The sequence below is a fragment of the Actinomycetota bacterium genome, from assembly GCA_009923495.1.
Taxonomy (GTDB): domain Bacteria; phylum Actinomycetota; class Actinomycetes; order S36-B12; family UBA5976; genus UBA5976.
Genome location: RFTJ01000003.1, coordinates 57,672 through 115,342 on the forward strand (window position 1 = coordinate 57,672; position 57,671 = coordinate 115,342).

Here is a 57,671-nt window from a genome sequence, read left to right on the forward strand (position 1 = left end):
TTAGTTCCTGATTCAGCAAATCAGCCCTACGACATGCACAAGCTAATTGAAAGTGTTCTTGACGATGGCGACTTCCTTGAAACGCAGCCGTTGTTTGCACCAAACATCATTACTGGACTTGGCCGAATCGAGGGCGAGTCGGTAGGTATCATTGCAAATCAGCCGATGCAATTTGCTGGAGCACTAGACATAGATGCCAGCGAAAAAGCCGCTCGATTTGTTCGCACCTGCGATGCTTTTAACATTCCAATCATTTCGTTTGTTGATGTACCCGGCTTCTTGCCGGGCACCGACCAGGAATACCAAGGGATCATTCGACGTGGAGCAAAATTGCTATACGCGTACTCTGAGGCTTCAGTTCCACTCGTTACCGTGATTACCCGTAAGGCCTACGGCGGCGCATACATTGTCATGGGTTCAAAACATCTCGGCGCAGATATTAATTTGGCTTGGCCAACTGCGCAGATTGCTGTGATGGGTGCACAAGGTGCAGTTAACATTCTTTATCGCAAGGAGCTGGCGGCTGCCAAAGATGCAGAGAAGGCGCGTGCGCAGTTTGTCGCTGATTATGACGACACGCTGGCTAACCCGTACTTAGCCGCAGATTTGGGTTACATTGATTCGGTTATCGCACCACACGAAACCCGAGTAAGTATTACCAAGGCATTGCGCAGCCTGCGTGGCAAGCGCCAGACGATGCCACCTAAGAAACACGGAAACATTCCACTCTGATGAAAGATTTCAAAGTCGTTAAAGGGGAACTTACTGCGGATGAGTTGGCAGCGCTTGTAGCAGTGTTAACTCGTAGATTGACTGCACTTACGACTGCAGATCGAAGGCACCCAGAATGGAATAAGCCAGAACATGTGGTGCGAAAGCCAGTGGTGCGTAGCCAAGACAGCTGGCGTCGCTCGAGCCTTCCTTCGTAAACATGTCCCGCGCTGTTTTACTTGCCTCCGCCTCAACTTCAAGATTTCGATTACTGGTTGACTCCGGAATAGATCCGTATGTCCAAGTAAGTCAGGTAGACGAGGATTTGCTTGAAGCGCATCTAGGACCGATTAGTACTGCTCAATTGGTTGTCGCACTTGCTACTGCCAAAGGTGAAGCAGTTGTGCAAAATATCAAAGTTACAAGCGAGGGGAACTTGCTTATCATTGCCGCCGACTCCATGTTGGAGCTTGACGGTGTTAGTTACGGCAAACCTGTAACTCCCGAAGTGGCTAGGCAGCGCTGGCAGCAGATGCGTGGCAAGACTGGCTACTTGCACAGTGGGCATTGGGTACATGACCTCGCTACCGGACAGACACGCACTGGAGTAGCAGGCGCTCAGATACATTTTGGACATGTCACTGATGCAGAAATCGACGACTATGTTGCAAGTGGTGAACCGCTTGGAGTTGCTGGCGGTTTTACTCACGAAGGACGTAGTAGCGCATTCATAACCCGCATTGATGGCGACGTGGCGGCAGTAGCCGGGATGTCCATGTCGCTGCTTCGGCAACTTGCGGGTGAACTGGGAATCTCCTGGACATCCTTGTGGAAGTAAGGAAATAAAGAAAAATCGCTAACCCAATAGACTTGGACAAGCATCAGCAAGGAGCAGCTAGTGGCTAAACAGCAGAAAATTACCTCGGTATTAATTGCCAACCGAGGCGAGATTGCAGTTCGAGTTATTCGTGCTTGTCGCGATGCCGGAATTGCCAGCGTCGCAGTTTACGCCGAGCCAGATCGCGATTCAATCCATGTCAAGATGGCAGATGCGGCGTTCTCCCTTGGTGGCAACACTGCAGCCGATAGCTACCTTGTCATTGACAAACTTATTGACGCAGCCAAGAAATCCGGGGCAAACGCAGTTCATCCTGGATATGGCTTTCTGTCAGAGAATGCTGATTTTGCTCAGGCTGTTATTGATGCTGGGTTGATTTGGATTGGACCACCACCTGCAGCAATCAGAGACTTGGGTGACAAAGTCTCAGCGCGTCACATTGCAGCCAAAGCAGGGGCCCCACAGGTTCCAGGTACGCCAGACCCAGTTACCAGTAGTGACGAAGTTGTAGCGTTTGCAAAAGAATTCGGTCTGCCAGTTGCAATCAAAGCCGCATTCGGTGGCGGTGGGCGCGGACTCAAAGTGGCGCGCACGTTGGAAGAAATCCCAGAACTCTACGATTCAGCTGTCCGCGAGGCCGTTGCAGCTTTTGGCCGTGGAGAATGTTTCGTGGAACGTTACTTGGATCGACCAAGGCATGTCGAAACTCAATGTCTTGCTGATGAGCATGGAAATGTGGTTGTGGTCTCAACTCGAGATTGCTCATTGCAACGTCGTCATCAAAAGCTTGTTGAGGAAGCGCCTGCACCTTACTTATCGGATGCGCAAATTTCAGAACTTTATTCATCTAGTAAGGCGATTTTGCGCGAGGCAGGATACGTTGGCGCCGGTACTTGTGAATTCCTCATAGGACAAGATGGCACCATTTCGTTTCTTGAAGTTAATACTCGCCTTCAGGTAGAGCACCCAGTCTCAGAAGAAGTCACTGGAATTGACCTAGTTCGAGAACAATTCCGTATTGCCCAAGGCGAAGCACTTGGCTACGACGATCCAAAAGTTTCGGGGCACTCTATTGAATTTCGGATTAACGGCGAGGACCCAGGTCGTGGCTTCTTGCCTGCGCCCGGAACTTTGGACCAATGGACTTTACCCGCTGGCCCTGGTGTGCGGGTAGATACTGGCTTTGCCAAAGGTGACATTATTGGCGGAAACTTTGATTCACTTCTAGCCAAGCTGATAGTTACGGGAGCGACTCGTGATGAAGCAATTGCTCGGTCACAACGGGCACTGGCGGAATTTGAAGTTGCTGGAATAGCCACTGTCATTCCATTTCACAAAGTTGTCTTGACCGAATCGGCCTTTTCAGCAGCTGACGGAGATTTTGCGGTGCACACCCGGTGGATTGAAACGGAGTTCAATAACACTATCTCGCCATTTACTGGAACTGGTTCGGTTGAAGACTCTGATGATCACCGTGCTCCAATCACAGTCGAAGTCAATGGGCGCCGCGTAGAAGTTGTGCTCCCATCGTCATTTAGTGTGAATAATCCGAAAAAGCGTAAACCGACCAGAACGAAAAAAGCATTAGCCTCAACTACGGGTGACTCTGTAGTCGCTCCGATGCAAGGAACAATCGTCAAAATAGCCGTTACTGAAGGTCAAACGGTGGCTGCTGGTGAACTAGTTGTGGTACTTGAAGCCATGAAAATGGAGCAACCATTAACTGCCCATAAAACGGGCACAATCAAGGGAATTAGCGCTGAAATTGGCGCTACTGTGACAAGCGGCACTGTGTTGCTAGAAATTGTTGACTAGCCCAGCGTTAGCCAGCCGTTAGCCAGATGTGACCTTGCTGACAATGTGCTCACTCACATAGGCACTTTTCCTTGTCTCTACTACGATTTAACTAGTATTCCCGCTCTGAAAGGGCACTAATGGCATCGCTCCCCGCTGCTTTGTACCGTGGCCGTGAAGGCATGTGGTCTTGGGTTGCCCATCGCATCACGGGCGTAGCGGTCTTTTTCTTTCTTTTCACTCACGTTCTGGATACCGCATTGGTTCGAGTCTCACCGCAGGCCTACGACGCGGTTATCGACACCTACAAAACGCCGATTGTTAATTTTCTAGAAGTTGGACTCACTGGCGCTGTTTTGTATCACGCTTTAAATGGGATTCGACTAATCTTGGTGGACTTCTGGAGTAAGGGGCCGAAGTATCACAGAGTAATGTTGTGGGCGATTAGTGCGCTTTGGGTCATCATTATGGTTCCTGGGTTTTACTTCATGACAAAACATACTTTTGAGCAAATGTTCGGCGGCAACTAATGGCCAATCAGTCCCCCAACACTGCTCTGCAAGCACCAAAGCTACAACGCGCTGGTCGAACAAATTATGAACTTTACTCATGGCTATTCATGCGGATCTCGGGCATTATTTTGGTGTTCCTAGTACTCGGACACCTATTTATCATGAATATCCTTGACGGCGGAGTTCAGCGAATCAATTTCGCATTCGTAGCCGGCCGATGGGCAAGCCCCTTCTGGCAGGTGTGGGATTTAGTTCAACTTTGGTTAGCCATGTTGCATGGTGGAAATGGCCTTCGTACGATCATCAATGACTACGCAGAAAGTGCCCGAACTCGGAAAATTCTGCAGGTGCTACTCGCCGTAACCGTGGTATTCATCGTACTTCTCGGAACTTTAGTTATTTTCACTTTTGATCCCAACATCAAGTAATCAGGAGCCTGATGCAAACCCATAAGTTCGACGTCATCATCGTGGGTGCTGGTGGTGCTGGAATGCGTGCTGCGCTGGAATCTAGCTCACGGGCGAGCACTGCAGTACTGACTAAGCTTTACCCAACGCGCTCCCATACGGGTGCGGCTCAAGGCGGTATGTGTGCAGCGCTGGCTAACGTAGAAGAAGATAACTGGGAGTGGCATACATTCGACACCATTAAGGGTGGCGATTATCTGGTTGATCAAGATGCTGCCGAAGTTATGTGTAAAGAAGCAATTGACGCGGTCATCGATCTCGAGAAGATGGGTTTACCTTTCAACCGCACACCGGAAGGCAAGATTGATCAACGTCGGTTTGGTGGGCACACTCGCAACCATGGCGAAGCAGCTGTGCGACGCTCATGCTACGCCGCCGATCGTACTGGTCACATGATCCTGCAGACTTTGTACCAAAACTGCATTAAGCAGAATGTGGAATTTTTCAATGAGTTCTATGTACTCGACCTGTTGTTTAACAAAGATGGTGCTGGAAATCCCGTAACGGCCGGTGTGGTTGCTTACGAGTTAGCTACTGGTGAACTACATGTCTTCCAAGCGAAAAGTGTCATCTTAGCCACAGGAGGCTACGGCAAAGTTTGGAAGACGACTTCGAATGCCCACACCTTAACTGGCGATGGTATGGGCCTGGTGCTACGCAAAGGTTTACCGCTTGAGGACATGGAGTTTTATCAGTTCCACCCGACTGGCCTGGCAGGACTTGGGGTCCTTCTAACTGAAGGTGCTCGAGGTGAAGGTGGCATCCTGCGTAACGCCTCCGGTGAGCGTTTCATGGAACGCTATGCGCCAACAATCAAAGATTTAGCTCCTCGGGACATGGTGGCCCGGGCAATGGTGTTGGAAGTTCGCGAAGGTCGTGGTGCTGGTCCGCACAAAGACTATGTCTACCTGGACTTAACCCACTTGCCAGCCGAGCAGATTGAAACCAAACTGCCGGACATTATGGAATTTGCCCGAACCTACTTGGGTGTTGATCCACTAACTGAGCGAGTACCGGTATTCCCAACAGCCCACTATGCCATGGGTGGCGTGCCAACAGATGTTACAACTAAGGTGCTGCGCAACAACACTGACTTTGTACCTGGTTTGTACGCTGCTGGTGAAGTTGCTTGTGTCTCCGTCCACGGAGCCAACCGCTTGGGCACAAATTCACTTCTCGATATCAACGTATTTGGTCGTCGGGCGGGTATAGCTGCTGCAGAGTACGCGCTCGAAGCGGACTTTGCTCCATTGCCGGAAAACCCCACAGGCGAGGTAGAGAGCTTACTCACCGAGGTGCTCAACAACTCAGGTAAAGAGCGCGTAGCAACCTTGCGCCGTGCCATGCAGGACACCATGGACTTGAATGCTCAGGTTTACCGCAATGAAGAAACATTGACGCAAGCGTTAACCGATGTGCGTGGCTTGAAGGCTCGACTAGCTAATGTTTCTATTCAAGATAAGGGAAAGCGCTACAACACAGATCTGCTTGAGGCGATTGAACTAGGCTTCCTGCTTGATTTGGCTGAAGTCACGGTTGTCAGTGCGCTCGCTCGAAAAGAGTCTCGTGGTGCACATGCCCGCGAAGATTTTCAGACTCGAGATGACGAAAATTTCATGCAGCATACGATGGCCTACCAGATGGAAAATGAAATCAAGTTAGAGTACAAGCCAGTAGTGTTTACCCGCTATGAGCCAATGGAGCGTAAGTACTAATGCGTAAATCAAAAGTCATGGCAGCGGCTACTAGTGACGCTGAGGCGCTGCAATCATTCACAGTTAAGGTCAGTATTCGGCGATTTAATCCTGAAATTAGCGAAGACACCTATTTGGAAGATTTCGAAGTAGAGATGTATTCCACTGACCGAGTATTGGACGCCTTGCACAAAATCAAATGGGAACAAGATGGCTCACTTAGCTTCCGCCGATCCTGTGGGCACGGAATTTGTGGCTCGGATGCCATGCGAATTAATGGCCTGAACCGATTGGCGTGCAAAACCTTGATGAAGGACTTGGATGTAACTAAGCCCATTGTAATTGAGGCAATCAAGGGTTTACCCCTGGAAAAAGATTTGATCGTCGACATGGAGCCATTCTTTGCTGCTTACCGCGAAGTCTTGCCATTCTTAATGCCAGCAAGTCCAGCCCCCGAGCGAGAGCGGATCCAGTCACAAGCAGAACGCGAGCGCTTTGATGACAGCACAAAATGCATTTTGTGTGCGGCATGTACCACTAGCTGTCCGGTGTTCTGGACCGACGAGCAGTACTTTGGTCCGCAGGCAATTGTCGGCGCCCATCGCTTTATCTTTGATAGCCGCGACGATGGCGCTCCAGAGCGACTGAAGGTGCTCAACTCCAAGGAAGGCGTGTGGCGGTGCCGCACAACGTTCAACTGCACCGACGCCTGCCCCCGTGGAATTCAAATTACCCAGGCAATATCTGAGGTTAAGCAAGCCATTATTCGTGGCAAGCTTTAAGCCGCAACACTGACTCCCGCCTTTAACTCCACATAAATCCCATTTGAACTAGCCGAGTGGGAAAAAATTTAGGGCCTTACCCTATCTGGATAAGACCCTAAATTAGAGAAGATATTACTTGCCCGAGCAGCCATAGGCCTTACGGGTTGCATGGATGACTGCCTGCTGGACTGTCGAGTCGTAAGAGACTTCATTGGAAATGAATGTGCCAAGTGTGAAGTCGTCTACGCCAGAGGCCATGTATGAGCAAAGGGCACCTTGAGCGTAATCAAGTAGCTCCATGAAGAACCGCTTGTAGGTCAATGGATCGCTATTGTACTTTTCATCCCAACCCTTTTTATCCAAGCCAAGTTCTTTCTTGAGGGCAGTTTCAAAAGCCTTAGCCTTCTTGTCCAGTGTTGGCTCTGGGGTTGGCGTGACTTTAACGATATAAGGCTTCTTTGCCAGTGGCTTGTATGGAATCGGATCCTTGTGCTTAACGGTTGGTTTTGGAACAGCAGTTGGCTTCTTGGAAGCGGTGGGCGATGCTGATGCTGATGCTGATGCTGAAACAGAAGCAGAAGCAGAAGCTGAAGGTTCAGCCTTATTCTTCCCGCGGCCACATGAACTTAGACTGACAACCATCGTTAAGCCAACAACGAATACTGAAATTTTCTTTAAACTGCTAACGGAATTCTTACTCATTTTCCTTCTCCTTAACCTTTGCGACTAAGCCTGCTGTTAGTGTACCGCAGTATTGAAGACTTGTTAAATAGAGAAATCTGAACCGGTCGCTAACGAACTTGGACCTGCTGAAGTAACCTGCTGTGGGAAATGGCAGGCCACCAGGTGGTCTGTGCCAATTTCTCGAAGTTGGGGTGTCTCTGAAGCACAGATATCCTGAGCTTTCCAACACCGGGTGCGGAAAACGCAGCCACTCGGTGGATTGCTCGGGCTCGGCAAATCTCCGGTCAGAATAATACGCTCACGATTGCGCTCTTTGTCTGGATCGGGCACTGGAACTGCCGACATTAGTGCATGAGTGTATGGGTGTAGCGGCAAGCTGTACAAAGTCTCTTTGGTAGCGATTTCCATAATCTTGCCCAGATACATGACTGCCACGCGGTTTGAAATATGTCGCACTACCGAGAGATCGTGCGCGATAAAAATGTAAGCGATTCCATACTCATTTTGGATATCTTCAAGCAAGTTCAATACTTGGGCCTGAATTGAAACATCGAGTGCCGAAACGGGTTCGTCACAGACGATAACTTTTGGATTTAGTGCGATTGCTCTTGCAATACCAATCCGCTGACGCTGTCCGCCCGAGAACTCATTGGGATAGCGATTGAAGTGTTCTGGGTTAAGCCCGACGCGCTCCATCAACGCCTGAACCGTCTTCTTGACTCCGCCTACTGGAGTGATGCCTTGAATATCAAATGGCGAGCTGATTATCTGACCCACCGGTTTGCGCGGATTTAGAGATGAAAATGGATCCTGAAAAATCATCTGCATTTGACGGCGGTAGGCATTCATCTGCTTGCGCTTTAGGCCGACAAGTTCTTGTCCATTAAATTTGATTGATCCGCTGGTTGGCTCTAGCAGACGAAGGACGCTTCGACCAGTTGTGGATTTTCCACAGCCGGACTCTCCGACTAAGCCGAGGGTTTCTCCGGGATAAACATCAAAGGAAACTCCGTCAACGGCTTTTACATGACCGACGGTACGGGTGATGAGTGCGCCACCTTGGATTGGGAACCACTTCTTTAAATCCCGTACTTCTAAAACTGGATCAGACATTTATTTTCCAATCTTTCGATTGTTGCGGATGGTGCTACGTTGTTCGGCAGTTAAATGGCAGCGTGCGGCATGATTTGGACCAGTCTGGACAAAGGCAGGTCGTTCAGTTTCGCACCGATTGCCAGGGACTTGATGTGCAAAGACACATCTTGGCGCAAAGACACAGCCAGTGGGCAAATGGATTAATGATGGTGGTGTTCCTGGAATGGGGTCTAGCTGACCTTCATCATCATCCTTTGGAATCGATGACAGCAGCCCCCAGGTGTAAGGCATTTCTGGTTGATAGAAAATTTCGCGAACAGGACCTTGTTCGGCTGCTGACCCACCGTACATAACGATGACATCATCAGCGACATCTGCTACGACTCCGAGGTCATGAGTGATTAGCACAATTGCGGTGCCGAACTCTTTCTGTAGGTCACGCAAAAGTTCAATGATTTGCGCCTGCACCGTGACGTCAAGCGCAGTTGTTGGCTCATCGGCGATTAGTAACTCTGGGTCATTAATAAGTGCCATAGCAATCATGACTCGCTGGCGCATACCACCTGATAGCTGATGTGGATAATCATCAATCCGTTTTTCTGCAGAAGGAATGCCGACTCGATTTAACATTTCAAGAGCGCGGGCTCGAGCTGCATCCTTTGAGACATCGTGATGGGCCTGGACTGCCTCAACTAGCTGTCGGCCAATCGTGTAATACGGATGAAGAGCACTGAGCGGATCTTGGAAAATCATGGCCATCTTAAGGCCACGCAATTTGCGAACGTCTTCTGGATTTGAGCCAATCAGCTCTTTCCCATCAAAATGCACTTCGCCCGAAATGTTTGCGCTGCCAGTGCCCAATAGGCCCATAACTGCCAAACTGGAGACTGACTTGCCTGATCCGGATTCGCCCACGATCGCTAGGGTCTGGCCTCGCTTAACTTCATACGAAAGATGTGAAACAGCTTTAACCGCACCATCATCAGTACTAAATGTGACACTCAAGTCACGAACTGACAAAAGCACCTCTCCCGAGTGCGAGCTTGGCACTAGCAAAGAATGCTCGCTGGGATGCAGGTGGCTATCTTGAGTTAATTCGGTCATTTGATTCGCACCCTCGGGTCAATTACGGCGTACAGGATATCTACAACTAAGTTAGCCACGACAACAAATACCGCGCCTAGTAGCGTTACCGCCACCAGGACAGGGAGATCTAGTTTGGCAACGGCAGTTAGTGCCACAGAACCCAGACCGTTAAGGCCGAAAATTTTCTCCGTGATAATCGCTCCGCCAAGCAAGCCCGCAAAGTCGAGTCCAGCTGAGGTAACGATTGGCGTCAAGCCGGCCCTGAACGCATGCTTGCGCACTACTACCTTCTCGGGCAAGCCTTTAGCACGAGCAGTGCGAATGAAATCCTCATTCATTGTGTCGAGCATCTGGGAGCGGGTTAGTCGTGTGTAATAAGCGGCGTACAGAATTGCCAGTGTGATCCACGGCAAAATCAATGCGCCAATAAATTTTCCAAAATCTTCAGTTGGTGGTTTGTAATCAGGGTAAGGAACCAGCTGCCAGCGAACCACGACGAAAATCATGATCACCAGACCGATGAAGAATGAAGGTAACGAGAATCCGACCAAAGTGGTGGCCATGACACTGCGGTCAAAAATTGAACCTTTGTATCGAGCGGCCAAAATACCCGTTAGGACCCCGACTACCATCCATAGGATGAAGGCGCCAAGAGCCAAGTAAGCAGTAACCGGCATTACCCGCGCAATCATGATGAAGACCATCTCGTTGCGGTCGTTAGAAAACCCGAAACATGGAGCCGCACAATGGAGGGGAAATGGACCAACTGATATGTCTTTGCCAAAAAAGATTGCATGTAACCAATTGAGGTACTGCTGGTAAATAGGGAAGTCTAAACCGAGCTCAACTCGGTAGGCAGCTAGAGAATCTGGGGTGCAATGAGTACCACACATCAAACGTGCTGGATCCCTAGGTAAGGCATAAAAGAGCAGATAAGTGATGATACTTAATGCAAATAACATGCCTACTAGGACTATTAGTCGTCTGGCGATATAAGGAAGCAAGGCCCACCTTCTCTGCTGGTTTTAATTTACTGCCCCAACCAAAGGGTACAGGGCAAGTGTGTGGGCAGACACCGAAGTGCCTGCCCACACTTTAGTTCGTTATTACTGAACTGCTAGCTGGCCGTATGGGTATGAACCATATGGAGCCCAGATGTAAGCGTTCTTCACAAGCGAACCCTGTAGGCGCTGTACAGCAGAGAATAGTCCCGGCCTTACGAGTGCCTGAGCGACAACTTCCTTGTTCAGGTCTTGCCAGCGCTTAGCCTGCAAGGCACGAGCAATTGTGGTCGACGCCGCAACAATCCGATCTTGGAAATCTTGATCGGTGTAATGCGACAGGTCGAAACCGCCAGCCTCAGTGAACAACGGTGGAATAACCGTTGACGCATTTGACCAGTCAGGTCCCCAACCAGCATTTGACAAGTCGCCCTGGGTGTCAGGAGTCAAGATGGTGTCGTAGTAATCACCAGCATCCTGAATACCATTTAGGGTTACTTCAAAGCCAGCACATTCCAAAGCCTGCTTCACAGCAGCTGCCGACTGGGCCGCTAGTGGGGTTCCACTGTCGTAGTAATCCCATGTCAACGAACCTGGATTTGTGTTGCCCAAGATTGCCTTAGCGATATCACAGTCTCCGTTGTCTGGAATTACATAACCAAGAGCGCCTGGATGTGGCGTTACCTGGATTACCGCTGCGGTTGCAGGAGTACATACGTAACCTAGTGAGCGCACTGTGGTTCCACAGTAATACTTTGTGCCAACTTTACGAGCCAAAACGGCTGGTCGAGCAGGAGTAATTACTCGTGAAGTGTTGTAACCCCAAATGTTGGTAGGACTGTAGTCCTGACCCATTGAAGGCTTGATAACACCGTCAGCATATGAACCAGCGTAATCACCGCCACCAATCTGGCGAGTGGTCTGGCGTGGCCAGGCAGCCAAAATCGCCTTGCGCTTTGCCAAGCTGGTGATGTGTGAAGTGTTGATGGCTGTGTATGAGACATACGGATCAAAGCCAGTGATCTTGCGTGAAGCATACTCTGATCCTGGTGCCATGACCTGAGACAAATACGTTGGGTAAATGCCGTCAGCTGATACTGCATACCTATCATTGCCTTGGTTTGCCATCAGACGCTCAGTGATAACCTGTGGATCAACATTGAAATCCATTTGGATTACGTCTGGGTAAGCTGGACGAGTTGGGTCAGTCGCCTGTGCCCAGTTTGGATTGCGAACCAAAATCAGATTGTCTGCATTGAGTTCGCTAATCTTGTAAGGGCCGTTTGACTGAACATCCTGGTCATAAAGTGAACCGGTGTCCTTTGACCTTTGAACTGCTGAGAACTCCTGAAGAGTTGTCGCACCATTAAAGTCTGGGACTGGCTGCTTTAGATTGAATGTGATGGTTTCGCCAGCACTTGATGTTGGGCTACCGGTACATTTAACAGCCTTATCGAAAAGAGCTGTCTGAGCCGCAGTAGGTTCAATAATGTCACCAAACTCTGGGTGTGCAGCAGTTGCTGGGCGATCGTATACACCTGGGTAAGCCGAACCATATCCATAAGGACCTGATGGGATGTCCAAGTACTGAATTGAGTACGAAGGTCCACCAGTGATGCCTTTGCTGAATCGACGAGCAACACCGTACTTGAAGTCAGCACAGGTTACAGTCGAGCCATCTTGCCATTTGATGCCCTTGCGCAACTTGAATGCCCAAGTCTTTGCGCCATTTGATTTGGTACCAGTATTGATTGCAGCATCTGGAATAATCTTGTTAGCAGTAACAGGATTAGTGCTGTAGGTGTACTGGGTTAAGGTGCGGGTTAGGAATGCCTGAGTAAAGGCCATGTCCTCACCCGTGTAATTGCGCTGTGGATCAAGGTGCGCAATGTGATCAGAATTTGTGAGAATGTATAGCGTCCCACCTTGGCTGGCTGTTGCTGTACTGCTAGTTGCACCGCCGATGAGCGTACTCACGAGCATTGCAACTGAGGCAGTACCAACACCCAAGCGAATGAGTGATGATTTTTTCATCAGTTTTCCTCCGTTTTCGACAGATTCGAGAATCTGTTTTTTAACTCTTTCGAGTTAACTTCTGTGCGACACGGTGCCCCACAGAAACCTTTTTAGTTCCGCGCTGCCCGCGGATCAAGAGCGTCGCGAAGCGCATCGCCCAAGAGATTAAATGACAAAACCACTGCAATTAAGAGCGTTAGCGGAATTACAAAATATGTCGGGTCTTGAATAAAGTACGTTAGGGAATAGGTCAAAATCTTGCCCCATGAGGCATCAGGCTCTTGAACCGAAATACCCAGGTAGGCCAAACCCGCTTCGGCTGCAATTACGCCTGGGAAAGACAGGGTCGTAAAAACGATGATTGGCCCCAATAAGTTTGGCAACAATTCACGGAACAAAATTGTTCGGTTCGATGCACCTAATGAAATAGCTGCCTCGACAAATTCACGTTCGCGCAGTGATAACACCTGTCCCCGAATAATTCGCGCAAGGTAAGGCCAACTAAATACGGAGAGCATCAGGATCAGCATGGTGACATTTGCCCAGTGATTAGTCGTATCGTTATCCCAATTAAATTGCCCAAAGAAGGTGCGCATTTCGCGATTCAAGATTGGTGAAGTCGACAGGATTAGTAGAAGAACTGGGAATGCGAGCATCAAGTCGATGAAGCGGCTCATCAATGCATCAGCGCGGCCTCGCAAGTTGCCGGCAAAAACACCAATTACCACGCCCATAGAAATAGAGATTGTGGTTGCAACAGTAGCAATCAACAAAGAGGTGCGCGCGCCTGCTAATAAGCGGGCCATTACATCTCGACCAAAACCTGGTTCAATGCCTAATGGGTGATCCCAAGATGCGCCACCAAATCGACCCAGCGGAAGGCTGGAACCATTGGCTTCGATGAGTTCTGGGTGACCCGTTACTGCGTCTACGCCAAAGAATGCACAGATTGGTCCAGCTAACAAAGCGACAATAACGATAAATAAAAGAATTGACATGCAAATGCGTGCAACCCAGTCACGCTTGATACGCATCCAGGCAAGTTCGCGAAGAGTACGACCGACTACCGCTCCCTGTTCAGGAGCTTCAATCGTTGCGACATTGCGACGCCTGCCTTTGGCCACAGAGTTTCCTTCCCCATGTCACAGTCAAACCTCTACTGCAACAACAACATCTGCTTACACTTTTCTGATAGAGGTAGGTTACGCCTAAATCGCATCACTAGCACCACAAATAAGGAAAATTTTAAATTCGGGCACTTTAGTCACAAATTTTGGTGAAAACCGTTAGTTTTCAGGGTTTTGAGGGCTAACCTGCCCCGCTAGCACCCGAAATTCCCAGTATTATCTGGTTTTTCAGGCATTTAAATCCGAAAAATTGGATTAAATTTGGGAATTTGGGGACGCAGACACCCTAACTGGATTGAGCCCTACCGCAATAATTGCCACTGCCAAAGCAGTTGGCACGACCAGAAACGCCTTAGCAACCCCAACATGATCCGCCAACAAGCCAATTGAAAAAGGGGCAATGCCGCTGGAAATTGCGGTGGCAATAGCGATTCGAGTTGTTGCTCGATCAGCGCGACCTGCACTTACTTTAATTGCCCGTTCGATACCAAATGGGAAATGTAACGACAGGCCAAGACCGGTGAGAGCTAGTAGCGTGATCAATAGGCCAGGTTGAGTGCTCTGCCAGAAACCAATGAAACCCAAGAGTGCCAAAACTAACGAGCCTAGGTAGAGATGCTCTGATGAGAAACGTCGAGTAACCAGCGAACCCAGAATTCTGCCTACTGCCATAGTCCCAACTACACAGCCAAGAGCAATTGCAGAAGCGCCTTTGGCAAAGCCGCCATTGGTGCGTAAAAAGTCGCTAGACCAAAGTAAAACTGCGTATTCAACTCCTGATGTGCAAATCATGGCAACAGCAGCCCACCAAAAAGCTCTAGGCAACGGGCCGGGTAAATCATGGCCGATTGATGACTCATCGTCAGCAAATGGCAATCCGTAAACATCGGTGCTTCGACCTCTAACAATTTCAACAACTAGTGTTGCACCCGCTGCTAACGCCATGCCAATGCGCCAACCAAAACCATAGGTGACGCACAAACCGATTATGACTGGCGAAAGCAAACCGAATCCCGCTGCAATTCCATGCAGCTCGGAAATTGCAGCCGAAGCGTATTTGCTTTGGTGATGACTTAAAAACGCCGCTGTGCTTTGCACAATAGTTACTCCGCCGAGAAAACAAAGCGTGAAACCAAGGATGGTTACCGGCACAACTCGCCCAATGGTAAAGAGTAAGATGCCACTTGCTAGAACCAAAGATGCCCAGCGAAGCAACCTGCCACGGCCAATTCTATGAATCAGTTTTTGAGCGCTTAGTCCAGCTAAAACACCACCAATAGACATGCCCAGACTGTGTACTGATGCCATTGCCCTTGTCAGTCCTAAATCATCACGCAGAAATATAATCGCTGGACCAGAGCCAAAAATTAGCCAGCCAAAACAGGATGCTTGGGCATAGGAAATTAATGTTGGCTTGTCGCGGACAAACTTTGTCTGAGTCATATATCAAGTCGCCTAGCCGAGTAGCAGTTCAGACAACTCGTTAACATTGCTAACAATGTGAGTAGCGCCTGCCGAACTTAATTCGACTGCATCTCCGTAACCCCAGAGCACGCCAATACTTTCTATCTGATGTTCGTTTGCACCGTGGATATCATGTTCCCGGTCGCCAATCATTACTGCGGAATTCAGGTCAGTTACCCCTAGCTCTGTAATTGCATGAGCGATTACTTTGGCTTTGGTGCCCCGCAAGTGCCCGTGCTCATCAGCGCCTGCTATCACTTGGAAATGCTTTGACAATTCGAAATGCTCAAGGATGCTCTGGGCGGACTGATCAAACTTAGAAGTTGCAACAGCTAGCTGTTTGCCCGCGTGCGTTAATTGGTTGAGTAATTGTGGAATATCTGCAAAAACCGAATTTTCAAATCGGCCAATTTCACGGTAATAATCACGATAAATCTGAATTGCCCGATCCAAGTCAGCCCCACGTAGTCCTGCAAATTTTGCAAATGAATCACTTAGAGGTGGGCCCAAATATTTGCGAATTTCTGATTCAGTTGGGATAGGGATATCAAATGCTTCAAATACTTTGATTAGCCCGTTTGTCACCCCAGGACCCGACTCAGTTAAAGTTCCGTCTAAATCAAATAGGACTATTTGCCATTTCACGTTGAACTAAAACCGATTTTTTCATAAACCGCAGCCAAAGTTTGCGCTGATACTTCCCTAGCTTGCTGCGCACCATTTCGCATCAGTCGAATTAGTTCACCTTGATCAGCCAATAGCTCATTGACTCTTGCTTGAAATGGCTCAGTAAATGCCAATACAGCATCAGCGGTTTCCTTTTTCAAATCTCCATACATTCGTCCGGCAAAGCTAGTAACCAAATCATTGACGTCAGTATTGGTGTAGGCCGACAAAATTGTGAGCAAATTAGAAACGCCGGCTTTTTTTGCCGGATCAAAGGCAACGACTGAATCTGAGTCTGTAACCGCAGATTTGATTTTCTTCTCGGTGATCTTGAGCGGATCTAATAAATTAATGCACCCAGTTGGCGCAGACTTGCTCATCTTTGCAGTTGGCTCTTGCAGGTCTTGTATTTTTGCCGTTGCCTTCACAATGTGAGGCTCAGGCACGGTAAAAATTTGACCGTAGCGACTATTGAAGCGGATTGCTAAATCTCGAGTTAATTCAAGATGTTGCCGTTGGTCCTCGCCAACTGGAACTGCATCTGCTTGGTAAAGCAGGATGTCCGCAGACTGCAAGATTGGATAGGTCAGCAAGCCAACTGACGCAGAAGTGGATCCACCTTTAGCGACTTTGTCCTTGAATTGGGTCATTCGGTTTGCTTCGCCGATACCCGTTAAGCAGGACATCACCCACATCAGCTGGGCGTGCTCTGGAACTTGGCTTTGCACAAACAAAACTGACTTTTCCGGATCAACGCCTAGGGCAATCAATTGGGCGTACGCCTTTAGTGTTCGTTCGCGCAAGCGGTCCGGATCTTGATCAACTGTGATTGCATGTAAATCCGCAATGAAATAGAAGCAGTCGAACTCTGCTTGCATCTTTACCCAGTTTTGGAGCGCGCCTAAATGGTTGCCGATGTGAAAACTGTCTGAGGTTGGCTGAATACCGGATAGGACGCGCTTACTCATTGTCCTATTGTGTCAGTTCGTAGCACTCGGATGCGCGATACCCGGCGGCCATCCATTTCGGTCACTGTCAGATTTGCACCGGGAATCGAAATCTCGTCACCAACTTTCGGAATACGACCAAGTCCAGCTGCTATGAATCCACCGGCAGTTTCGTAGGGGCCATCAGGTAACTCAAGATAAGTTTCGTCGGCAAAATCGGCAAGATTCAGCAGGCCATCGACAATTACCTCGTGACCAACAGGAATAACACCTTCAGATTCGTCGGTGTCATATTCATCACGAATGTCGCCAATTAATTCTTCAACTAGGTCTTCAAGCGTGATGATTCCTGCGGTGCCACCATATTCATCAACGACTAGTGCCATGTGGGAACCAGTCGAGCGCATATCCGAAAGAGCCGGTATCACATGCTTACTTCCTGGCAATCTAGCAATGTTGCGCACTAACTCGCCCAGTCGCAATGAACGCTCGCGAACATCCGGATTGAGAATGTCTCGCACATGAACAAAGCCAACTACATCATCATGAGAACTATCAAATACTGGGTATCTGGAGTGCGGCAAATCAGAAACGAGTTTGGCAGCTTTAAATACCGGTAAGTCTGCATCTAAAAATTCAACTTCAGTTCGCGGAATCATGATCTCGCGAATCTCCTTATCGCCAGCGTCAAAGACATCATCAATCAATTCGCGTTCCGCTGTAGTTAGTTCTTCGTGTGAAGCAACCATTCCCCTGAGCTCTTCGCCGCTGATCTGCTCTTTACCAGCTCGCGGATCGCCACCAAAAATACGCACTAGAAAATTGGTGGAAATAGAAAGTAAGACTATGAACGGTCGGAAAATTTTGGCAATGAAATCAAGTGGTGCGGAAAGCAATAATGAATAGCGCTCGGCATGTTGTAAAGCAAGCCGCTTAGGTGTCAGTTCGGCAACTACTAAGGCGATGTAGGCAACAAACACTGTGCAGCCAATGAATGCGACGATCTCGGAAGTTCCTTTGGATAGTCCCCAACGCTCAAGCACTGGAGTCAATAAGGGAGCGAACCGTTTTTCACCGTAAGCTGCAGCGAAGAAGCCAGTTAGGGTAATCGCAACTTGGCCAGCCGCTAAGAAGCGATTGGGGTTCTTGACCAGTCCCTCAAGACGCTTGCCTTTGCGCCCGTTGTTGGCACTGAGCTTTTTAACTTGACTTTCGCGAAGTGAGATCAGAGCAGTTTCGGCCGCGGCAAAAATCGCTCCGATTATCGAAAAGAGCAACACCATACCTAGTGGTGTTAGAAACTTGCTCACACTTCACACTCTACAAGTTAAATGTTGCGCACACCGGGGCATGATCGCTCCATCTGGAGTCATAATCTGGCGCGCGATGCACTGCAACATCAATACATTGTGCTGCAACTGGGCTAGTTGCCAAATGATAATCAATGCGCCAGCCGGCGTTGTTATCAAAAGCTTGTCCTCGCCAGGACCACCAAGTGTATGGCCCGACGACATCTCCAGCGTGGTTTCTCCCCAAATCTGTAATTCCAATTTTGTCGAACCACTTATCAAAGTAGGCTCGCTCTTGAGGCAGGAATCCAGCATTATTTAGGTTGCCCTTCCAATTCTTTAGGTCGGCTTCACGATGAGCGACATTTAAGTCACCACTGGCCAAGAACATCTCGCCAGATTTTTCCCACTTTGCCAAGTGCTTGGTCATCGCATCAAGGAATCGGTACTTTTCCTGTTGGACTGGCTTTTCAGCATCGCCTGCATGTACGTACACCGAGGCAATTGTTAGCGGGCCCGAAGGGGTTTCGATTTGTCCTTGCACCCAGCGACCGGTGCCAGCAAATTCTTTTACGCCGATTCCCTGTTTGACATTACTTAGCGGGAAGGTGCTTAAAATCGCAACTCCAGCGTGGCCCAAGCGCAAACTTGAATCATGTGCGACAAATAAATCAGCCAAGCCTTCAGTATTTAGGACTTCATGTAACTGTTCTGTAGTTGCTCGCACTTCTTGCAGGCAAACTACATCAATTTCACCAGCTTGGACTCGTTTGCGTAGCCAGGCAAAACCACCTCGCTTAGCTGCGGCTCGGACACCATTGACATTTACTGTCAGTACCTTAAGCATGAATTACGCGTTCATTGCTTTCTGCAAGTTGTCATCGATTGCGACTAGAAATTCTTCAGTGGTCAACCAAGGTTGGTCGGGCGAAATGAGAATTGCAAGATCCTTTGTCATCTGGCCACTTTCAACAGTTTCGACACAAATGCGTTCAAGGGTTTGTGCGAACTCAGTTACTTCTGGAGTGCCATCTAGTGTTCCTCGGTGTGCTAATCCTTGGGTCCAGGCAAATATTGAGGCGATTGGATTAGTGGAGGTTGGCTTACCCTGCTGATGTTGCCGGTAATGACGAGTTACAGTTCCATGCGCTGCTTCTGCTTCAACAGTGCGACCATCTGGTGACATTAGTACGCTGGTCATAAGTCCTAAAGAACCATAGCCCTGTGCAACCGTATCGCTTTGGACATCGCCATCGTAGTTCTTGCACGCCCACACATAACCGCCGTCCCAACGCAAAGCACAAGCCACCATGTCGTCAATCAAACGGTGTTCGTATGTCAGACCAGCTTGATCAAATCGTGCCTTAAATTCAGCATCAAAAATTTCTTGGAAAATATCTTTGAAGCGACCATCATAAGCTTTCAAAATCGTGTTCTTAGTTGACATGAACACTGGGAAGTTGCGCGACAACCCATACGAGAACGATGCTCGAGCAAAATCGCGAATTGACTCGTCCAAGTTGTACATCGCCATGGCTACTCCACCACCAGGGAAATCAAAAACATTGATTTCCATCGGCTCGCTGCCATCTTTTGGTGTGTAAGTCAAGGTCAATGTTCCTTCACCAGGAATGACTAGGTCTGTTGCTCGATACTGATCCCCAAAAGCATGGCGGCCAATCACAATCGGCTTAGTCCAGTGTGGAACTAGGCGAGGTACATTACTAATGATGATTGGCTCGCGGAAAATAACTCCGCCAAGAATGTTGCGGATAGTCCCGTTTGGCGACTTCCACATCTTTTTCAGTCCAAATTCTTCAACCCGAGCTTCGTCCGGTGTAATGGTCGCACACTTAACTCCAACACCATGCTTCTTGATCGCATTGGCAGAATCAATGGTTACTTGGTCGTCGGTAGCATCTCGATTTTCAATTGATAAGTCGTAATACTCTAGGTCCACATCAAGGTACGGAAGGATTAATTGATCTTTTATGAACTGCCAAATGATGCGAGTCATTTCATCGCCATCGAGTTCAACAACTGTACCTTTGACTTTTATTTTCGCCATCTAAATTTCCTCGTTTTCTTAAAGATCTTTAACATCTGCTTGTTTTTCGCGAACTGCCAGGGCGGCCGCTTTCAAACTTTCCAATTCATCGGCAGTGAGTTCGGTTTCAACTACCCGCCGAACGCCAGTTTTACCGATTTCAGCCTCAACGCCCAAATAAACACCGCTAATGCCGTATTCGCCATCTACCCAAGCGCAAACGGGCAAAACTGCACCAGAATCTTCAATAACGGCTTTGGCCATTCGCGCCGCAGCAGCAGAAGGTGCATAGTAAGCCGAACCGGTTTTTAGCAGCGCGACAACTTCCGCGCCACCGTTTCGAGTTCGCACTACAAGCTCGTCAATTTTTTCGGCCGGTAGCAACTTGCTAAGTGGTTGGCCGCCGACCGTGCACCGCGATGGGACTGGCACCATAGTGTCGCCATGCGAACCCAAGGTTAAGGTGCTAACCGAGGAAATTGGAACATTTAGTTCTTCAGCAACAAAATTTGTGAAGCGGGCCGTGTCAAGCATGCCAGCTTGTCCCATTACTCGATTCTTAGGAAATGCTGTAGCAATTTGTGCTAGCGCCGTCATCTCGTCAAGCGGATTAGAAACCACAATGACAACTGCTTCAGGAGCATGCTTTGCGACATTCTCTGCAACATTGCGGACAATTTTCGCATTTGTTTCAATTAAGTCCATTCGGCTCATGCCTGGCTTGCGCGGTAAACCTGCAGTGATAATTACAACATCGGATCCAGCAATGGCTTCGTAGCCTGCACCATCAACTGTTGTTGTTTGACCAATGATTTTTGTCTCAAAGCCTTCAATAGACCGAGATTGATTTAGATCAAGGGCTAAGCCTTCTGGCTTGCCATCAAGAATGTCAGTAAGTACGACCTCATCGACAAGGTTGTATTCAGCGATACGTTGTGCAGTGGTCGAACCATAAAAACCAGCACCGACTACAGTGACTTTGCTACCCATAATTTGGACTCCGTAAAGTGTCTCGATATCAAGATACTTTTAGTCTACTGCGTTAAATTGGTACAGTTTTCGCCACCCTAAAGCTGATGTGCCGGCAAGGCTAGAGCCAATGTGAGCAAGGCAAACCCCAAGGTAGCCAAGACAACTAAGTCGATTCTGCGGCGTCGAACGCGTAGCCAACCAGCCGCGCTGTCGGTTAGCCGCCAGCGCAAAACCGCAGCGTAAAGAATGGTCAAGGAGAGCAGGGCTGCGCCAATTCGAAAGTTGACCCAATTCAGGGCTAGGAGGCCAAGTGCGAATAGGGCGTAAACACTAAATAGTGGCCATTGTCGCTGCACTTGTGACTTCATACGCCGCTAGCTCTTTCTCGAGTTGGTAATGAGGCAACAATAACAGCCATCGCAGTTACCGCTACGCCTAAGACAATCTGGACACCAACTTGCGAACCAGGTGCAGGCCAAATTAGATCAAGCAATAATGCGCCGGTTAGGTTGCCAACCACCGAGACAAGTGCAAACACTAAAACACCTAAACTGCGTACAAGAATTGACGCCGAAACAATAAATATGATTCCAATGATTCCACCGCTATAAAGCCATGGGCTGGCCAAGGGTGACGGCGGAGTTTTAAACGAGCCAAATTGAAACAAGTGCATTATGAACAGCACAAGCAGTAGTAGAAAAGTCCCCATTGTGAAATTCAACAGCGTTGTGGCAAGCGGTTGGCTAGTTGCCACTGCAACTCGTCCATTCAGGGCATATTGCGCAGCCGTTACCAGGCCGGTTGCAAATGCGTACAGCACAAGCGGTAGCGAGAAATTTCCCGAATGATCACGGCCCGTGACCGAAATTGCAACTCCAGCAATAGCAATGATTGCTGCCAATATTCGGATCCAAGTAATGGACTTAGGGCCAGCTGGTCCTAATCCATACTTGTCCACCAATAGCGAAGACGTGGTCTGTCCGGCTACTACTGAAATTGTAAAGATGGCAACACCCACAACAGGAACAACTGACCCCTGTCCGATTACGTAGGTTGCACCTGCCATTCCCCCGATACACTGCCACCATTTCAGCTGGCCAGTTCGCACCAGTGTTGGAATTGCTAAAAAGGCTCGGCGCACAGCAGGCACAAGGACCGAAATCAAAATGAGAACTAGCCATCCTGAAGCAAAAGAACACAGCGCAGCAACTACTCCATTGCTTACGACATGACCTAGTTCGCCGTTAACTCGTGATTGCGTTGCATTAAAGCAGGCAATCACAAATCCGATTAAGACATGCCAAAGGTTGATTTTGGGGGCAATTGATTCACTTGATGTATTAGTGGAAGAAATGGCGTGTTCCCGTAAAGTACATTGTGATCCCCGCACTATTTGCCGCTGCAATTACTTCTTCGTCGCGAACTGATCCGCCTGGTGCAACTACAGCCTTTACTCCGGCCTCGAGTAAAACTTGTAAGCCATCGGCAAATGGGAAGAATGCGTCTGAGGCCGCAACACTACCTACTACTCGCTCTGCGGCACGAGATACTGCAAGTCTGGCAGAATCAACGCGATTAACTTGTCCCATGCCAATGCCAACCGCCGCCCCTGAACTTGCCAGCAGAATTGCATTTGACTTAACGCACCGAACTGCATGCCAAGCAAATACTAAGTCCGACAAAATATTAGCTTGCGCGGCCGGGCCAGCCACTAGTTGCCAGTTTTCTGGGTTGTCACCGTCAGCTTGAAAAACGTCTTTAGTTTGTCGCAAAAGGCCACCAGAAATCGGCCTAGTTTCAATTGCCTCTGACTGCGTTACCGGAGCGGTTTTCAAGAGCCGCAGATTTGGTTTAGTTTGCAAAATCACCAACGCCTCTTGATCAAAATCAGGAGCACAAATTACTTCGGTGAATATTTCTACTACCGATTCGGCCATCGCTTTGGTCACGGGCCGATTCGTCGCGATTACTCCACCAAAGGCAGAGGTGGGATCAGTAGCATGGGCGCGCTGATAAGCCTGTGCTATGTCTGAACCGATTGCAAGACCACATGGATTTGCGTGCTTAATAATTGCTACTGCTGGTTCGAGGAAATCATAAACGGCGCGACGAGCAGCATCCGCATCTACATAGTTGTTGTAAGACATCTCTTTGCCATGTAATTGTTCGGACTGTGCTATGCCTGCTGGCCCGGTAGTCGAACTGTAGAGCGCCGCCTTTTGATGCGGGTTTTCGCCGTATCGCAAGCTGGCAGTTTGTTCATAAATTGAGCCAACCCAGGCTGGGAAACCACTGGCGCTATCCGAAAGCTCACTAAGCCAGGATGCAACGGCCACGTCATAGCTGGCCACATGTCGAAATGCTTGGGCTGCTAACTCTAGGCGCTGGGCATGAGTAAAACCATCGGCCTTTGCCGCCGAGAGCACTTTTGAATAATTAGCGGGATCCACCACAATTGCGACATTTGCATGATTCTTGGCGCTTCCTCGAACCATGGCGGGACCACCGATGTCGATTTGCTCAATACATTCTTCGATTGACGCACCCGAAGCAACGGTTTGGTTGAAGGGATAGAGATTGACGACGACCAACTCGAAGGCAGCGATATTTAAATCCGTAAGTTGCTCTTGATGTGATGGGTCACGAAGATCTGCAAGGAGTCCCGCATGAATGTTTGGATGCAAAGTTTTGACCCGACCATCTAGGCACTCAGCAAATCCAGTCACTTCTTGCACTTGAGTGACTGGGATTCCAAGTCCGGAAATCGTGGCTGCCGTGCTTCCCGTTGACACAATGGCAACGCCTGATTGGTACAAGCCTTGCGCCAATTCAGCAAGACCTGTTTTGTCGTAAACACTTATTAGTGCTCGCTTAATTTTCCTGGTGTCACTCATGCGCGCACAACCTTCCCGGCAACTAATGAAATGTTTCCGCTTGCGATTTGTCTAACAGTTTCGACTAACAAAACTCGCTCAACTTGCTTAATCCGCTCATGTAATGTTTCTTCGTCATCGTTAGGTAGTATTTCAACCGCACACTGCGCAATCACCGGTCCAGTATCCACTCCACTGTCAATAAAGTGCACGGTTGACCCAGTCTTAGATGCGCCAGCCGCTAATGCGTCGCGAACTGCATGTGTGCCAGGAAAATCTGGCAATAATGCCGGATGAATGTTGATTAGTCGCCCAGAAAATTTGTTCACCAATTCTGCTCCCAACACTCGCATGAATCCTGCCGAAACAATTAGGTCAGGATTCAGGTCAGTCAGGACGGACTGCATAACTCTGTCCCATTCAGCACGTTCGCTAAGCATGGGAACTTCGATCACACTAATTTCAGCGGCAATCGCCCGCTGAACCGCTAGAACGTCTTTATCTACCACCAGTGCGATGAGCTCGATGCCTATTTCAGACTGCTGATCAATTAGTGCTTGAAAAAGCGTCCCAGAACCCGAGGCAAGGACAACAACTCGAGTTTTAGACACTCCTATATTCTATTTTGTAGATTCTTGAGTATTCACATTGCGGTGTTGCCACAGATACAGACTTGCTAACAGTAGCCGGGGAATGAGAATTAGCAGACCAACTGTGATTGCCAAAATTCCTGTCAGGGCAACTGTCACTTCAAGTGGTTTTGGCCCAACAAATTTAAGCAACTCGTTTCCAAGTGATCCGCTAGCAGCAACGGTAGTGATGAAAGTGCAGGATGCCACTACCGATAGTGCAGCGCTGAGACTGATGAATTCTCGAGGACGAATAATTTGTCCAAATACCGATCGAGCTGTTTGGCCCGCTGTCTGCCACGGCTCTCTGGGCAGTAACAGGTACAGCAGGATGCCGACAACAACCGGTACCGCAATCAGAAAGTGTGCCCAAGTAGGTGCGGTATTGGGCAGTACAGAAAGTAAAGGGAAAGCTGGAAGTGCACCAGGATTTGTTTGATACATGGAAACTACGCCGGTTCCGCCAACTACAACGCCAGGGCCAGCAAGATAAGACATGGACCATACGGCTGCAGTTGGCACATAGCCAATGCCCAGTAGCAACAAGAAAAACGCATCAAATGATTGAGGCGCCATTACCTTGGCTACTGCGGTCATCTCTTGGAAATGTGCAACTAAAGAAATCGTGCACAGAACTGCGCCACTTAAGATCATGGCCATAAAGCACACAAAGCCTGGCTTTACGCCATCGCGAAATTTCTCTGGAAGTCGATCTATGAGAACTGTCTTGCTTGGGGCATAAGTTAAAACACAACTCACAGTAACCAGAAGAGCAAGCGAAAACGTCCTAACCAAAACGGTGATTGGATTCACTTGTAGGCCATCAGATGAAGCAAGTAGTCCTAGTAGTCCATTTATTACAGCGTAAGAACCGGAAAGCAGTGCAGCTACAGACCAATACTCACGCGCTGTTTTTGGATCAGCACTTTTTAGTGACCACTGGGTTGACCGCCACAATAAGTAAATGGCAAGTGCAATGAAACCCCACGGTAATAAGCCGATGACTTGCCCACTGATAGCTACTGGGACAAGCTGAAGTCCAAGCCACGCGATCGCACTGGCAGCAGCCACTTGATTTACTGATTCGTCGCCATGAGCTGCAATTAGCCAAGCGGCCATAATCACCGAAAAGGTCGCGATTAATCCAAAGGCGATAGCAGCTACCGCGCCAATAGCCGATGCAACCGGCGCTGGATGTGACTTAATGTGATCCTCAATGACCGGCCGCCGCCATTGCCTAGTTTGCCTAGTTGGCGGTCTGGTCTGAGGATTGCTCACAGTTAAGAATCGTGGCAGGAATCTGAAGCGTTACCGAGCACCGACACGGTGACTAGTTGCCCGCGAGCACATCACGAACTAAACGGGCAGTTTCGCTTGGAGTTTTTCCAACCTGCACGCCGACTGCCTCTAGCGCCAACTGTTTTGCAGCTGCAGTGCCGCTTGAGCCGGAAACAATGGCGCCCGCATGACCCATTGTCTTACCTTCAGGCGCAGTGAAACCTGCAACATAACCAACTACTGGCTTTGTGACATTATCTCTGATGAAGGCTGCCGCTCGCTCTTCGGCATCGCCACCAATCTCGCCAATCATCACAATTACGTCGGTTTCTGGATCGGCTTGAAATGCGGCTAAGCAATCAATGTGAGTTGTACCAATAATTGGATCGCCACCAATGCCAACGCAGGTTGAAAACCCGAGATCGCGTAACTCGAACATCATCTGGTAAGTCAGGGTTCCGGACTTGCTAACCAAACCAATGCGCCCCGCCTTGGTAATGTCACCGGGAATAATTCCGGCATTGGACTGGCCAGGACTGATTACGCCTGGGCAGTTCGGACCGATAATTCGAGTAGTGCCTGAATTCTGGGCATACTGAAAAAACTCAGCGGTATCTTTTACAGGTACACCTTCAGTGATCACAACGCAAAGTGGAATCTGAGCATCAACGGCTTCAATTACTGCACCTTTGGTGAACTTCGGCGGCACGAAAACTACCGAAACATTTGCGCCTGTTGCGGCAATTGCTTCACTAACTGAATTGAATACTGGGATGCCGTCTACATCTTGCCCACCCTTGCCAGGGGTAACGCCAGCGACGACTTTAGTTCCGCTAGCAATCATTCGACGAGTGTGTTTGGTTCCTTCGGCACCGGTCATGCCTTGGACTAGTACTTTGCTTTCGCTAGTTAAGAAAATTGACATGGTGCTCCTACTTACCTGCTGCTAGTTGGGCAACCCGGCGGGCAGCTTCATCCATAGTCTCGACACGTTCGATAAGACTTATTCCTGATTCGTCCAAGATTCGTCGTCCTTCAATTGCGTTATTTCCATCTATGCGACACACGATTGGTTTTGTGATTGGCTCCCCGCGATCTGCCAACATCTGGACCGCTTGCACGATTCCATTTGCCACAGCGTCACATGCTGTGATGCCACCGAATACATTCACAAATACTGAAGTCACGTCTGGGTCACCTAAAACGATGTCTAAACCATTTGCCATCACTTGCGCGCTGGCGCCACCGCCGATGTCCAAAAAGTTAGCTGGCTTAACGCCACCAAACTCTTCACCCGCATAAGCGACTACATCCAGAGTGGACATTACTAAGCCAGCACCATTGCCAATGATGCCCACTTGGCCTTGAAGTTTTACATAGTTCAAATCAAGTGACTTTGCCCGCAGTTCAATCGGGTCGGCCGCTCCTTCATCAACAAATTCACCGTGCGCGTCATGGCGATAGGCAGCATTGTCATCCAGGGTTACTTTTCCATCTAGCGCAAGTACTTGGCCGTTGGCAATCTTGGCTAACGGATTCACTTCAACAAGAGTGGCGTCCTCTTTCATTAAGACCTGCCAAAGATCTTGCAGAATTGCAATCACTTGGGTGCGAACCTCGGCCGGGAATTTGGCTGCGTCGGCAATCTCAGCTGCCTTTTCGCTAGTGCAACCAATCAGAGCATCAACTGGAATTTTTGCCAAGGCTTCAGGCTTGGTGGCCGCCACTTCTTCAATATCCATGCCGCCCTCTACGCTGGCCATTGCCAGATACGTGCGATTGGACCGATCTAATAGAAATGAAACGTAATACTCTTCAACAATTTCTGCTGCTGCGGTTACTAAAACTTTCTCAACGATATGACCTTTGATGTCCAAGCCGAGAATTTCACTTGCTCGCTCGCCTGCTTCTGTTGCCGAGGCGGCTAGCTTGACGCCACCTGCTTTGCCACGCCCACCCGTTTTCACTTGGGCTTTAACAACTACTGTGTCGGCGATTGACTGTGCTGCTAACACTGCTTGTTCTGAAGTGGTGCAAACAACTCCTGGGACTACCGGCACATTGTGATTAGCAAATAATTCTTTGGCTTGATATTCGTACAAATCCACGAAATTGGTCTCTTTCCAAAAGTCACTGGTGTTGCTCTAGTTTCCCATTACACCGGCAGCAAGACAAAGTCACCCCCGCTCTGGGAAAATCCAGGAATTCCCGCTATTTACTCAAAATTCGGGTCAGAATTTCTGGCTAGTCAATTCATCGGGCAGAATAGAGGGAGGAATTGTGGGAAGGATTTCTTTTGAGTACAGCAAAGCGGGGTCGCAGAGTTACCCAGCGACATCATTCCGCTCGCGCTGCGCGCCGAAAGAACAACGGCCGCATTACCGCATTATTTGGTTTGGCTGGATTAAGCACAACCGCAGTAACAGCCGGAAGCACAATTGCCAAGCCGCATGACACAGTTGCGGTAAACCTGGCCCAAGCAACGGCAAATGAAACGGTGCTTTCTCGAGCAGCCAAAATTCCAGTTCGGATCTCGGTTTTAAGCCGAGTACGCGCTGCTAGTCGAAGTGAAACTCGAGTGAGCGCAGATGCCAATGCCCTAAATGCCGCCGCTAACGAGCCGGATTTAACAGCATCTTCCAGCGGTGAGTTGACGACTTTAGATCGACAGACCCTGAAGGCTTTTGCCGCTGACAGCGATCAGTTGACGACAATTGTTGATGACACCCAGCAAGAACTAGATAATCAGATTGCCGCCGCACAGGCTGCGCGTAAGGCTGCTGCCCTTGTTGCGGCTAAGAAAGCTAAACAGAAACTCGAAAGTCAGTACAGCACATCTGGAAATCTAACTTATCCGCAAGAAGTTGGACAGCCAACGCGCAGTTACAACGCACCAATTCCTACTTCCGGCCAGATTGCCGATCGCATAAGCCCAGTTAAAGGTGGCTACGAACTAAGTGCTCGATTTGGTCAACGTGGTGGAATTTGGTCTACGGGCTGGCACACTGGTCTTGATTTCGTTGTGCCTAGCGGCACACCTGTCAGGGCAGCTGCTGGTGGCACAATCATAAATGCCGGTTGGGCTGGTGCCTATGGCAACCGCATCGAGGTTGATTGCGGAAATGGTTACATCGTTACATACAACCATTTATCACGAATTCAACGCAGTTCCGGCGTAGTTTCTGCTGGCGATGTCATTGGGCTTTCAGGCGCAACTGGGAACATTACTGGCCCTCACCTGCACTTTGAAGTTTTGTTCAACGGTCGCTTCGTTAATCCTGCTGTTTGGCTTTGGGGCGCTTCACGTTAAATGTTGCTTGCCCTAAATTTTCTCAACTGGAGCGTAGCGCAGCAGTAGTCGTTTTTCGCCAGCACTCTTGAAATCAATCGTGGCTTCAGACTTTTCATTTTCACCAGCAACGGCAACAACCGTGCCCATGCCGAATTTATCATGCAAGACCCGATCGCCAACGGCCAACTGCATAACAGGTTCGTCTCGTCGACTAGATCTTGCGGGACTATATCCTGACAAGCCAATGGGGGTTTGCTCGTCTCCTTCGCGAACAACTAAAGCCTGCGGTAACTCGGCCAAGAATCTTGATTCGGGATTGAACTGGGGTTGACCCCAGGTGGATCGGGCTACTGCCCGGGTTAGGTACAACCGTTTCATAGCTCGGGTCATTCCGACATAAGCAAGTCGTCTTTCTTCCTCGAGTTCCTTAGCAGAGCTGAGAGATCGAATATGCGGGAAAACACCGTCTTCCATTCCAGTTAAAAAGACCACTGGGAACTCAAGGCCCTTGGCGGTATGCAAAGTCATTAAGGTTACGACCCCACCATGTTGTCCATCAGTGGGAATTTCATCGGCATCAGCTACTAACGAAATCTGCTCGAGGAAATCTGCCAGGGTGGCTTTCCGTGCTGGATTATTTTCATCTCGAAATTGCTCTTCAAACTCGCGAGCAACCGTTTCAAGTTCAGAAATATTCTCTACTCGAACTTCATCTTGCGGATCTCTACTTGCTGCCAGTTCAGTTAGATAACCAGATGATTCCATAGCAGCAGCCAAGATGTCAGCAGGACCCGCTCCTGACTCGTCTAAGGTGCGCAAGTTGCTCATTAAGTGGTCGAATCCCCGAATCGCATTTGCCGAACGAGCAGCAAGAGTATTGATTTCATCAATTCGATTAATTGCTTCGCTAAAGGAAATTCGGTTCCGATAAGCAAAGTTGTCTACTGCATCTTCAGCTTTATCGCCGATCCCGCGTCGAGGAACATTTAAAATCCGGCGCATTGAGACATCATCGGACGGATTTGCTACAGATTTCAGGTATGCAATCGCGTCTCGTACTTCCTTGCGCTCGTAGAAGCGAGTTCCACCTACTACCTTGTAAGGGATTCCCCTGCGCATAAAGACTTCTTCAACACTTCGAGATTGATTGTTTGTGCGGTAAAAAACCGCTACATCTCGATAGGAAAAGTTTTGCTGATCAATCAAATCCGCAATTGATCGAACAATGAAATCTGCTTCATGATGCTCATCGCTAGCAGAGTAGATTGTGATTTTTTCACCATCACCTGCTGCGCTCCATAAGCGCTTGGGTGGACGACCCGCATTCTTCTCAATGATCGCATTCGCAGTAGAAAGGATATTCTGAGTTGACCGATAGTTCTGTTCCAGAATTACGGTATTAGCATCTGGATAGTCACGTTCAAATTCGACGATGTTGCGAATTGTGGCACCACGAAACGCGTAAATACTTTGATCGGCGTCGCCAACAACACAAAGTTCTGCAGGAGGAACTCCATCTTTACCGTCGCCAACTAATTCACGGACCAACACATACTGGGCGTGATTCGTATCCTGATATTCATCGACCAAAACATGGCGAAATTTCCGATGGAAGTATTCGGCTACTTCAGGAAATGATTGCAGTAGTGCGACGGTGTGATTAATTAAGTCATCGAAATCTACGGCACTGGCTTGCAGCAATCTACGCTGGTACTCGCGGTAGACCTGAGCGACAACTTCATCGAGTGGTTCTTGAGCTTTACGAGCAGCATCCTCGTAGTCAATTAATTCATTCTTCAGATTACTTACTTGGGAAAGCATGAACCTTGGGGTAAACATTTTGGGGTCGATGTTTAGGTCTTTGATCACAATGGCCATTAAACGCAAACTGTCTTGCGTATCGTAAATGCTGAACTGAGATCGCAGGCCTAGCCGATGACCTTCAGCCCGTAAAATGCGCACGCATGCTGAGTGGAATGTAGAAACCCACATTGCTCGTGCGGCTGGTCCAACAATGTGTGCCACGCGCTCGCGCATTTCGCCGGCGGCCTTATTAGTAAAAGTGATAGCAAGAATCTCGCCAGGCGAGACATTTCGCTGCGCCAATAGATAGGCAATCCGTCGGGTGAGCACCCGAGTTTTCCCTGATCCAGCACCAGCTACAACAAGAAGCGCTGAGCCTGCATGCACAACTGCTTGGCGTTGTGGATCATTTAGATCATCTAGAAGCTCGGCTGACACATAGTCAGTCTAGAGATATGTGGTGACAGCATATGCGTCGCCAGTCACAATCTTAAAATCTACTCAGTTGCGGGGTTTGGAAAACTCTAACGATTTACCATTGTGGCAATAAAAATGTTTACCAGCGTTAATAGGCCAACGCTTGCCCACCATTTTGTTTTATCGCCTTCTACTTTCTTGCCCATAACACAGAGTGCCAATATTCCCAAAGAGATGGCAAACTTTACAAAAACAATGGAGTAGTTCAATGACTCTTCTTCTGTAATTAGATTCATAGCTCGAAGATCAACCATGATTAATCCAGTTGCCACCTGCAAACTTGCGCCGTGCAACATGCCTGGGTTGATACCGCGAGTACCTTTGTGCAATTCGATGAAGTAGCCAGTGAAAATTCCAATGATACCTACCATGTGCAATGCCCAAGCTATTTTGTAAACGATATCCATTGGATTACTCCCATTCAATTGTGCCCGGTGGCTTACTTGTAATGTCTAGCACAACTCGATTTACTTCACGCACTTCATTTGTGATTCGGGTAGATATCTTGGCCAGTAATTCGTAGGGCAATCGACTCCAATCAGCTGTCATAGCATCTTCACTTGAAACTGGCCGAAGCACGATTGGATGTCCATAGGTTCGACCATCGCCCTGTACGCCAACACTTCTAACCTCAGCGAGTAACACGACAGGGAATTGCCAGATTGTGGAATCCAGACCCGCCGCGGTTACTTCTTCTCGCACGATTGCATCGGCAGCGCGCAAAATCTCTAGGCGTTCGAAATCAACGGCGCCGACAATGCGGATGCCTAGGCCTGGGCCAGGGAATGGATGACGCATAACCATTTCAGTTGGCAAACCTAGTTCTTTGCCCACAGCTCGAACTTCGTCTTTGAATAATTCGCGAAGTGGCTCAACAAGTTTGAAATTAAGGTCATCCGGCAGGCCGCCAACATTGTGATGGCTCTTGATAGTGGCTGCGCCTGTTCCGCCACCACTTTCAACCACATCTGGATACAAAGTTCCTTGCACCAGAAATTCAATTGGCTTGCCGTCTACGCCTGCCTGATTAACTAAATCGCGCTGCGCATCTTCGAATACTCTGATGAATAGTCGACCTATAGTTTTACGCTTTTCTTCAGGATCGGTTACCCCAGCCAACTCATTTAGAAATCTTTCTGCCGCATCAACTACGACAAGTTTGATTCCAGTTGCGGCAACATAGTCTCGTTCAACTTGCTCGCGCTCACCCGCACGCAATAAACCATGATCAACAAATACACAGGTTAGGTTATCCCCTACTGCTTTGTGCACGAGCGCTGCTGCAACGGCAGAGTCAACTCCGCCAGAAAGACCACAGATAACTTGGGCATCGCCGACTTGAGCCGATATTCGAGCAACTTGTTCTTCAACAATGCCGGCGGTTGTCCATTCGGGTGCAAGTCCAGCAATGTCGTAAAGGAATTGTCTGATTATGTCTTGGCCAAATTCGGTGTGACCAACTTCAGGATGAAATTGAACTCCAGCAAATTTTCGATCCAAGTTTTCAAAGGCTGCAACCGGCGCGCCAGCTGTGCTCGCAATTACTTGGAAGCCCGCTGGTGCGACTTGTACCGAATCACCATGACTCATCCAGACGCTCTGGGTTGTAGGCAATCCTGAAAGTAGGCAATTGGCGCTGGTGACTGCAAGTTCGGTAGCACCAAATTCCGATAAGCCGGTTTTTGCTACTTCGCCACCTAAGGCCTTTGCCATCGCCTGAAAGCCGTAGCAGATTCCAAAAATCGGTAAGCCTGTTTCAAAGAGTTTCGGATCGACTTGAGGCGCCCCAGATTCATAAACACTAGACGGGCCGCCGGACAAAATAATTGCCTGTGGGTTTCTTGCTAGTAGTTGGTCAACAGAGGCGGTACTGGGCACAACTTCCGAAAAAATGTGGGCTTCTCGAACTCGCCGTGCAATTAATTGGGCATACTGCGCACCAAAATCAATTACCAATACTGGGCGGGCATCTGTCACTGCTCTAGCCTATTGGACGTACGAAATGAAGGTTCGGTGACCACTTAATGATTGGCAGTTAACGAAATTTCGCAGCGCTGCAATTCTTTTAGATCGGAGTAACCACAAGTAGCCATCGATTTACGTAAAGCCCCAAGGATATTCATCGTGCCATTGGCTACCTGTGAAGGGCCAGTGAGAATTTCTGACAGTGTGCCGACAGTGCCGAGGTCAACTAGCTCACCGCGTGGCAAGTCAGAATGAGTCGCTTCCAGACCCCAGTGTTTACCATTTCCTGGGCTATCGGTGGCTCGGGCAAAAACTGAGCCACACATCACAGCATCGGCACCCAAGGCAATTGCTTTGGCGAAATCACCACTGCGGCCAATCGAGCCATCTGCAATTACCGAAACATAGCGGCCACCTGACTCGTCTAGATAGTCCCTACGAGCTGCGGCCACATCAGCAACTGCACTTGCCATAGACACTTGAACGCCCAGTACATCTGCAGTCGTATGTGCCGCACCGCCGCCAAAGCCAACTAGCACCCCGGCTGCCCCGGTGCGCATGAGGTGGAGTGCTGTTGTGTAGGTCGCACATCCACCTACGATGACGGGAACGTCCAATTCGTAAATGAACTCTTTGAGATTAAGTGCATCGCCTGTTTCTGAAACATGCTCGGCACTTACTGTTGTGCCACGAATTACAAAAATATCTACTCCAGCATCCACGACTGTCTTGGCAAATTTCACAGTCCGTTGTGGACTTAGTGATCCAGCAACTGTTATTCCTGCTTCACGCATTTGCTTGATTCGGGCCGTAATTAGTTCTGGTTGAATTGGAGCCGCATAAATCTCTTGCAATTTTGCTATTGCGCCTTTTGGTTCCAACTTTGCAATTTCCTTGAGCGCTTTCGTTGGATCTTCGTAACGGGTCCACAGGCCTTCAAGATTTAGCACCGCAAGGCCACCATTTGCACCAAAAACTGATGCTGTCTCGGGTGAGACTACTGAATCCATCGGAGCAGCAATGACTGGATGATCAAACGAGTAAGCATCAATTTTCCAGGCAAGCGAAACGAGCGAAGTATCGCGAGTTCGACGACTTGGTACTAACGAAATGTCATCAAAGGAATATGAAACATGGGCACGCTTTTGTCCACCAATCTCCACGTCAGTCATCGGATCTCCTATCGCACGTGGTAATTCGGGGCTTCGGCAGTTAATTGCACATCGTGTGGATGACTTTCTTTCAAGCCAGCTGCGGTTATGCGAATCAATTGACCTTTAGTTTTCAGTTCGGTGACCGTTGCAGCCCCTGCATAACCCATAGATGCCCGCAAGCCACCGATGAGTTGATGTGCCACTGCTGCCAGTGGCCCGCGGAATGGAACCTGACCTTCGATACCTTCAGGGACCAGTTTGTCTTCAGAAAGCACATCGTCCTGGAAATATCGATCCTTACTGTAGGACTTTGCTTCACCTCGAGATTGCATTGCCCCAAGTGAGCCCATGCCTCGATACAACTTGTACTGCTTTCCGTTAACAAATACCAATTGGCCAGGCGCTTCTTCACAACCAGCAAGCAGTGAGCCAATCATGACTACATCTGCCCCGGCCACCAGAGCCTTCGCGATATCGCCTGAATATTGAACTCCGCCATCACCGATTACCGGAACTCCAGCTGGACCAGCGGCAAGCGAAGCCTCATAGATTGCGGTTACTTGCGGTACACCGACACCCGCCACAACACGGGTTGTGCAAATGCTTCCGGGACCCACGCCAACTTTAATGGCGTCAGCGCCAGCGTCAATTAAGGCTTGTGCCCCGCTACGAGTTGCCACATTTCCACCAATGACCTGCACTCTTGTTTCCTGCTTTAAAAGTGAGACCATCTCTAGGACGGCGCGTTGATGTCCGTGTGCGGTATCAACAATCAGCACGTCTACCCCAGCATCTACCAAGGCCATCGCTCGCTTGTAAGAATCTTCACCGACTCCAACTGCAGCACCAACCATAAGTCGTCCAGATTCATCTTTGGTTGCCAGTGGATAGCGATCACTTTTCACATAATCTTTCACTGTTATCAAACCTGTGAGTCGACCAGCAGTATCCACTAATGGGAGTTTCTCAATTTTGTTCTTGCGCAAAAGATCTAATGCGTCATCGCCTTTGATGTCTGGACTACCAGTGACTAGTGGCATTGGTGTCATAACATCTTGAACGAGGCGCGACATGTCTTCTTCAAATCGCATATCACGATTTGTCACAATGCCTACGAGCACTCCAGTTTCGTCGACAACGGGTACGCCACTTATTCGATACCGACCACAAAGTTGGTCAACATGCAAGAGGGTGTCATTTGGGCTACATGTGATTGGGTCGTTAACCATTCCCGCTTCACTGCGCTTAACCATGTCTACTTGCAGCGATTGATCTTCAACAGAAAGGTTGCGATGCAAGATTCCCAAGCCGCCTTGACGGGCCATGGCAATTGCCATTCTGCCCTCGGTTACAGTGTCCATCGCTGAAGAAAGCAGTGGGATTTGTAGCGTGATTTCCCGAGTGAGCCGAGTAGCAGTTTTGACCTCACTAGGCACTACATCGCTAGCATCGGGCAGTAACAAAACATCGTCAAAGGTAAGCCCTAGCATTGCAAATTTTTCCGGCAGTTCCTGCGTCATTTACACCTCGCGATATTCTTAGCCTCAAGGTTACCCTGAACACCAGTGGCGACAAAAAATTAGTGTCCAGATGACTGGGCAAGAGCAATTAAGGTTTCCGCCAGACTTGGGGTATTGATTACATCGCCGGGTAGGTCGGTTCCCCAGCCAGGCCCGACCGCAAGTTTCAATGGAACTGGTCGTTGTGGGTCAATGGCTTGCCAGATACTTAGGTCCGCAGTTCCCATGGATTGAGACCAAATCACTACAGCACTTGGACCTAATTTACGACAAGCTGAGGCAAGTGCGTCAGCTGGCATTCGGCCACCCAAAATTCGACTTGCAATTTGATGCTCGGCCAAGGCTGCGCCGACTGCATAAAGTGGCAATGTGTGCAGTTCGTGTGGTGCTGCCGCAAGCAAGACTGGACGAGCATTCACCGGCTGATCTATTGACAGTGAGAGGCTTTGCAACTCGTTAACAACAACTTCGGAGAGCATGTGCTCAATTTCAATACCTTCACCGGTATTCGCCCAACGCTCACCGAATGCCACCAACACTGGCACTAGAACTTTGTCCCAAGTCCAGAGCACACCTTTGTCTTCAAGCAGTTTTGCAATAAGCGCTTGGCATGCCGAGGCATCCAACATTCCTGCTGCTCGTGTTAATCCGCGACAGGCATTCTTTGGACTATATAGGTCAACAACTCCCTCAGCAGATTCATCTTCGGTGACTAAGCGCAATCTAGGTCCCGTTCTTGGCAAGGAACTTAAATCAGAATTCTTAGCTACGCGAGCTGCTTCAGCTGGCATCACGCCATCCATAACTAAGCGACGCATAATTTCGAGCCGAGCGATGTCCTCTGCGCTGTAGCGACGATGTTTGCCTGGCACGTGTTGACTTGGCCCCATCCCGTATCGTCGATCCCAGGTGCGCAAGGTATCGGGAGCTACACCAATCCGTCTTGCCACAGCTGCCACAGTTAGGCCGGCTTCTGGGCTTGGATTTGGCGGGTTTTCCATTTCTCAATTGTGAGGCTGAACACACGAAACCGCATTATTTAGCGGTTTTGATGGGTTTTTGGCCGACTCGGGTGAACAACTTTGGCAAAATGCTTGACCAACCTATGAACCGATTTGTAGATTGGTCTTTGAGAGACTCTCGGAACCACTCAAATGAATAGGACCCCCTAAATGGCGGATCTAACTCGACTACCTGGCCCAAACGCAGATTTTTGGGACTGGCAACTAGACGCCCTTTGTCGCGGACTTGATTCTGCGGTCTTTTATCATCCCGATGGCGAACGCGGTCAAGCCCGTGAACGTCGCGTAGCCAATGCAAAAGCGGTTTGTGCCGCCTGTCCGGTTGCTCGACAGTGCCTAGAACACGCTCTTAATGTGCGTGAACCGTATGGCGTCTGGGGTGGGCTAAGCGAGGAAGAGCGCGAAATTCTTTATCGTCGCCTTGATCGCACCGTAAAAATTAGCTAAATCTTTAATTCGTAACCTAAAAAAGCCCCCCGATTACATCGGGGGGCTTTTCTTATTAATTAATGTGAGTGTCCGTGATGTTTGTGACCATGACCATGGTCTGCTGAATCCTCTGTTTCTTTCTTTTCGACAACAAGTGCTTCGGTAGTTAGCAACATGCCAGCTATTGAGGCCGCATTCTCCAGCGCACTTCGCGTCACCTTGACTGGGTCGATAACACCCATTGCAATTAGATCACCGTATTCGCCAGTTGCTGCGTTCAGTCCCTGACCGATTCCGAGTTCCGCCACTTTAGCTGTCACGACATATCCCTCAAAGCCAGCGTTCTCGGCAATCCACCGAAGTGGCTCTACCGCACCCTTGCGGACAATTTGAACACCAGTTGCTTGATCGCCAGTTAAACCTAGGTCACCAGCTAAAACATTGACTGCATGTACCAGCGCCGTGCCGCCACCTGAAACTATCCCCTCTTCAATAGCAGCGCGAGTTGCTGATACCGCATCTTCGATTCGAAGTTTCTTTTCTTTAAGCTCTACTTCAGTGTGCGCACCTACTTTTATGACACAAACGCCACCCGAAAGTTTGGCGAGCCGCTCCTGTAGTTTTTCCTTATCCCAATCGGAGTCAGTGTTTTCTGATTCACGTCGAATTTGGGCAACGCGATCAGCAACTACTGAACTATCTCCACCGCCATCAACGATTGTGGTGTTGTCTTTGGAAACGACCACTCGGCGAGCAGTACCCAGCACTTCAATGCCAACCTGATCTAGTTTTAGGCCAACTTCGGGAGAGACAACTGTGGCACCGGTGAGAATGGCGATGTCTTCTAGGATTGCCTTGCGTCGGTCACCGAAAGCTGGCGCTTTTACCGCAACCGATGGGAAAGTACCGCGGATTCGGTTTACGACCAAAGTGGACAATGCTTCACCGTCAACATCTTCGGCAATAATCATCAGCGGCTTACCTGATTGGGCAATCTTTTCCAAAATTGGTAAGAGTTCAGAAACGCTTGAAATTTTATTCTGCGAAAGCAAGATGTATGGGTTTTCTAAAACAGCTTCCATGCGGTCGGCATCGGTCACAAAGTATGGCGAGATATAGCCCTTGTCGAACTGCATACCTTCTGTGAACTCTAATTCAGTCGCAGTCGCACTTGACTCTTCAACTGAAATCACTCCGTCTTTGCCAACCTTGTCGAAGGCATCTGCGATTAACTCGCCGATGATGTTGTCCTGGCTGCTGATTGCTGCAACTTGGGAAATCTCTTCTTTGCCAGCAACTGGCCGAGCGATTTTCAAGAGCTCATCGTGGACTGCAGCCACCGCAGCATCAATCCCGGCCTTGAGATCGCGCGGTGCCCCACCAGCAGCAACTACCTTTAGGCCTTCTCGAACGAATGCCTGCGCCAGAACAGTTGCGGTTGTAGTTCCATCGCCAGCAACGTCGTTGGTTTTGGTAGCAACTTCCTTGGCCAGTTGTGCACCCAGGTTTTCGTAAGAATCTTCAAGTTCGATTTCTTTGGCAATAGTCACGCCGTCATTTGTGATTAGTGGTGAGCCCCAAGACTTACTGATAACCACATTTCGGCCACGCGGGCCAAGCGTTACTTTAACTGCATCGGCTAGGGCATTAACGCCCCGCTCGAGTGCCCGGCGAGCTTCCTCGTCGAATTCAACAATTTTTGGCATTGATTACTTCTCCACAATTGCCAAGATGTCGCGAGCGTTGAGTAGCAAGTACTCACTGCCGGCGTACTTAACTTCGGTGCCGCCGTACTTTGAGTAGATAACGACGTCGCCTACCTTGACATCTAGTGGGATTCGGGAGTTGCCAGATTCGTCAAAACGACCTGGACCTACTGCGATTACGGTTCCCTCTTGTGGCTTCTCTTTTGCAGTATCTGGGATAACCAACCCTGAAGCGGTGGTTTGCTCGGCTTCCAGTGACTGTACGAGGATGCGATCCTCAAGTGGCTTAATGTTGACCGACACGGCCTCTCCTATTTGCTTGATAGTTCCTTGAATTAGCACTCGAAGGTCTCGGGTGCTAATCCAAATCTAAAAGGGAATTGGCACTCGGTCAATTTGAGTGCCAGAAATTGGCGTTAATCCGTCAAATCCAACACTGTTTGGAGTTCCGTTGGCCCGTACCAGGACAACTCGCCCGAAGCGTCAGCGACAAAAATAGCTGCGATTTGGCGCAGACTGATGTCTGCAGCAAGGCAAACCTGACCGGGACTGTTAGGCACAGCTGAGACTACAGAATCAGAAACTTCGGCCACGAGAACAAAGCGGGCCTGATTCTGGGCGCTTGCTGTTTCGTGCAGAATCTGATCAGCCAATACTTCAGGGTCTTGCTCTGCTTGAGCGCTTAACCAGCCAGCAGTTTGGGCAAAAACTAAGAGGCCTTGAACACGCTCTAGCGATATTCGAGATTCATCTGCCAGTTGGCAAAGCAGCGATTCATCGATTGCAAAATAGATTCGCATCCAGTTACCGAACTACTCGTGGTTCAATCTCTAACTGGATGCCAAACTTGGACACAACTTGGGACTGAATGTAATCTGCGAGCTCAAAAACATCAGAACTTGTTCCATTGCCCCGATTTGTGATGGCCAGTGAATGTTTAGTTGAGATCGTTACCCGCTGATTTAGTCCGAATCCTTTGCCAAGTCCAGACTGTTCGATTAACCACGCTGCACTGACTTTGAATTTGCCATTCGGAGCTGGCCAAACAGGCGCACCAGCTGGCGCAATTTCAACAACTGGGTTGGTGAAGTAAGAGCCTGTGCTCCAAGTATCGAAATCATCGGCTACTAGCACCATGCCCTTTTTACTTCGAAGTTTTAGAACTGCATCGCGAACCTGATTCAATGGCGCGCGTTCACCTAGTTGCACCGACAATTCATCGGCTAACTCTTGATAAGCAATCGGTTGACTTAGTGTGCCCAGTGGTAATTGGAAGACCACACTTAAAATAACCCAATCGCTCTGGTGGTTTTTAAATATTGAATCTCGATAGTCAAACTGGCAATTTTTTACAAAAAGAGTCTGTACTGATTTTTGTTTTCGATTGTACGCGCGAACCTGTGCAATTGTGTCACTTACCTGCTGGCCGTAAGCACCGACATTCTGAATCGGCGTAGCGCCTACTGTGCCCGGAATTCCAGAAAGAGACTCAATACCACACCAACCAGAGCTGACTGCCAAGGAAACAAAGTCATCCCAATTCTCACCTGCTTGAACGGTAACCCACGCTCCGGCACAGGCACTGGCATCATTTTCAATCCCTTTAGTTGCAATCATTAGAACGTCGCCAGCAAAGTCATCTGAGACGACCAGATTGCTGCCGCATCCCATGATTAGCAAGTCTTGGTTTTGGTCATCAGCCGATTGAACAGCGTCAATAATCTGCGATTCCGAGGTAGCGATTGTAAGCGATTTGGGGGTGCCACCAATTCGCAAAGTTGTTAATTCAGCCAGAGAGGTCATGGTGCTTACTATTGTGGCAGGCGGACAACGGCCTTGGCCTGACCGAGCACTGTTTGATCGGCAAAAACTGCCGACAAATCAACCCGAATGGTTCCGTCGCCATTAATAGCCCCGATTTTCCCACTGAATGTAACAGGTACTCCAACTTCACCGGCCGGAACCACAACTGGCCGGGTCATTCGAACTGAATAATCCAAGACAGCAGTTGGATCGCCAATCCAATCGGTTACTACTTGGATTGCACATCCCATCGTCAACATACCGTGCGCGATAACGTCTGGTAAGCCAACGGACTTAGCGATGCCCTCATCCTGATGGATCGGATTCATATCGCCTGAGGCAAGTGCGTAGGCAACTAGCTGCGACCGAGTGAATTGCTTTTGGATTACTGGCAGCTCTGATCCGATTTCCAAATTTGAAAAGTCGCTCATGAATCCGCACCGCGAACCACTAGTTTGCTCCAGCCAGTTACCACTGGTTCACCTTTCGATGTGACCTCAGTACGAAAAGTTGCGATGTCGTTTGTCCCTAATGCCTTAATTTCTTCAATTACTGTTACGACGACTAATTCGTCACCTACCCGTATAGGTCTGCGGTACTCAAAACGCTGATCACTGTGAACGATTCTCGAGTAGTCCATGTTCAGTGCGGGATCGTGAAAAGATTTCTCCATTGCTGACATTGTTGCCACTATTGGAAAAGTTGGTGGTGCACAAACTGATGTGTGTCCCAATGACTTTGCATATTCTTCGTCGCGATAGATCGGATTATTGTCACCAATTGCGTCTGCGAACGCCTGGATTTTTGCAACTGTGACAAGGTATGGTTCAGACGCAGGGTACGCGTGACCAATCATCTCGTGGTTCATGCCCACGGGCTACACCTCTTCGCGTGAGAAATTAGCGAGTTTCTTTGTGAACCGTGTGCTTGTTGCACTTAGGGCAATGCTTCTTGATTTCGAGCCGGTCAGGATCATTGCGACGGTTCTTACGTGAAATGTAATTGCGATCTTTGCAATCTTCGCAAGCCAATGTGATTTTTGGACGAATATCGTTACGAGCCACTTTCGTGCCTTTCCGTTGCTGACTTAACGGGTGTTAAATCACTTCTTCTTTTGGTACCGAGGGCCGGACTTGAACCGGCGACACAGCGATTATGAGCCGCTTGCTCTACCAGGCTGAGCTACCCCGGCGTAAGTCCGCGATTTCTCACGTACTTTCGAGCCCCCTGTCAGAATCGAACTGACGACCTCTTCCTTACCAAGGAAGTGCGCTACCACTGTGCCAAGGGGGCAATGTTTACGCTCAGATAGCGTACCGAATACCCATAGTTCTTGCGAAATTGAGGCAAAGAATTTGGCCCTATTAGCCAAATTCTCTTCATGTAGATTGTCAGATAACAATTTGGTCTAACCGCATGTGACCCTTACTTTTAGGCACAAAATGCAATAAAGTCAGTGGATAAACCGATTTGGCTAAGGAACCATCAATTGTCTGTATCAAGCGATCCAAATCTCAATCTGATAGTTCCCCGAATAGCTTTAGACCTAATCACAATTTCCTATCTGCTTTTCGGTCTCTTTTATCGAGTTAATCGTCGAGGCGATTTGGTCTTAGTTTATCTCGCGTGCAACATTGGCTTATTTTCTGTTCTGACAGTTCTATCCTTTAGCCCGCTTTCCACGGCGGTTGGTTTTGCGCTATTCGGCGTACTTTCGATTATCCGCTTACGCAGCTTTGAATACACTCACGAACAAATCGCCTACTTTTTCATATCCTTGTCAATCGCCCTGATTTGTGCGATAGACCTATCATCATTGGCTCTGCCGTCATTACTTGTTGGCATGCTGGTGATTGTTATGACTTTGGTTGAATCCAAATTCTTTAGAAATCGCACAGACACCTTAGATCTAACAATTGATCAGGTCATTGTCGACCATGACGAATTAAAGCAGCATGTCGGTGAGATTTTGAATGCTCCCGTCATAAGTTGCAAAGTAAAGGTCATGAATGTTTTACAAGATACGATGACATTGCAGGTCACGTATCGGACAACCAAATGAGTGTTCTAGTCGAAGCCGCACTAGATTTTCAGCCGACGACTCTGGAGTCTATTGACCAAAGTTGGCTTGGCCAACGAAGATTCGATCGAAAATTTTTATTAACAACCCGGCAACTGCAGGATTTTTTTGTCGACAAAACTGAGGATTTTGCCATTTTGGAAATAACTGGTTCAACTGACTTTGCTTACCAAACGGATTACTTTGATAACCCACACTTTGACTGTTATTTAGACCATGCCCAGGGCAAGCAACGAAGAGCAAAGATCAGATTTCGCCGTTACCTTGATTCAGGACATTCGCGACTAGAAGTCAAACTTCGACAGGGAAATCTGCAGTCAAGGAAAATTGCATTAGAAGACTCGTCAAATTATGGTGCGCAAGAAGTGCTATTTGTCGAAGATGTACTTACTGAATTTCTTCCAACTTCAAGGCTCGCACAGACAGTTTCATCTTTAACCTGCAGTGCAATTAACACTTACTCTCGGTCAACTTTGGTGTATAAAAATCAAGCAGAGCGAATAACATTAGATAGTAACTTGAAAATTGTCATGGGCCAGGAGCAATTTCAACTTCAACCTGACTTGGTACTAGTCGAAGTAAAGTCGATGAAACGGAATGCAGTTACGGTTCGGAGTTTGATTCAGGCAGGGCATCGACCAGTTAGTTTCAGTAAATACTGCGTTGGCTTAGATTTAGTCGCATCCGAACGACCACGAGTGCATACCCGAAAGTTCATTGCCAGCAACTTCCTCAGTTAATTACTTGGTAGTAATTCGAAGTTTGACTGTTAGGCTACCGTAACTATTTGCAATGTTGACCAAATAACTCACCGACTTTAGTTTGCGAGCAGGAATTACCAAGACACCCGCTTTGGTAATTGTTGCTCCAGTACTCTTGGTCAGAATGGTGAACTGCTTAACATTCAGAGTGTGCAATTTAATCCTGCAGACTCTGCCCGCTTTACAGACAACGGATTTTGGAGCTAAGAATTTCGGTAACGCAGATTGATTTTTCTTACCTTTGGTGGGAACGGTAAATTGCGCTGCGCCAGTTGCATCCGGGATTCGACCAAAAGATGCTCCTGCAGGCGTAATTGGAACCAAAATTGAATCTACAAGAATCATTGAAGTTGGCGATATCGGCTGACCCAGTCGGACAATTCCACCTTTGGCACAGCTAATGCCAAATGGTAGTTGCAAGTTGCCAACTCCAGTTTGCTGAACAACTAAGCGCGCTCCTGCGGACAAAAGCGTGCCATCTGGAAATCGATAAATATGTACTGGATTTGTTACGGATAACTTTTTGTCCGTGAGCAGCCAATTTGAAATGTCGACTGAATTATTAGATTTGTTAAGCAGCTCAATCCAGTCATTGCCATGACAATCTACTTCGTTGATCACAATAGACGGGACGGCCGCGGATGCTGGCGCTAGTGACCCGATGCCACTAAAAGTTAAACTTAGCGCAAGACAAACTCGGGTCGGCATGGAAATCGCCAGACCTAGAATTTTCAGTAGAGCCAGCAGCGGTTGGCTTTGGTGGAAACTTAACATCCCTTTGAGCGTACCCGACAAAACTATGCTGAGTGCAGCAGTGGCTAGCACTTGTTCGCCTTGGTGGCAGGTAGTGGATTTGAACCACTGAAGCTTACGCGACGGATTTACAGTCCGCTCCCATTGGCCGCTCGGGCAACCTGCCACGCTGCCAAAATTGGCAACTCCACGAGAATACCGACTTCTGCACCCTTTCTGCCAATCGCCCCGGCATTCATCGGTATTCTGGCACCTGACACTTAGTTACTAGTGAGGTAAAAATGGCTGACTCCAGCTTTGACATTGTAAGCAAAGTCGATCGGCAAGAGGCTGATAACGCACTAAATCAAGCGCAAAAAGAACTGGCTACGCGCTTTGATTTTAAAGGGACCGATACCACCATCGACTGGAAAGGTGAACTCTCGCTGGAAATTTCCTCTACTACGGAAGAGAAAGTTAAGGCAGCACTTGAAGTTCTGCGAGACAAGCTAGTCAAGCGTGGTGTTAGTCTCAAATCCTTAAAAGCCACTGACCCAAGACTTTCGGGCAAAGAGTACAAAATTAATGGCGACTTTCTTGCAGGCATAAGCCAAGAGCAGGCCAAGAAAATTAGCAAGCTGATTCGTGACGAAGGTCCAAAAAGCGTAAAGACTCAGATTATGGGCGACGAATTGCGCGTCACTAGTAAAAGTCGAGATGACCTGCAGGAAGTTCAGGCTTTGCTAAAGGGTGCCGACCTAGATTTCGCCGTTCAGTTCACGAACTACCGCTAACGCTATTTTTTCCGCCGACCGCTTGGTGGCTCATCAATCTGCGGAGCGATGGTTCCATCAGCCCTTCTAGCTAATGGCAGGTTTTCGACCAAGCGTTCAATCGGATAGGCAAGTCCAGTGCGATCTTCATTTGGGTTCAGAGGCTGGGCCGACCAATGTAAGGCGTCAAAAGGGCAAACATTGATACAAATTCCGCACCACATACATTGACTGAAATCAATTGTGAATGAATCCAAAACATTCTTCATGGCTGGTCGACGAGCATTGCTGTATTGCGCAGCATCAGGGTCTTGCTCTGAATGTGCCTCGATTTCAATGCACCAGTCTGGACATTCACGGACACAAAGCATGCAAGCAGTACAACTTTGTGGATGTAGGGCAATTGATTCGTGCGGTCCGGTCATGAAACCCAGTCCTGATTCACTCCTGGGGGAAGGCGACGTTTAGTCGTTTTTTCGGGATCTACTTGCCCTGGCCACTCTTGGGTAACTCTGGGTTGTAAAGCAAAATCTCGGCGAAGTGGGTAGCCCGAAAATTCAAAGTTGATTGCAGGCGTATTATTGGTCAGCCCAGAGAAGCTCAGGCCAAGTAGTTGTCTAACTTCTCGCTCGTGGAAATCTAAATTTGGGTAAATAGAACTAAGGGAAGCGATTTCTGATTTAACTTCAGTTAGTAAAAAATATTTTTCAGTGCTTGTCTCATTGGCTACACACAGTACAACTAAGAATTGACTCTGGTCGAGGTGTGTTGCGGTTAACCATTCAGCACGCTTGAAGCCTTGCGAATTTAGCGTACTTGCTCCAGCCAGCCAGTTTTCTGGGGAAAGCCAAATCCAAATGTCCGCTCCCCGAACTTCTCGACGTATTTCTTCGGTAAAACTACTCATTTGTGGCCTTGCTGATTGCTAAGTTCAATGCTCGAGCTAAATCTTCTGGTGCTGGCGGACACCCAGGCACCATGATGTCGACTGGGATCAGTTTGTCGGTTCCCGGCACAACGCTGTATGAATCCCAGTAAGGTCCGCCGCTGATGGCACAAGCGCCAAATGCGACAACGACTTTAGGTTCTGCTAACTGCTCGTACTGAGCTAGAACAGTAGGTACCAAAGCTTGGGTTACCGTTCCAGCAATAACCAGAATATGCTTTGCTAATTTAGCCAAGTCATTCGCACAAAATTGTGCTGTGGCCTCGTCTAGTAAATCTATTGCCGATGCCTCAACGGCACAGCAGGCAAGTCCCAACTCGGTAATTTGAATTGAGCCCTCTTTTGGGTTAACCACACTACGACTTTAGGCGATGTTTAAAACTCGCGGTTGGTCACACCCAAAAATAGTCGCGCAAAAGAAACTGGGACTCAAGAGTCGATCTCGAGTCCCAGTTAAAGAATTTTTCTAAATTAACGCCGTTTGTGCTTCTTCTTGCCTTCTTTATGCTTTGACTGATTGTCATTTGACTCACTCGGCTCAGGCTGTGGGTAGTCTCTGCAGGTTACCCAGATTGGACCGCCATCTGCCACATACTGCTCGTAGGCCTTCTTCTGGATTAGGTTAAGTGCCTCTCCGGCATCCTCATAGAGAGTTCGTAACTTAGCAGTTGCATCGGCGGTAGTTAGTCGATAGTTCTGGACTGCAGTTAGTACCTCAGCAAAAGTGGTTGCCGACGCAACCGCAGCATCCCGAGTAGCCCGAGCATCGGCAGTCTGTGCTTCATATTCAGCCTGAGCAGCATTTACGACCGCATAGTAATCCTCGACAGCCTTGGTAATGGTGTCGTTGTAAATTTGCCACGCCTCAATCGCCGGCGAGGTCTCGTCTGGGGTTGGTTCTTCTGTTGGTGTCGGGTCAATGGTTGGTTCATCAGTTGGCTCGGGATCAACAAAGATTTGACACCATTCATCAACTACTGGATCGCATGTTGGGTCCACAATCTCTTGGCACAATTTATCAATCATTGGATCGCATGTTGGGTCAACAATTGGAGTTGGGAAAATCTCTGGTTCACAATAATCAACACTTGAATCACAAAATGGCGACTCTGCTGGAGTTGGCTCGACAGCCGGCGCGAAATTAGCGACGCGCTTTTTATTGCTGGCTATTTTTTTTGCTTTGCCAAGCTTGGCAGCCTTTTTTGCCTTTTTAGCTTTCTTGGTCTTTTTTGCTTTCTTAGCTTTGGTGGACTTATTCTTTGAGGCTTTCTCGCCGGATTTCACCGAAATTGAAGTTCCAGGCTTGTTTGTTTGATCAGCTACTACTGGGCCGACGCTTGCGAAAATCAAAGACGAAAATGCAAAACTGGCAATTACTAATTTGGTGAGCTTACGCATACCTGCTCCTTGGCTGGTTTCTTATCGCTAACTCTGCCCGACTATGCCTTGGGAGACAAGCCCAAATGGCCAATTTTGCTAATTCTTCACCAAATCTTTACTAAGGTTAAAAAGCCTTGTAAATTCTAGGATTTTCGCTCAATAACACTGTCCACGAGGACTTTGAATGCGGCTCTGGCTGGCACATCTGGCAGGGTGGCAAGCTGCTTTTTAGCCTTATCGGCCCAATCGAGTAAAACAGTACGGGCTTGCCCCATCGCAGGATGTGCGCGAAGCAGCCTCAAAGCAAGTTCGTGCTCCGACTCAATCGGCAATGGCCTGGACAGTAAATCTCGCAACTCGTCAGTAGTTTCTGGATCTTGAAGCGCTAACAAGGCTGGCAAAGTTTTGATGCCTTCACGTAAGTCTGTGCCAGGTGTTTTGCCAGAAACTTCGGATTCGAGGTCCAGTAAATCGTCACTTAGTTGAAATACGACGCCGACACATTCCCCGAATTGAGCTATTGCATCAGTGATTTTAGGATCAACGCCACTCATCATTGCGCCATAACGCCCAGCAGCGGCGATGAGCGAGCCGGTTTTGTCGGCAAGGACGCCGAGATGATGTTCGACGGGATCTTCACCTGGTTGCGGTCCGACACTTTCTCGCAATTGCCCGATCACTAGGCGCTCGAATGTTTGTGCTTGCACCCGAACTGCTTCGGGCCCTAAGTCGGCCAGAATTTTAGATGACCTGGCAAATAGAAAATCTCCACTGAGAATCGCTACGGTATTACCCCAACGACTGTTTGCCGATGGTGCTCCTCGGCGAACCTGTGCCTCGTCCATCACATCATCGTGATACAACGTCGCTAGATGAGTTAGCTCAACAACAACGGCAGATGGGACAACACCAGGAGCATCAGGGTTACCGAATTGGGCAGCAAGCAGAACGAGCAATGGCCTAAATCGTTTTCCACCTGCCTCTACTAGGTGTCGAGCCGTTATATCCGCGAGCTCATACTCACTCGATATTTCCTCGCGCAACATTTCTTCAACCGAAAGGAGCCGAGCTGAGACATCTTTTTCCAGCTTGGCAAGTTTGGTGGGCAATAGGGTCACTTAAAATCGTCGGCTAAAGCCAGTTCCTAACGGACAAACAGACCCGAGCGGGCTGCAATTTCTAATACTTGCTCGGGCAAAATGCCCAGCAATAAAGTGACTACTACGCTGGTCGCAACAGCAGTCTTGGTAAGGATACTTGGCACGACAACTGCAACATCATTATCCGGAGCTTCCGAGAAAAACATCAAGACAATCACCCGAGCATAGAAGAAGGCTGCAATAGCACTTGAGATAACGCCAATAATCACCAATGCGGTTGCTCCACCACCTACTGCTGAACTAAAAATTGCGAATTTAGCGGTGAATCCACTGGTTAATGGGATGCCGGCGAGCGAAAGTAAAAACAGTGTGAAAATACTTGCCACTACGGGCGACTTTTTGCCTAGTCCGGCCCAATTCGAAAGATGGGTGGCTTCACCTGCTGGATCACGGACCAGCGAAACTATCGCAAAAGCTCCTAGTGTTGTAAATGCGTAAGCCAACAAGTAGAACAATGTCGTACCAATACCGGCCCGCGAAGTTGAAATCACACCTAATAACAAGAAGCCCGAATGAGCTACCGATGAATAAGCCAGCATGCGTTTGATGTCAGTTTGAGTTACCGCGAGAAGTGAACCAAGCAACATTGAAACAATAGCGATTGCCCACATCATTGGTCGCCAATCCCAACGCAAGGTGCCAAAGGCTACGTAGAACAGTCGAAGTAATGCGCCAAAAGCTGCCACTTTCGTTGCCGCCGCCATAAAGGCCACAATTGGAGTTGGCGCGCCCTGATAAGCATCAGGAGTCCACTGATGAAATGGCGCCGCACCTACTTTAAAGAGTAAGCCCACTGCAATTAGTCCGATGCCCGTAAGGACCACGCCGTCATGGGCTGAATTACCTAACGCGGTAAAAATCTCACCGAAAGTCATAGTCCCCGTTGCTGCATATATTAGGGCGGCACCAAATAAGAAGAACGCACTAGAGAATGCACCGAGTACGAAGTACTTCAAAGCTGCTTCTTGGCTCAGGAGTCGACGGCGACGCGCCATACTTGCCAGCAAATAAAGCGGCAATGAGAGGACTTCTAATGCGACAAACATGGTTAATAAATCGTTGGAAACAGGAAATAACAACATCCCACCAACCGCGAATAAAAATAGTGGCCAAATTTCTGTTTGTAGCCAACCCTGATTGGTGAATTGGCGTTCATCTTCACTGCCGGGTAGTGCCGAGGCTCGCGGTGCAAAGGCATCACCTTGCGGATCAATCCTGCGTTCGGCAATCAACAGCGCACCGACTAGAGCAACTAACAGAATGGTCATTTGTAGGAAAAGTCCGGGGCCATCGACAGCAACCGAACCAGCTGAAGCTAGTTGACGTAAGCCATTGAGTTGGGTGCTTTGGCCATCAACTGCAATTCTGAAGAAGGAATTCAGAATTGTGTAAAACAGCGCCAAGGCAAGTGAGCCAAATACCAGAAATAGCTGCACGGTACGACGAGCAGTCCGTGGAACGAATGCTTCAAGCAACGTTGAAATTACGCCTGCAAAAAGCAGAATGACAATTGGAGCAAGAGCGCCATATTCGACTGATGGGGTCACTATCCTTCACCTCCAAGGCTAGAAGTATCAGCTTGGATTTTCATCACCTGTTGCACTTGATTGATCGCTGGATTGATTATGCGTAGGGCAGCCTGCGGATATACTCCAAGACCAATAATGATGGCGATGATTGGCACAATCGCCAGTAATTCACGCTTTGAAATTTCCGTTACTGTTTCGGTAACTTCTTGAGATGGCTCTCCAGTAATCACGCGCTGATACATCCACAAAATGTAGAAAGCAGCTAACACGATGCCGGTGGTTGCGATGACCGCAACCCATTGATAGGCGCTAAATGTACCTAGTAGCACTAGGAATTCCGAAACAAAGCTTGACATTCCTGGCAGGGCCAACGAAGACAGACCAGCAAGTAGGAATACACCGGCTAGAACTGGGGCAGTTTTTGTTACCCCACCGAAATCTGAAATCAAGCTTGATCCCCTGCGGCTGGCTAGAAAACCGACTACTAAGAAGAGCGCACCAGTCGAAAACCCGTGGTTGACCATGTAGAAGGTTGAACCCGAAAGTCCCTGTGCTGTGAAGACAAAAATGCCAAGCACAATGAAGCCAAAGTGAGAGATGGATGAGAATGCGACTAGTCGCATCATGTCATTTTGTCCGATGGCTAACAACGCGCCATAGAAGATGCTAATCACGGCTAGGGTAATAATAACTGGCGCGTAAAACCTGCTGGCATCTGGGAAGATTGGTAACAAAAAGTGCAACATGCCGAAGGTGCCAACCTTATCTAGCACGCCCACTAGCAAAGTTGCAGTACCAGGTGTTGATTCAGCAGCCGCGTCTGGCAGCCAGGTGTGAAATGGAACCATTGGCGCTTTAACCGCAAACGCAAAGAAAAAGCCAAGGAACAGCATCTTCTGCGTCGCTGGATCAATCTGGAGGCTAGCTAAAGTCTCAAAATCAAAACTTGGTCCGAATGGAGAAGTTCGTGCCGAAACAATATAAAGCCCAATTAACGAAGCCAGCATGAACAAGCCACCCACGAGGGAGTAGAGCAAGAATTTCATTGCTGCATAAGCACGTTGTGGGCCACCAAACCTGCCAATCAGGAAGTAAACCGGAATCAGCATAGCTTCAAAGAAGACATAGAACAGGAATAGATCCGTAGCGGCGAACACGCCAATCATGAAAGTTTCCAGAATTAGAATTAGGCCGAAATAGCCTTTCACGCTGCCGCGACCAATGCGTTCGACATCGTTCCAGCTAGCAATGATTACCAGTGGCACCAAAATGGTGGCCATCACGATAAGTACTGCAGCTACGCCATCAATACCCAGCGCCCAGTTGATACTAAACGTTGGAATCCATTCATGGCTTTCTTTAAACTGCAGACCCGTTGCGGACGGATCCATTGAAACCCCAAAGTACACCGCGCCGAATGTGGTAATCAGTGAGACGGCTAACGCAATTTGCTTTGCCAGTAGAGCGCGCGTTGCTGGTAGTGCCAGAACCGCCACCGCTCCAACAAGTGGAGTGAGCATGAGTGCAGTCAACATAACTAAAGCCTCACTAAGAGTAGAACGAGGGCAAGCAAAGCAGCGCCTCCAACCATGGTTAGGGCATAGGACCGAGCTAAGCCGTTTTGTGATCTACGCAGTCGAGCTGATAGTCCGCCAACAGCAGCACCAAGCCCGCCAACCGTGCCGTCGACCGCCTTGGTATCAAACCAAACCAGAGCCCGAGTTAGGTATTGACCAGGGCGCATGAAAATTGCTTCATTTAATGCGTCCCCGTAAGCATCGGCCCGAGCAGCTCGCGTGAGCAAGGAAACCTTGGCTGGCGCTACTGCAGGAACGGGCGTCTTTGCGTATTTCAGCCAGCCGTAACCCGCACCGGCTAGAACAACAAGTAAGGTGATTGGGATTAAAACGGTATTTGAGATTGCATGTGCCGGATCTGCGATACCAACAACTGGTTCAAGCCAAACCTCAATATCTCCCAAGAAGAGCAGTGCCATTCCACCGAATACTGAACCAATTGCTAACAGAATCATTGGCGCCGTCATGACAAGAGATGACTCGTGTGGATGAGCATCTTTTTCCCAGCGCGCCTCACCGTAAAAAGTCATTGCCATCATGCGAGTCATGTAGAACGCTGTAACTCCAGCACCCAAAAGAGTAGCTAGACCAATAATCAAGTTTTGCGAAAAGGCGGCGTGAATAATTTCGTCTTTACTCCAGAAACCGGCAAAAGGTGGGATGCCGATGATTGCCAAAAAGCCCAAACCGAAAGTTACATAAGTGATCTTCATCGCCCCGCGTAAAGCACCGTAATGACGCATGTTCACATCGTCATTCATGCCATGCATTACTGAACCTGCTCCTAGGAATAGGCCAGCTTTAAACATTCCATGAGTTAGTAGGTGGAAGATTGCAAAGGCATAGCCAACAGGACCAAGCCCCGCCGCCAAAACCATGTAGCCGATTTGGCTCATGGTTGAACCCGCCAACCCTTTCTTAATGTCATCCTTTGCCGTACCAATGAAGGCACCGAGCAGCAAAGTGATAGCGCCAATAACAACAACTGCTGTGCGCGCTGTTTCGGACAGATCAAAAATGGCGTGTGCGCGGGTGATGAGGTAGACACCAGCAGTGACCATGGTTGCGGCGTGAATCAACGCTGACACTGGGGTTGGGCCCTCCATCGCATCCAATAGCCAGGACTGCAATGGGAATTGGGCACTTTTCCCGCAGGCAGCGAGCAACAAAGCAAGTCCGATGAGTGTCAAATTGTGACCAGAGGCGTGGTGGGCATGCTCAGCCACTCCCTTGAAGGTGACATCTTTGAAGGTAACAAACATCAACATGATGGCAATAGATAAACCGACATCGCCAACTCGATTTACGACAAAGGCTTTCTTGCCCGCAACTGCTGCCGATGGTTTGTGCTGATAAAAACTAATTAGTAAGTAGGAAGCCAAACCAACGCCTTCCCAACCAACGTAGAGAAGTAGGTAATTATCAGCTAAGACCAATAACAGCATGGCCGCTACGAATAGATTTAAGTAGCCAAAGAACCGGCGCTTATTCTCGTCGTGTGCCATGTACCCGAGAGAATAAATGTGAATAAGTGAACCTACGCCAGTTATTAGTAATACGAAGACGAGCGACAACTGATCTAAGTGCAATCCGAATGGCACTTGAAAATTTCCAACTGCAATCCAGTCAAAGAGGTGTTGCTGGAGATGCCGGTCTTCGGCAGGCTTTCCCAAAAGTGTAAAAAATTGGAACACACCTATGACAAATGCCGATGAAGACATGGCAACGGCAAAGTACGGACCCCAAGCATTTGTGCGTCGGCCCCCGAGTAACAACAAGGCTGCCCCAATTAACGGCAAGCCAATAAGTGCAGAAATCATCAATACTCCCCTAGTACTTCAGCAGACTTGCTTCGTCAATAGAAGCGGAGCGACGGGTACGGAAAATGACGACAATAATGGCCAGGCCGACTACAACTTCGGCAGCAGCTACCACCATCACAAAGAACGCTGCTGCTTGTCCATCGAGCGTTCCGGTAATGTGCGAGGCGGCTACGAATGCCAGATTGGCTGCGTTAAGCATTAGCTCCACACTCATGAATACGATAATTGCATTTCGCCTTACCAATACTCCAAAGGCTCCAATGGTAAATAGGATGCCCGCGAGCACTAAATAGTTGTTCGGATTCATGACGTCACCTCATTATTCGAATCATGATCAGGTTGTCCTGTTGACTGAAAAATGCGTGGGAGTGACTCTTGTGAAATTGAGCCATCAGGCAAAAGTGCTGGCGTATCCACCGAGTTGTTCAGTGCCATCACACCAGGACTTGGCAAGGGGGTCGGATGTCCACCAAGAGTGCGTTCACGCTGCAATTGTGCCTGAGTTTTACGCGGCGCCCACCGCTCGTTATGTGCCAAGACCATCGCACCAAGGGCTGCGGTTATTAGCAGTGCCGATGTTACTTCGAAAGCTAAAAGGTATCGGCCAAAAATCAATTGCGCCAAAGCTTGAATGTTTCCGCCTTCTGCTCCATTTACTTCGGACAAGCCAGTTGCTGTTTTGAATCCGGTTGAAGTAATTGCTGAAGTAAGCAAAGCGCCAAAGGCGAGGGCCAAAATTGTACCTACGATTCGCTGACCTTTGATTGTTTCGATGAGCGAATCTGAAGAATCAACACCAACAATCATGAGTACGAAAAGGAACAGCATCATTACTGCCCCGGTATAAACCACTATTTGGGTTGTGCCTAAGAATGCGCCGCCCAAACTGAAATAAAGTATTGCCAAGTTGATCATGGTGAAAGCAACCCAAAGCGCACTGTGCACCGCTTTTCGGGAAATGACCATACCTACTGCACCAAATACCGAGAGGATGGCAGTAATCCAAAAAACAATGGCTTCGCCGGTCATTATTCGGTCACCGCCTTGAGTTGGTTTAGCCCAGTTACTTTTCCTAGGTAGTAATCCTGTTCGGTTGCACCATCGGCCATGTCATGTGGCGCGGCCTGCATACCTGGCAGCAGTGGCGCTAATAAATCTGCTTTTTCGTAGATGAGCTTTTCACGAGAGTTATCCGCTAATTCATAGTCATTCGTCATAGTTAGTGCACGAGTGGGACATGCTTCAATGCAAAGTCCACAGAGGATGCAACGCAAGTAATTGATTTGATAAACCCGACCATATCGCTCGCCCGGTGAGTAGCGCTCTTGCTCGGTATTGTCTGCGCCTTCTACCAAGATGGCATCTGCGGGACAAGCCCAAGCACACAATTCACAACCGACACACTTTTCTAAACCATCGGGATGTCGGTTTAGCTGATGGCGACCGTGGAATCTAGGCTTTGGCGGATAGACATCTCGCTCTTCGGGATACTGTTCAGTCGTAACTTTCTTGAACATTGAAAAGAATGTAACACTAAAGCCACGAATGACTTGTGGCAGTTTTGCCATGATTAACCTTCCACTTCTGTTGCAGTTTCGGTTGCCGGCATTACCTGTAGTGTCTCGAGCCGAGATGGTTGAGCTACCTGACCAGGCATAGGGGGTACCGGAAAACCGCCTTCGAAAGGATCAAAGCCGCGTGCTTCACGCTCGCGCTGCTCTTGTTCAAGTATTTCCTTCTTCTTATTGGTCTGAATCTCCACCACATATGAGATTGCGATTCCGATAAATAAGATTGCGCTGGCGGCAAAAAGTAGGGTGCGGGTATCCAAGTACTGAGCGTTACGCAGCGCACGAGCACTGGCCACTATCAAAATCCAAACCACAGAAACGGGTATCAGAACTTTCCAGCCAAATTTCATGAACTGGTCATAACGCATACGTGGAAGCGTTCCACGTAACCAGATGAAGACAAATAGGAAAGCGAAGATTTTGCCAAAGAACCAAAGCAATGGCCACCAACCTTCATTGGCACTGGACCACATTGAGATCGGCCACGGAGCACGCCATCCCCCCAGGAAGAGTGTGGTTGCCATTGCGGAAACAGTAACCATGTTTACATATTCTGCTAAGAAGAAAAGTGCAAACTTCAGTGATGAATATTCGGTGTGGAACCCACCGACCAATTCACCTTCCGCTTCCGGTAGATCGAATGGGGCTCGGTTTGTTTCTCCGACCATGGCAATCGTATAAATGGCAAAGGACGGCAACAAGAGTACGCAGTACCAAAGATTCTGTTGGCTATCGACGATAACCGAGGTAGACATTGAAGATGCATACAGGAATACCGCGACAAACGATAGGCCCATCGCGATTTCGTAACTGATCATTTGAGCGCTAGATCGTAAGCCGCCTAGTAGCGGATAAGTTGAGCCAGATGCCCAGCCAGCAAGAACAATGCCATAAATTCCGATTGAAGCAATTGCTAGCACATAAAGAACTGAGACTGGGAAGTCCGTCAGTTGCAGAGGTGTTTCATGCCCGAATATCGACACTGATGGACCAAGTGGTATCACAGCAAAAGTTAGGAAGGCAGTGGTAGCTGAAATAACTGGGGCAATACAGTAAACCGCCAGATGTGCGGTTTTAGGAATAATTTCTTCCTTAAGCGCTAGTTTTATGCCGTCCATTAGGGACTGCAATAGTCCGAATGGGCCGACCCGGTTTGGACCGATGCGCATCTGCATTCGACCGACAACACGGCGTTCAGCCCAAATCGTGAACAGTGTCATCAGTACCATGATTACAAAGATGCCGACAACCTTGAGCAGAATAATCAGGATTGGATCCGTGCCAAAACCTGAAATCGGGTCGGCAAAATTTACCAAATTTTTCATGGTTTACCTCCAGTAGTAACACTGACCACATAGCCTGAAGGCAGATTTAGTGTTGCATCTTGACTGTTTGCTGGTAACCAGACAACTCCATCAACCATTTCATTGGTGATGATTACTGGAGCCGTCGCAGTAACGCCTGCGCAATCCACTGTTGCATAATCTCCATCGGTCAATCCAAGTCGTGTTGCCGTATTTGCACTTACTCGAATGACTGCAACTCTTGATGTAGCTGCTAAATATGGTTCACCATCTTGCAAAGTGCCGTTGTCCAGAAGGTGGCGCCAAGAACTTAACTCAACCTGCCCATCTTCTAGTACTGGAGCAGCTACCGCGGTGCCGGAAAGCACCGGCTTGTTGGCGGTGTCCCAGAAATCTTCGGTGAGTTCTAGAGACGCAGACATAGCAGTTGCGATTTCTGCCAATACATCCGCGTCGCTTAATAGCCCCTGCTTTGGTGCTACCGCAGTGAAGCTCCGATCGCGCCCTTCCCAATTTCGGAATGTGCCAGACTTTTCGATGACTGTAGCCACAGGGAAAACGACATCAGCAATTGCCGTAACTTCGCTATGCCTGGTCTCTAGAGAAACTACAAAGTCAGCGCGTTCAATTGCACCTTCTAAATCTGCAACTAGATCGTGGGCTTCGACTCCAGCGATTACAAGGCCAGTGATGTCGCTACCTACTGCGTCGATGATCTCTTCGGTATTGCGGCCGGTAACTGGAAGTAGGCCAGCATCCAATGCCCCGCGATCACCAGCACGGCGCGGAATCCAAGCAAGCTTTGCACCAGTTGCACTAGTTAATTGCGCAACTGCAGTGAGCAAGCCTGGAATTGTGGCAGCGCGTTCACCGACCAAGATGATACTTCCAGGTTCGGTAAGCAAGTTAG

At 48.8% G+C, this 57,671-nt stretch carries 60 protein-coding genes and 3 tRNA genes (2 of these 63 cut by a window edge); 13 read left to right on the forward strand and 50 right to left on the reverse strand.

Translation table 11 applies throughout. From position 1 onward, the window contains the following. The 8 genes from EBS36_02115 to EBS36_02150 all read left to right on the forward strand — a co-directional run. A protein-coding gene (locus EBS36_02115; protein ID NBU31953.1) for an acyl-CoA carboxylase subunit beta crosses the window boundary here: on the forward strand, nucleotides 1-732 show its 3' end. It extends 858 nt beyond the left edge of the window; only the last 732 of its 1,590 coding nucleotides appear in the window; its start codon lies beyond the left edge, outside the window; it ends in the stop codon at nucleotides 730-732. Beyond that, nucleotides 732-929, forward strand: a complete 198-nt coding sequence (locus EBS36_02120) for an acyl-CoA carboxylase subunit epsilon (GenBank protein ID NBU31954.1) — start codon at nucleotides 732-734, stop codon at nucleotides 927-929. The genes EBS36_02115 and EBS36_02120 overlap by 1 nt, the downstream gene beginning before the upstream one ends. Nucleotides 930-931: 2 nt before the next feature. Further along, nucleotides 932-1,549, forward strand: a complete 618-nt coding sequence (gene maf / locus EBS36_02125; GenBank protein NBU31955.1) for a septum formation protein Maf — start codon at nucleotides 932-934, stop codon at nucleotides 1,547-1,549. Between the two features lie 78 nt (nucleotides 1,550-1,627). After that, nucleotides 1,628-3,364, forward strand: coding sequence for an ATP-grasp domain-containing protein (locus EBS36_02130; protein NBU31956.1), 1,737 nt, complete (start codon nucleotides 1,628-1,630; stop codon nucleotides 3,362-3,364). Between the two features lie 119 nt (nucleotides 3,365-3,483). Further along, entirely contained in the window at nucleotides 3,484-3,873 is a 390-nt protein-coding gene (sdhC, locus tag EBS36_02135; GenBank protein NBU31957.1) for a succinate dehydrogenase, cytochrome b556 subunit, read from the forward strand. Next, nucleotides 3,873-4,283 carry a succinate dehydrogenase gene (locus EBS36_02140; GenBank protein NBU31958.1) on the forward strand — a complete coding sequence of 137 codons (411 nt, stop codon included), beginning with the start codon at nucleotides 3,873-3,875 and terminating at the stop codon, nucleotides 4,281-4,283. Before sdhC ends, EBS36_02140 begins: the two co-directional genes overlap by 1 nt. Before the next feature lie 11 nt (nucleotides 4,284-4,294). Further along, entirely contained in the window at nucleotides 4,295-6,037 is a 1,743-nt protein-coding gene (locus EBS36_02145; GenBank protein ID NBU31959.1) for a succinate dehydrogenase flavoprotein subunit, read from the forward strand. 17 nt (nucleotides 6,038-6,054) lie between these two features. Then, complete coding sequence (locus EBS36_02150; protein ID NBU31960.1) at nucleotides 6,055-6,798, forward strand: succinate dehydrogenase iron-sulfur subunit; 744 nt, start codon at nucleotides 6,055-6,057, stop codon at nucleotides 6,796-6,798. A 114-nt stretch (nucleotides 6,799-6,912) separates the two neighbouring features. Here EBS36_02150 and EBS36_02155 read toward each other — a convergent pair whose 3' ends face one another. The 20 genes from EBS36_02155 to EBS36_02250 form a co-directional block, all read right to left on the reverse strand. Next, the gene (locus EBS36_02155; GenBank protein ID NBU31961.1) at nucleotides 6,913-7,482 is read right to left on the reverse strand and encodes a hypothetical protein; all 570 of its coding nucleotides are present in this window, start codon (nucleotides 7,480-7,482) and stop codon (nucleotides 6,913-6,915) included. A 63-nt stretch (nucleotides 7,483-7,545) separates the two neighbouring features. Continuing rightward, complete coding sequence (locus EBS36_02160) at nucleotides 7,546-8,577, reverse strand: dipeptide ABC transporter ATP-binding protein (protein ID NBU31962.1); 1,032 nt, start codon at nucleotides 8,575-8,577, stop codon at nucleotides 7,546-7,548. Further along, nucleotides 8,578-9,663 carry an ABC transporter ATP-binding protein gene (locus EBS36_02165; GenBank protein ID NBU31963.1) on the reverse strand — a complete coding sequence of 362 codons (1,086 nt, stop codon included), beginning with the start codon at nucleotides 9,661-9,663 and terminating at the stop codon, nucleotides 8,578-8,580. Further along, complete coding sequence (locus tag EBS36_02170; GenBank protein ID NBU31964.1) at nucleotides 9,660-10,649, reverse strand: ABC transporter permease; 990 nt, start codon at nucleotides 10,647-10,649, stop codon at nucleotides 9,660-9,662. The genes EBS36_02165 and EBS36_02170 overlap by 4 nt, the downstream gene beginning before the upstream one ends. 102 nt (nucleotides 10,650-10,751) lie before the next feature. Beyond that, nucleotides 10,752-12,680 carry a hypothetical protein gene (locus EBS36_02175; GenBank protein NBU31965.1) on the reverse strand — a complete coding sequence of 643 codons (1,929 nt, stop codon included), beginning with the start codon at nucleotides 12,678-12,680 and terminating at the stop codon, nucleotides 10,752-10,754. Nucleotides 12,681-12,772: 92 nt separating this feature from the next. Next, on the reverse strand, nucleotides 12,773-13,786 hold the full coding sequence (locus EBS36_02180; protein ID NBU31966.1) for an ABC transporter permease: 1,014 nt from the start codon (nucleotides 13,784-13,786) through the stop codon (nucleotides 12,773-12,775). Between the two features lie 258 nt (nucleotides 13,787-14,044). Continuing rightward, nucleotides 14,045-15,232: an MFS transporter gene (locus tag EBS36_02185; protein ID NBU31967.1), complete on the reverse strand. Its 1,188-nt coding sequence runs from the start codon at nucleotides 15,230-15,232 to the stop codon at nucleotides 14,045-14,047. Nucleotides 15,233-15,244: 12 nt separating this feature from the next. Then, nucleotides 15,245-15,898, reverse strand: coding sequence for an HAD family hydrolase (locus EBS36_02190; protein NBU31968.1), 654 nt, complete (start codon nucleotides 15,896-15,898; stop codon nucleotides 15,245-15,247). Next, entirely contained in the window at nucleotides 15,895-16,887 is a 993-nt protein-coding gene (gene trpS / locus EBS36_02195) for a tryptophan--tRNA ligase (protein ID NBU31969.1), read from the reverse strand. The genes EBS36_02190 and trpS overlap by 4 nt, the downstream gene beginning before the upstream one ends. Then, complete coding sequence (locus EBS36_02200) at nucleotides 16,884-18,149, reverse strand: HlyC/CorC family transporter (protein NBU31970.1); 1,266 nt, start codon at nucleotides 18,147-18,149, stop codon at nucleotides 16,884-16,886. The genes trpS and EBS36_02200 overlap by 4 nt, the downstream gene beginning before the upstream one ends. Before the next feature lie 37 nt (nucleotides 18,150-18,186). Then, nucleotides 18,187-19,002, reverse strand: a complete 816-nt coding sequence (locus EBS36_02205; GenBank protein ID NBU31971.1) for an exodeoxyribonuclease III — start codon at nucleotides 19,000-19,002, stop codon at nucleotides 18,187-18,189. A gap of 3 nt (nucleotides 19,003-19,005) precedes the next feature. After that, a complete protein-coding gene (locus tag EBS36_02210; GenBank protein NBU31972.1) occupies nucleotides 19,006-20,223 on the reverse strand; it encodes an NADP-dependent isocitrate dehydrogenase in 1,218 nt (405 codons plus the stop codon). Between the two features lie 18 nt (nucleotides 20,224-20,241). Further along, nucleotides 20,242-21,192 (reverse strand): malate dehydrogenase, encoded by a 951-nt coding sequence (gene mdh, locus EBS36_02215; GenBank protein ID NBU31973.1) that lies wholly within the window; start codon nucleotides 21,190-21,192, stop codon nucleotides 20,242-20,244. A 77-nt stretch (nucleotides 21,193-21,269) separates the two neighbouring features. After that, the gene (locus EBS36_02220) at nucleotides 21,270-21,542 is read right to left on the reverse strand and encodes a DUF3017 domain-containing protein (protein ID NBU31974.1); all 273 of its coding nucleotides are present in this window, start codon (nucleotides 21,540-21,542) and stop codon (nucleotides 21,270-21,272) included. Then, entirely contained in the window at nucleotides 21,539-22,579 is a 1,041-nt protein-coding gene (locus EBS36_02225) for a DMT family transporter (protein NBU31975.1), read from the reverse strand. Before EBS36_02225 ends, EBS36_02220 begins: the two co-directional genes overlap by 4 nt. Then, on the reverse strand, nucleotides 22,515-24,068 hold the full coding sequence (gene purH, locus EBS36_02230; protein NBU31976.1) for a bifunctional phosphoribosylaminoimidazolecarboxamide formyltransferase/IMP cyclohydrolase PurH: 1,554 nt from the start codon (nucleotides 24,066-24,068) through the stop codon (nucleotides 22,515-22,517). Before purH ends, EBS36_02225 begins: the two co-directional genes overlap by 65 nt. Further along, nucleotides 24,065-24,664: a phosphoribosylglycinamide formyltransferase gene (locus EBS36_02235; GenBank protein ID NBU31977.1), complete on the reverse strand. Its 600-nt coding sequence runs from the start codon at nucleotides 24,662-24,664 to the stop codon at nucleotides 24,065-24,067. Before EBS36_02235 ends, purH begins: the two co-directional genes overlap by 4 nt. Nucleotides 24,665-24,667: 3 nt before the next feature. Continuing rightward, nucleotides 24,668-25,954, reverse strand: coding sequence for a hypothetical protein (locus EBS36_02240; GenBank protein NBU31978.1), 1,287 nt, complete (start codon nucleotides 25,952-25,954; stop codon nucleotides 24,668-24,670). 52 nt (nucleotides 25,955-26,006) lie between these two features. Beyond that, nucleotides 26,007-26,879: a succinate--CoA ligase subunit alpha gene (sucD, locus tag EBS36_02245; GenBank protein NBU31979.1), complete on the reverse strand. Its 873-nt coding sequence runs from the start codon at nucleotides 26,877-26,879 to the stop codon at nucleotides 26,007-26,009. Between the two features lie 7 nt (nucleotides 26,880-26,886). Next, complete coding sequence (locus EBS36_02250) at nucleotides 26,887-28,062, reverse strand: ADP-forming succinate--CoA ligase subunit beta (protein NBU31980.1); 1,176 nt, start codon at nucleotides 28,060-28,062, stop codon at nucleotides 26,887-26,889. A gap of 170 nt (nucleotides 28,063-28,232) precedes the next feature. Between EBS36_02250 and EBS36_02255 the strand changes: the two genes are divergently transcribed. Next, a complete protein-coding gene (locus tag EBS36_02255) occupies nucleotides 28,233-29,264 on the forward strand; it encodes a M23 family metallopeptidase (GenBank protein NBU31981.1) in 1,032 nt (343 codons plus the stop codon). 12 nt (nucleotides 29,265-29,276) lie between these two features. On the opposite strand, the gene pcrA is transcribed toward EBS36_02255, so the two are convergent. From pcrA to EBS36_02285, 6 genes are all read right to left on the reverse strand, one after another. After that, a complete protein-coding gene (gene pcrA, locus EBS36_02260; GenBank protein ID NBU31982.1) occupies nucleotides 29,277-31,487 on the reverse strand; it encodes a DNA helicase PcrA in 2,211 nt (736 codons plus the stop codon). Nucleotides 31,488-31,573: 86 nt separating this feature from the next. After that, nucleotides 31,574-31,933, reverse strand: coding sequence for a hypothetical protein (locus tag EBS36_02265; GenBank protein NBU31983.1), 360 nt, complete (start codon nucleotides 31,931-31,933; stop codon nucleotides 31,574-31,576). Between the two features lie 4 nt (nucleotides 31,934-31,937). Beyond that, a complete protein-coding gene (locus EBS36_02270) occupies nucleotides 31,938-33,503 on the reverse strand; it encodes a glutamine-hydrolyzing GMP synthase (GenBank protein ID NBU31984.1) in 1,566 nt (521 codons plus the stop codon). Nucleotides 33,504-33,547: 44 nt separating this feature from the next. Continuing rightward, the gene (locus tag EBS36_02275; GenBank protein NBU31985.1) at nucleotides 33,548-34,663 is read right to left on the reverse strand and encodes a GuaB3 family IMP dehydrogenase-related protein; all 1,116 of its coding nucleotides are present in this window, start codon (nucleotides 34,661-34,663) and stop codon (nucleotides 33,548-33,550) included. Nucleotides 34,664-34,671: 8 nt separating this feature from the next. Beyond that, complete coding sequence (guaB, locus tag EBS36_02280; GenBank protein NBU31986.1) at nucleotides 34,672-36,165, reverse strand: IMP dehydrogenase; 1,494 nt, start codon at nucleotides 36,163-36,165, stop codon at nucleotides 34,672-34,674. Between the two features lie 59 nt (nucleotides 36,166-36,224). Then, on the reverse strand, nucleotides 36,225-37,166 hold the full coding sequence (locus EBS36_02285) for a MerR family transcriptional regulator (GenBank protein NBU31987.1): 942 nt from the start codon (nucleotides 37,164-37,166) through the stop codon (nucleotides 36,225-36,227). 171 nt (nucleotides 37,167-37,337) lie between these two features. Between EBS36_02285 and EBS36_02290 the strand changes: the two genes are divergently transcribed. After that, the gene (locus tag EBS36_02290) at nucleotides 37,338-37,634 is read left to right on the forward strand and encodes a WhiB family transcriptional regulator (GenBank protein NBU31988.1); all 297 of its coding nucleotides are present in this window, start codon (nucleotides 37,338-37,340) and stop codon (nucleotides 37,632-37,634) included. A 59-nt stretch (nucleotides 37,635-37,693) separates the two neighbouring features. Here the strand turns inward: EBS36_02290 and groL are convergent, their stop codons facing one another. The 9 genes from groL to EBS36_02335 all read right to left on the reverse strand — a co-directional run bounded on the left by groL (nucleotide 37,694) and on the right by EBS36_02335 (nucleotide 42,418). Beyond that, nucleotides 37,694-39,322 carry a chaperonin GroEL gene (gene groL / locus EBS36_02295; GenBank protein NBU31989.1) on the reverse strand — a complete coding sequence of 543 codons (1,629 nt, stop codon included), beginning with the start codon at nucleotides 39,320-39,322 and terminating at the stop codon, nucleotides 37,694-37,696. A 3-nt stretch (nucleotides 39,323-39,325) separates the two neighbouring features. Further along, nucleotides 39,326-39,625 carry a co-chaperone GroES gene (locus EBS36_02300; protein NBU31990.1) on the reverse strand — a complete coding sequence of 100 codons (300 nt, stop codon included), beginning with the start codon at nucleotides 39,623-39,625 and terminating at the stop codon, nucleotides 39,326-39,328. Between the two features lie 113 nt (nucleotides 39,626-39,738). Further along, nucleotides 39,739-40,122, reverse strand: a complete 384-nt coding sequence (locus EBS36_02305) for a hypothetical protein (protein NBU31991.1) — start codon at nucleotides 40,120-40,122, stop codon at nucleotides 39,739-39,741. A 4-nt stretch (nucleotides 40,123-40,126) separates the two neighbouring features. After that, entirely contained in the window at nucleotides 40,127-41,125 is a 999-nt protein-coding gene (locus EBS36_02310) for a UDP-N-acetylmuramate dehydrogenase (GenBank protein ID NBU31992.1), read from the reverse strand. A gap of 8 nt (nucleotides 41,126-41,133) precedes the next feature. Beyond that, a complete protein-coding gene (locus EBS36_02315) occupies nucleotides 41,134-41,556 on the reverse strand; it encodes a dehydratase (GenBank protein ID NBU31993.1) in 423 nt (140 codons plus the stop codon). Next, the gene (locus tag EBS36_02320) at nucleotides 41,553-41,993 is read right to left on the reverse strand and encodes a MaoC family dehydratase (GenBank protein ID NBU31994.1); all 441 of its coding nucleotides are present in this window, start codon (nucleotides 41,991-41,993) and stop codon (nucleotides 41,553-41,555) included. The genes EBS36_02315 and EBS36_02320 overlap by 4 nt, the downstream gene beginning before the upstream one ends. A 31-nt stretch (nucleotides 41,994-42,024) precedes the next feature. Next, entirely contained in the window at nucleotides 42,025-42,189 is a 165-nt protein-coding gene (rpmG, locus tag EBS36_02325) for a 50S ribosomal protein L33 (protein ID NBU31995.1), read from the reverse strand. Nucleotides 42,190-42,240: 51 nt separating this feature from the next. Beyond that, nucleotides 42,241-42,317 (reverse strand) — tRNA-Met (locus EBS36_02330). A gap of 26 nt (nucleotides 42,318-42,343) precedes the next feature. Continuing rightward, nucleotides 42,344-42,418, reverse strand: a tRNA-Thr gene (locus tag EBS36_02335). A gap of 154 nt (nucleotides 42,419-42,572) precedes the next feature. On the opposite strand from EBS36_02335, the gene EBS36_02340 reads away from it, so the two are divergent. Together EBS36_02340 and EBS36_02345 are read left to right on the forward strand one after the other, a co-directional pair. After that, the gene (locus tag EBS36_02340) at nucleotides 42,573-43,187 is read left to right on the forward strand and encodes a DUF4956 domain-containing protein (GenBank protein NBU31996.1); all 615 of its coding nucleotides are present in this window, start codon (nucleotides 42,573-42,575) and stop codon (nucleotides 43,185-43,187) included. Next, nucleotides 43,184-43,945: a polyphosphate polymerase domain-containing protein gene (locus tag EBS36_02345; GenBank protein ID NBU31997.1), complete on the forward strand. Its 762-nt coding sequence runs from the start codon at nucleotides 43,184-43,186 to the stop codon at nucleotides 43,943-43,945. The genes EBS36_02340 and EBS36_02345 overlap by 4 nt, the downstream gene beginning before the upstream one ends. Here EBS36_02345 and EBS36_02350 read toward each other — a convergent pair whose 3' ends face one another. Both EBS36_02350 and EBS36_02355 read right to left on the reverse strand, forming a co-directional pair. Next, nucleotides 43,946-44,791 carry a lamin tail domain-containing protein gene (locus EBS36_02350; GenBank protein ID NBU31998.1) on the reverse strand — a complete coding sequence of 282 codons (846 nt, stop codon included), beginning with the start codon at nucleotides 44,789-44,791 and terminating at the stop codon, nucleotides 43,946-43,948. 10 nt (nucleotides 44,792-44,801) lie between these two features. After that, nucleotides 44,802-44,885, reverse strand: a tRNA-Tyr gene (locus EBS36_02355). Between the two features lie 115 nt (nucleotides 44,886-45,000). Here EBS36_02355 and EBS36_02360 point away from each other — a divergent pair. Further along, nucleotides 45,001-45,492: a YajQ family cyclic di-GMP-binding protein gene (locus EBS36_02360; protein ID NBU31999.1), complete on the forward strand. Its 492-nt coding sequence runs from the start codon at nucleotides 45,001-45,003 to the stop codon at nucleotides 45,490-45,492. A 2-nt stretch (nucleotides 45,493-45,494) separates the two neighbouring features. On the opposite strand, the gene EBS36_02365 is transcribed toward EBS36_02360, so the two are convergent. The 13 genes from EBS36_02365 to EBS36_02425 form a co-directional block, all read right to left on the reverse strand. Continuing rightward, a complete protein-coding gene (locus EBS36_02365; protein NBU32000.1) occupies nucleotides 45,495-45,896 on the reverse strand; it encodes a 4Fe-4S dicluster domain-containing protein in 402 nt (133 codons plus the stop codon). After that, a complete protein-coding gene (locus EBS36_02370) occupies nucleotides 45,893-46,378 on the reverse strand; it encodes an NADH-quinone oxidoreductase subunit C (protein ID NBU32001.1) in 486 nt (161 codons plus the stop codon). Before EBS36_02370 ends, EBS36_02365 begins: the two co-directional genes overlap by 4 nt. Then, entirely contained in the window at nucleotides 46,371-46,772 is a 402-nt protein-coding gene (gene nuoB, locus EBS36_02375; GenBank protein NBU32002.1) for an NADH-quinone oxidoreductase subunit NuoB, read from the reverse strand. Before nuoB ends, EBS36_02370 begins: the two co-directional genes overlap by 8 nt. A 116-nt stretch (nucleotides 46,773-46,888) precedes the next feature. Beyond that, the gene (locus EBS36_02380) at nucleotides 46,889-47,815 is read right to left on the reverse strand and encodes a hypothetical protein (protein NBU32003.1); all 927 of its coding nucleotides are present in this window, start codon (nucleotides 47,813-47,815) and stop codon (nucleotides 46,889-46,891) included. Nucleotides 47,816-47,940: 125 nt separating this feature from the next. Then, nucleotides 47,941-48,843: a polyprenyl synthetase family protein gene (locus tag EBS36_02385; GenBank protein ID NBU32004.1), complete on the reverse strand. Its 903-nt coding sequence runs from the start codon at nucleotides 48,841-48,843 to the stop codon at nucleotides 47,941-47,943. Nucleotides 48,844-48,941: 98 nt separating this feature from the next. Beyond that, on the reverse strand, nucleotides 48,942-50,507 hold the full coding sequence (nuoN, locus tag EBS36_02390; GenBank protein ID NBU32005.1) for an NADH-quinone oxidoreductase subunit NuoN: 1,566 nt from the start codon (nucleotides 50,505-50,507) through the stop codon (nucleotides 48,942-48,944). Beyond that, entirely contained in the window at nucleotides 50,504-52,021 is a 1,518-nt protein-coding gene (locus tag EBS36_02395; GenBank protein NBU32006.1) for an NADH-quinone oxidoreductase subunit M, read from the reverse strand. The genes nuoN and EBS36_02395 overlap by 4 nt, the downstream gene beginning before the upstream one ends. 2 nt (nucleotides 52,022-52,023) lie before the next feature. Beyond that, nucleotides 52,024-53,883 (reverse strand): NADH-quinone oxidoreductase subunit L, encoded by a 1,860-nt coding sequence (locus EBS36_02400; protein ID NBU32007.1) that lies wholly within the window; start codon nucleotides 53,881-53,883, stop codon nucleotides 52,024-52,026. Nucleotides 53,884-53,893: 10 nt separating this feature from the next. Continuing rightward, entirely contained in the window at nucleotides 53,894-54,193 is a 300-nt protein-coding gene (nuoK, locus tag EBS36_02405) for an NADH-quinone oxidoreductase subunit NuoK (protein ID NBU32008.1), read from the reverse strand. Continuing rightward, nucleotides 54,190-54,915, reverse strand: a complete 726-nt coding sequence (locus tag EBS36_02410; protein ID NBU32009.1) for an NADH-quinone oxidoreductase subunit J — start codon at nucleotides 54,913-54,915, stop codon at nucleotides 54,190-54,192. Before EBS36_02410 ends, nuoK begins: the two co-directional genes overlap by 4 nt. Next, entirely contained in the window at nucleotides 54,915-55,454 is a 540-nt protein-coding gene (gene nuoI, locus EBS36_02415; GenBank protein ID NBU32010.1) for an NADH-quinone oxidoreductase subunit NuoI, read from the reverse strand. The genes EBS36_02410 and nuoI overlap by 1 nt, the downstream gene beginning before the upstream one ends. A gap of 2 nt (nucleotides 55,455-55,456) precedes the next feature. Beyond that, entirely contained in the window at nucleotides 55,457-56,752 is a 1,296-nt protein-coding gene (gene nuoH, locus EBS36_02420) for an NADH-quinone oxidoreductase subunit NuoH (GenBank protein NBU32011.1), read from the reverse strand. Between the two features lie 26 nt (nucleotides 56,753-56,778). After that, nucleotides 56,779-57,671, reverse strand: partial view of an NADH-quinone oxidoreductase subunit G gene (locus tag EBS36_02425; GenBank protein NBU32012.1) — the end only. It continues 1,333 nt past the right edge of the window; 893 of the gene's 2,226 nt are visible here — the last part of the coding sequence; the start codon falls outside the window, past its right edge — the gene reads right to left on this strand; it ends in the stop codon at nucleotides 56,779-56,781.

Bases quoted from the DNA above. Each gene is read 5' to 3' on its own strand.
- EBS36_02120 (NBU31954.1), top strand. From the start codon at position 732: ATGAAAGATTTCAAAGTCGTTAAAGGGGAACTTACTGCGGATGAGTTG.
- maf (NBU31955.1), top strand. From the start codon at position 932: ATGTCCCGCGCTGTTTTACTTGCCTCCGCCTCAACTTCAAGATTTCGA.
- sdhC (NBU31957.1), top strand. From the start codon at position 3,484: ATGGCATCGCTCCCCGCTGCTTTGTACCGTGGCCGTGAAGGCATGTGG.
- EBS36_02140 (NBU31958.1), top strand. From the start codon at position 3,873: ATGGCCAATCAGTCCCCCAACACTGCTCTGCAAGCACCAAAGCTACAA.
- EBS36_02145 (NBU31959.1), top strand. From the start codon at position 4,295: ATGCAAACCCATAAGTTCGACGTCATCATCGTGGGTGCTGGTGGTGCT.
- EBS36_02150 (NBU31960.1), top strand. From the start codon at position 6,055: ATGGCAGCGGCTACTAGTGACGCTGAGGCGCTGCAATCATTCACAGTT.
- EBS36_02155 (NBU31961.1), bottom strand. From the start codon at position 7,482: ATGAGTAAGAATTCCGTTAGCAGTTTAAAGAAAATTTCAGTATTCGTT.
- EBS36_02160 (NBU31962.1), bottom strand. From the start codon at position 8,577: ATGTCTGATCCAGTTTTAGAAGTACGGGATTTAAAGAAGTGGTTCCCA.
- EBS36_02165 (NBU31963.1), bottom strand. From the start codon at position 9,663: ATGACCGAATTAACTCAAGATAGCCACCTGCATCCCAGCGAGCATTCT.
- EBS36_02175 (NBU31965.1), bottom strand. From the start codon at position 12,680: ATGAAAAAATCATCACTCATTCGCTTGGGTGTTGGTACTGCCTCAGTT.
- EBS36_02185 (NBU31967.1), bottom strand. From the start codon at position 15,232: ATGACTCAGACAAAGTTTGTCCGCGACAAGCCAACATTAATTTCCTAT.
- trpS (NBU31969.1), bottom strand. From the start codon at position 16,887: ATGAGTAAGCGCGTCCTATCCGGTATTCAGCCAACCTCAGACAGTTTT.
- EBS36_02200 (NBU31970.1), bottom strand. From the start codon at position 18,149: ATGGTGTTGCTCTTTTCGATAATCGGAGCGATTTTTGCCGCGGCCGAA.
- EBS36_02205 (NBU31971.1), bottom strand. From the start codon at position 19,002: ATGCTTAAGGTACTGACAGTAAATGTCAATGGTGTCCGAGCCGCAGCT.
- EBS36_02210 (NBU31972.1), bottom strand. From the start codon at position 20,223: ATGGCGAAAATAAAAGTCAAAGGTACAGTTGTTGAACTCGATGGCGAT.
- mdh (NBU31973.1), bottom strand. From the start codon at position 21,192: ATGGGTAGCAAAGTCACTGTAGTCGGTGCTGGTTTTTATGGTTCGACC.
- EBS36_02220 (NBU31974.1), bottom strand. From the start codon at position 21,542: ATGAAGTCACAAGTGCAGCGACAATGGCCACTATTTAGTGTTTACGCC.
- purH (NBU31976.1), bottom strand. From the start codon at position 24,068: ATGAGTGACACCAGGAAAATTAAGCGAGCACTAATAAGTGTTTACGAC.
- sucD (NBU31979.1), bottom strand. From the start codon at position 26,879: ATGTCAATTTTCTTAACTAGCGAAAGCAAAGTACTAGTCCAAGGCATG.
- EBS36_02265 (NBU31983.1), bottom strand. From the start codon at position 31,933: ATGGATATCGTTTACAAAATAGCTTGGGCATTGCACATGGTAGGTATC.
- EBS36_02275 (NBU31985.1), bottom strand. From the start codon at position 34,663: ATGACTGACGTGGAGATTGGTGGACAAAAGCGTGCCCATGTTTCATAT.
- guaB (NBU31986.1), bottom strand. From the start codon at position 36,165: ATGACGCAGGAACTGCCGGAAAAATTTGCAATGCTAGGGCTTACCTTT.
- EBS36_02285 (NBU31987.1), bottom strand. From the start codon at position 37,166: ATGGAAAACCCGCCAAATCCAAGCCCAGAAGCCGGCCTAACTGTGGCA.
- EBS36_02290 (NBU31988.1), top strand. From the start codon at position 37,338: ATGGCGGATCTAACTCGACTACCTGGCCCAAACGCAGATTTTTGGGAC.
- groL (NBU31989.1), bottom strand. From the start codon at position 39,322: ATGCCAAAAATTGTTGAATTCGACGAGGAAGCTCGCCGGGCACTCGAG.
- EBS36_02305 (NBU31991.1), bottom strand. From the start codon at position 40,122: ATGCGAATCTATTTTGCAATCGATGAATCGCTGCTTTGCCAACTGGCA.
- EBS36_02310 (NBU31992.1), bottom strand. From the start codon at position 41,125: ATGACCTCTCTGGCTGAATTAACAACTTTGCGAATTGGTGGCACCCCC.
- EBS36_02315 (NBU31993.1), bottom strand. From the start codon at position 41,556: ATGAGCGACTTTTCAAATTTGGAAATCGGATCAGAGCTGCCAGTAATC.
- EBS36_02320 (NBU31994.1), bottom strand. From the start codon at position 41,993: ATGAACCACGAGATGATTGGTCACGCGTACCCTGCGTCTGAACCATAC.
- EBS36_02345 (NBU31997.1), top strand. From the start codon at position 43,184: ATGAGTGTTCTAGTCGAAGCCGCACTAGATTTTCAGCCGACGACTCTG.
- EBS36_02360 (NBU31999.1), top strand. From the start codon at position 45,001: ATGGCTGACTCCAGCTTTGACATTGTAAGCAAAGTCGATCGGCAAGAG.
- EBS36_02365 (NBU32000.1), bottom strand. From the start codon at position 45,896: ATGACCGGACCGCACGAATCAATTGCCCTACATCCACAAAGTTGTACT.
- EBS36_02370 (NBU32001.1), bottom strand. From the start codon at position 46,378: ATGAGTAGTTTTACCGAAGAAATACGTCGAGAAGTTCGGGGAGCGGAC.
- EBS36_02380 (NBU32003.1), bottom strand. From the start codon at position 47,815: ATGCGTAAGCTCACCAAATTAGTAATTGCCAGTTTTGCATTTTCGTCT.
- EBS36_02385 (NBU32004.1), bottom strand. From the start codon at position 48,843: ATGTTGCGCGAGGAAATATCGAGTGAGTATGAGCTCGCGGATATAACG.
- EBS36_02395 (NBU32006.1), bottom strand. From the start codon at position 52,021: ATGTTGACTGCACTCATGCTCACTCCACTTGTTGGAGCGGTGGCGGTT.
- EBS36_02400 (NBU32007.1), bottom strand. From the start codon at position 53,883: ATGATTTCTGCACTTATTGGCTTGCCGTTAATTGGGGCAGCCTTGTTG.
- nuoK (NBU32008.1), bottom strand. From the start codon at position 54,193: ATGAATCCGAACAACTATTTAGTGCTCGCGGGCATCCTATTTACCATT.
- EBS36_02410 (NBU32009.1), bottom strand. From the start codon at position 54,915: ATGACCGGCGAAGCCATTGTTTTTTGGATTACTGCCATCCTCTCGGTA.
- nuoI (NBU32010.1), bottom strand. From the start codon at position 55,454: ATGGCAAAACTGCCACAAGTCATTCGTGGCTTTAGTGTTACATTCTTT.